Consider the following 42,005-nt stretch of genomic DNA (forward strand, 5'->3'; position numbering starts at 1 on the left):
ATGACCAAAATAAACTTTATTACACGCACACTAACAGGACTAATTGCTTTTGGTTTTTTAATGGCCGCTATTTTTGATGTGCTGGATTATTTTATAGTGAAAGTTTTGCTTTTTGGAATGTTCAGCTTTGTTGTAATTGCTATGTTTATCAGTTTATTACAAAACAAAAATCACCCAGAAGTTTAAAATTTCCAGGTGATTTTAATTTAAATGTCCTTGCAGCTCTTTGCTTATTTAAAAAACTCTGTAAATTGATTGAGCTGTGAATCGTCAATAGAGGCTTTGTCTAAGGCAGAAGCTAGGGTCATAATTTTATTAGGATCCATCTCATTCCCGAGCACTCTAACCACCGCAAATCCTTTACCATCAATATTTCCAAAAACAATAAATTCTTCTATGTCATCTTCTTCTCCTAAGAATTTAATGATAAACTTTCCATTTTCTGGATTGCCACCACGCATCAATTCTTCATATTTTGGATCTTCTAAAATGGAGGTTACTTTTGCTAATTCTGTTTCATAGTCAGCCCTATGATCTGGCTTCATTTTATAGGCTAACATATTCAGCTTTTTAATAGACTTATACGCTTCCTTCTGGTCTTGGGTCAGTTGCTCTTTATCAAGATTCAACATGCTCAAGGGCACGTCTATGGAAAGAAAGTTAGGCTGCTCCTGATTGTCTACATAATAAGTTTGTAATGATGGTCCTTGGTTGCAACTAAATAACGTTGCAACCAATAGTACCATTCCTGTCAGATTTTTGATTGATGCTTTCATGATTATTGTTTTTTACCTTTACTGGCTTTTTCAAGATGCTCGCCACCCGGAACATTCATTTTACTGGTAATTTTAGAAATCTCTCTCAAGTCTATATCGCCAATAATAGATACGACTATGGTTTCAATATCCCGTTTTTCGCCATTAATTTCAATGTTGGCATCTTTGGTCAATTCTTTTAAACCGTTAATGTACATTAACAATTCTCTTACATGGTTTTCATCACGTCCTTCTTTAACGTAAAACTTTACCGTCTGGTTACCATCTTTAAAGCGCATCAACTCATCCAGTTTAGAACTGCCAATATATTTTTCTGCATCAGCGGCTAAATTTGAAGATATCGTCTTGTCTCCTGTACTTAATACTTTTATACTCTCAACTTTTTTGACCATATCTAAAAACCCTTGCGCTTCCGGATCGTCAAGATCCACATCAATAGTGGCAATCATTTTAAACATTTTTTGGCTGATCACCCCTGAGGTGACCCCTTTCATGGACTCATATTTACTGAAAAAACTTTGTCCGAAGGATACCATTGGTACAATCATTATGGCTAATAATAGGATTGCTTTTTTACTCATGTCGCTCCTATTTTGCAGATATGCGTGAAGATTTTTTACATTTTTCATAATTTTTCTTTTTTAATATTGTTAGTCGTTTCTTATTATTCTTTTTGCTGTGTTTTGAAATTCTTTCAGGTAATTAAGGTTTTCAGCACCCTCGTTAAGCTTAGAGGACACCAATTTAAAAGCCCCCAAACTATTAGTTCCCTTATTAAGCTTTGAAGATACTAAACTAAAGACCTCCATAGTCTGGTTGTATGCTAGCAGTTCCTCATGGTTTAAATCTTCTAAGGTTGTTTTTTGATTCATTTGAAAATACGCACCCAACATCAGGATGGCTATTGCTGCAACCGAAATCCATTGATATAATTTTTTACGTTTAGGCTGCAATGGCAATGCTTTGGTAAACTGTTCTTGCCGTGTGTCTGATACATATTGAAACAACAGTTTATAAGATTCTAGATGCTGCGGAATATCTTCCTGAGCAAAATAAACTTTAAGCTGTGCTTCTTCAGCTAAGGTTGTTTCAGCATTATCGTATTTTTCTAAAAGCTGTTCTATATTATGTAATGCCATAGCGGTGTTTATTTGTTAATTTTTCTCTTATTGTTTTTCTTGCTCTTGAAAGTGCTACTCTCACTGCAGTTTCGTTCATTTCCAAAACCTTTGCAATTTCATCAAAATCATATTCTTCAATATCTCTCAATTGCACAATCATTTTTTGCTGATCTGGCAACTCATCCATTATCTTCGAAACCCAATGGACACTATCCTTATTTTCAATCTGTTTCTGTAAAGACACGTTATGATCCTGATAATTGCTGTGGACAATCTTCAAATTTTGTGCCTGTTTTGATTTTAATCGGTCCAAACACAAATTTTTGGTCATTGTCATTGAAAACGCTTCCACATTCTTATAGTTTTCAATCTTCTTATTATTATTCCATAATTTCAATAACACCTCCTGTGTGGCATCTTCCGCCTCCTCCTTCGACACTAAAAGTCGCTTTGAAAGCCTGAAGATCTTATCTTTAAAAGGCATTACCAATTTTAAAAAATTAGTTTGTGTCATTATGGTTAGTTTATAACAAGTGAGTCAGACTTGTTTCTATGTTTACGACGATAGAGTTTCAGTTTTGTTACAAATAATTTTGATTTAATAATAATGTCAGTAAATTTAGAGCAAAATAACGGTTCAAGTTATTTTAAAGAAAAAGAAAAGTTATGAGAATATTAAAAATTGCCCTATTGGCGCTAGTTGTATTCAGCGTAAACACAAGTTGTTACGACGATAAAGACGACAACATTATTGACACTTCCGTAATTGGGGGGGTTGAAGTGAATGAGATTAACGATTTTGTTTGGAAAGCTATGAATATATTTTATCTCTATAAGGATGAAATTCCTAATTTAGCAGACAACCGTTTTTCTACAGATGAAGCGTACGCCGCTTATATTAATGGTTTTAATGAGCCTGAAGACTTATTTGAAAGTTTAATCTATCAACGAGAAGTGGTGGATCGTTTTAGTTTCATTACCTCAGACTATGTGGCTTTAGAACAACAATTTGCTGGTGTTTTTAAAAGCAATGGTCTTGAATTTGATTTCTATAGACAACCTCAAGATCCAAACGCTGTTTTTGGCCTTGTGCGGATAGCTTTGAACGATAGTCCAGGAAGCATTGGAGGTGTAAAACGTGGAGATATTTTTAATGCCATAAATGATGTACCAATGACTGTAGAAAATTTTGCTTCATTGTTGAGACCAGACACTTATACGTTAAACTTCGCGAATTATAACACCAACGGCACTGCAACTGTTGATGATGATAAAATTGAATCCAACAATTCAGAAGCTACTTTAACTAAAATAGAGTATAACGAAAACCCCATTCATATTGCAAAAGTAATTGAAGTTAACGGTTCTAAAATTGGTTACTTAATGTACAATGGCTTTATCAGAAATTATGATGAACAATTAAATAATGCTTTTGGCGATTTTAAAACTGCCGGTGTACAACATTTAGTATTGGATTTAAGATATAATGGGGGTGGATCAGTAAATACAGCTGCTCTTTTAGCGAGTATGATTACAGGTCAGTTTAACGGCCAAGTTTTTTCTAAGCTTGTATATAATAAAAATTTACAGTCAGAAAACACATCGTTTAATTTTAGAAACACCGCTAATGAAGTTGGGGGTGCTATCAATTCTCTCAATTTAGATAAGATTTATGTGTTGACTACCAATAGAACTGCTTCAGCAAGTGAGTTGATTATTAATAGTCTTTCTCCTTATATCAATGTCGTTCAAATTGGGGGTAAAACAACTGGAAAATCGCAAGCGTCTATCACCTTATATGATTCTCCCAATTTTTCCCGTGAAAATGCCAACCCCAATCATACCTATGCTATTCAACCTTTAGTGGCAATGTCTATCAATAAAAACGACCAGCCTGTTGCTCCTACAGGCATTGAAAGTGCTTTAGAGCAGTTTAGAGTTAGGGAAATTGTCAATAACCTTGGGGTTTTAGGAGATGTCAATGAGCCATTTTTAGCGAGAGCCATTGCGGATATTACTGGAAGTAACCGCCCAGCTCCTTCATCTATGGAAAGACAATTGGTTCCTTTAAAAGATAACGTTGATGCCAACATTTTAGACAACGAAATGTACATTGATGCTGAACTGAAAGTTAAACTTCTTGAAAAATTTCAATGAGTAAAATAATTATAATGAGTAAAATTAATAAAGCCGCTAAAAATTTAGCGGCTTTATTATTTCTATACATCAGTGTCCGGTAAAACAGGTAAAAAGTTTGTAAACCCCCTTAAAGCATGATCTGGTTCGAGAACTTAAAAATGACACCTTGTTTTTGAAACCAATTTCTCTTAGAGTGATTGGGTAAATTTAATTTAGAATAACGACTGTTTATCAGTAAGTTATAATCAAGTCTTTGTTCTTTTCCCGATAGTTATCGGGACTANNGCGCAGCGATCTTAATTCTTTATCGGACAATAATGATTTCTATAGTTTATAAATTCAGACTAAATCCAATATTTATATTTCTACCGCGTGTACTGTACCCATACAGTTCTTCATAATCTGCATTGAAAATATTGGTCACGTTTGCAAATAATGTCATTTTATTCTTGACAATTTTATGGCTGATGTAAAAATCAAACAGACTGTAGGATTTTAATGTCATGTCATCATTCATAAAGGTATCACTGTTAAACACAGAGTCCCTTCTGTCATCATTATATTGGTAAGTAATACTCATAAAAGTTGCCTCACAAACTTGAAAGTTTAAGTTGGCATTGACCTTCAATTCCGGAATGCGCAGGTTAAGGTCTTCTTCAACTTTAGTATAAGTGGCATTTGTACCAATGCTTAAGCTTTTTGAAAACTGATATTTTGCAGTCATCTCAATACCACTTGCCGTAAATTCAGTAGGTTGATTTTGATACTGATATACAAAACCGCCCAAATCTACAAAATCAATAAAATTCTTTTCATCCCTTGTAAAGTATATCGCACTAAAGGTTGCTTTATCTTTAATGTGAAATTCTGCACCTATCTCTATAGTCGTGTTTTCTTCAGGATCCAACTCTGCGTTCCCGTAAAGCGGTTCAATCAATTGGTACAAGGATGGTGTGATGTAAGCCGTACTGTAACTGGTCATTCCCTTTATATATCCAAAACCGACATCTTTTTTAAACGATGGATTTATGCTATAGACCATATGTGAGCCATATTCTGAATGGTTATTTAAACGTGCTCCTATATTAACATTCAACCCAAAATCAGACAGATACACCATATTTACATAGGGATCAATAATTGTGAAAGATGCTTCTTTTGGATCAATGCTTTGTTCAAAATCTGTACTTCCAAACGGAATGGTAAAACTTTCCATTTGATTTTCCTGTGCATTCACACCCAGAACGGTATAAAATTGATCATTGAAATTGTAGCGGTTAAAAAGATCTCCTATAAAACTTTGGGCATTAAATTGGGCAGGGAAACTTGAAAAAATTTCGCGTTCAATGTTATTGTAGGCAGCATTTAAGGTGATACTTCCATTGTTATAACTAAACTCAGGCGACAATCCCAAACGGTATTGGTTTGTTTTAGACATATCATCCGTGTCTATGCCAGAAAAACCATCATCAAAATCTGCTTTAAACTTATCAAAACTGGCATAAGTATTTAATTTGAAACTTTCTGAAAATTCATAACCTAATTTCAAATTTCCGTTGATGGCATTATAGGGGTCAGATTCTGTGCCTGTTGAAATTGCAGAAAGACCATCTGTAAATTGATGTCCAAAGCTTCCCAAATAATTGAACTGGCCCAAAGTACCATTCACGGAGACACTATTCCTAAAATCTTCTATGCTATAATCATTTTCATTAGAAGATTGGTTGCTGCCTAAAACACTTCTAAAATTAGCAGAAGCTGCATTTTTTGAAGCTTTTTTTAACTCAATATTAATGACTGCCGTTGCGGCACCAGACCCATAAAGTGTACTTGAGGCGCCTTTTAGAATCTCAATACTTTCTACCTGATCAGCATTGAGCAATCTCAAATCGTAATCGTTAGCAATTTGCGACGCATCTGTTACGGCAATACCATCAATCAAGACCAGAACCTGCCTGTTTCTCCCGCCTCTGACGTAATACGAAAGATTTTGGCCTGCGCTACTTTTTGTGCCATTAATTTCAATTCCTGCGGTGGTATTGATGATTTCCGCAATGGATTTCCCTTGCAAATGTTGCAACTCCTTTTGTGTGATTTTGGTAATAACCTTCCCGGAATTTTCGCGTTTTAGATTGAATTTAGAATCAGAGATGACCACTTCATCCAGCTGTTCCACTTTAGTGGAATCTGTACCAATAGCAATCGGAAACTGTTGTGCAACGCTGCATATTGACATACCAAATGCCAATACACCAAAAACTTTTGTTTTGTTGTTCATTTAATTAATAATACTCGGAATCGTATGGTGATCATACGTAAACTTTTATCCCGAAAGTTTGACTTATGTGTTTGAATTTGGCAGGTCTCCTGACTTGTTTTATGTTACAATACCTTCCCAGTGTTAACCAGTGGCAATTGAAGTGTGTAACATCTCAATTTGAGTCGCCCAAAACTTGGACAAAAACTTACAGTTGCGGGAACAGTCCTGGATTTTAACCAGATTCCCTTTTAATCGACATAGATGATTATGTCAAACCAAAATTCTGTGCAAATTTAAACATTTTAAATGGAATCCGACTGATGAAATGAAAGGTTTTAAAAATGGTGCTGCACTTAAATCAATTAATTAATCTTAAATTTGACATTCAAAATCAAAACGCTTTGAAAAATATTCCATTAGTATTTCTTTTTCTACTTCTTGTAAACTGTAAAGACACAACACCCTCCAGCAAACTAAATGAAACTCCTGCAACCCAACAAGAGGCCTTGTTATATGCAGAAGGTTTTTCAATTGAAGACTATCAAGATTTTAAGGTCTTGACAATTAAAAATCCTTGGCCAACATCTGAACAAACCTTTCGCTACGCCTTGATCAGTAAAGAAATGGCACCTAAAATCACGTTGAACAGAGATGACTATGATGGCATTTTAATAACCCCTATTGAAAAAATTGTAGTGACCTCTACCACACATATTCCTGGGTTGGAATTATTAAATGTTGAAAACACATTGATTGGTTTCCCTGGCACTGACTATGTGTCTTCAGAAAAAACGCGAGCGCTGATTGATAAAGGATCAATTAGGGAATTGGGCAAAAACGAAAGCATCAATACAGAAGTGCTATTGGAGCTCCGGCCAGAATTGGTGATGGGTTTTGGTATTGATGGCAATAATAAAACCTTTGATAATATTCAAAAAGCAGGAATTCCTGTTATTTTTAATGGAGAGTGGGTAGAAGCTTCTCCTTTGGCAAAGGCGGAATGGATTAAGGTTTTTGGAGTGCTTTACAATAAAACTAGAGAGGCTGATTCTATTTTTAACGCTATTGAAACTGATTATTTGGAAGCAAAAGTTATCGCCAAACAAGCTACCAAACAACCTACCGTCTTAAGTGGCGCCATGCACAAAGACGTGTGGTATTTGCCAAGCGGGACCAGTTCTGAAGGGATTCTTTTAAAAGATGCCAATGCTAATTATTTATGGAGCGATACGACAGCAAAAGGGAGTCTGTCCCTGAGTTTCGAAAATGTTTTCAACGAGGCTAAAGATGCTGATATTTGGATCAGTCCGTCATATTACCCAAGTTTGGATGCCCTTGAAAAAGCCAACGCACATTATACCAAGTTCGAGGCCTTTCAAACTGGAGAAGTTTATTCTTTTGTGGGCACTACAGGAGCTACAGGTGGCGTCTCCTATTTTGAAATGGGTATGGCTCGGCCGGATTTGGTTTTAAAAGATTTGATAAAAGTCTGCCATCCTGAATTAATGGAAGATTACGAGTCTTACTTTTTCAAACAATTGAAATAAAGTTTTTTACAAGACTCATTCCTTCAACAATAAAAAAACTGATTGAACACGAAATACACATATCCGTTTCTAAGTTTGATAGCCCTGCTCATCATCTTTTTTTTCGTAAACATCAGTTTGGGTTCCGTATCCATCCCTACCCAAGAAATTTTTAAAAGTCTTATTGGAGATATTAACAATGCCTCTTGGCAATACATTATTCAAGATTACCGTTTGCCAAAAGCTTTTACGGCTATTTTAGTAGGATCAGGATTGGGAATCTCTGGACTTTTGATGCAAACCTTATTTAGAAATCCTTTAGCTGGACCTTTTGTATTAGGGATCAGTTCTGGTGCAAGCTTAGGCGTGGCGTTGGTTATTTTGGGATCTGGACTTTTTGGAGGCGTATTTGCAAGTTTATTAATCTCAAAATGGAGCATTGTTATTGCCGCCAGTTTGGGGAGTTTTCTGGTATTACTAGCGGTTATGATTGTATCCTCACGGGTAAGGGATACGATGGCCATTCTTATTATAGGCTTGATGTTTGGAAGCATCACTTCGGCTGTAGTAAGTGTGCTCTCCTATTTTAGTTCTGCGGAAGAATTGCAACAGTATATCTTTTGGGGATTTGGAAGTTTGGGCAACCTCTCTTGGAACGAATTGTTTATCTTTTTCTTAATCTATTTAGCTGGAATTTTGATCACAATCAGTTCTATAAAAGGTTTGAACACGCTGTTGTTAGGAGAAAACTATGCGAAAAGTCTAGGTCTTAAATTAAAACAAAGCCGATTGATCATCATTATTGCAACAAGTTTATTGGCAGGAACAATTACTGCCTTTGCAGGCCCAATAGCTTTTATTGGATTAGCCATTCCGCACATGACCCGTCAAGTTTTTCATACTTCAAATCACAAAATTTTATTACCAGCAGTGTTTTTATTTGGCGCCATTGTAATGCTCATTTGTGATAGTATTGCGCAATTGCCAACCAGCGATTATACGCTCCCAATTAATGCCATCACATCATTAGTTGGGGCGCCAGTAGTAATTTGGTTGTTAACCCGAAAACGCAAAATGTTTTTTTAAAGTGAAAAATGAACAGCAACATATCGTCCTTGAAACAAAAAACCTTTCCGTTGGTTACACCTCTAAAAAAAGAGCCAATGTCATTGCTGATTCTATAAATATAGCATTGCAAAAAGGACAACTCATCGGTTTGGTGGGTGCGAATGGGATAGGAAAGTCGACGCTGTTACGAACCTTGACCACCGTTCAAAAGCCGTTGCAAGGTGACATTTTTATCAACTCAAAATCTATTACCGACTATACCACTGTTGAATTGGCAAAACAGTTGAGTTTGGTACTCACGGAACAAATAGCCTCAAAAAACCTCTCTGTTTTTGAATTGGTGGCCTTAGGACGACAACCGTATACCAATTGGGTGGGCAATCTGTCCGACAACGATCTCAAGATTATTGAGCAAGCGCTCCTACACACAAACATTATTGCCCTTAGAGATAAAAAGTGTTTTGAATTAAGCGATGGCCAACTTCAAAAAGTAATGATTGCAAGAGCATTGGCACAAGACACAGATTTGATTATTTTAGATGAGCCTACCACACATTTAGACATGTACCACAAGGCCTATATTTTAAAACTGCTTCAAAAATTAGCCAAAGAAACGGGCAAAACCATCTTATTTTCTTCGCATGAAATAGATCTGGCCATTCAATTGTGCGATACGATAATTGTGATGAGCAGCACAGAAGTGATTTCGGGTTCGCCTTGCCAGTTGATTGCAAATGGTACATTTAACACCCTATTTCCAGAAGATTTAATTGCCTTCGATCAGAGTACCGGGAGTTTTAAAGTTAAAAAATAGTCAGGGTATACAGTCTTCTACGTGTGTTATACCTGTTTTCTAATTTAGAATATCCAGCTAAATCTTCTATTCTCAGAAATCGGTCGTCGCTCAAAAAAATCTATCTTTGGTAAAATTGAAATTTTAAATGAACGACCATATCATTCTCATAATTGCGATCCTTGTTGCTGGTGGCATTGGCGCCTATATTGGTATCACCATCTCCAGACTTAAAAGTAAGGGTGAACAAAGCGCACTCGAAGAACGAATTCTCAATGTTCAACAGCAACTCCAAGACATGAAGTTTCAGTACGCCTCAGAAGTTCAAAAAATCGAACAGAAAAATGAAGCGCAAATCGTTTCTATCAATGAAACTTTGAATAAACTTGAACACGAGCGCGAAAGCATCCGTAGGGAAAAAGAATTCCTCAATACGGAATTGACCCGTAGAAATTCAGATTTTGAAAACCTCGCTCTTAAAAATCAAGAACAAAAAGCTGAAGTAGAGAAATTACAGGAAAAATTCACCAAAGAATTTGAAAATTTGGCCAATAAAATTTTGGATGAGAAATCCAGCAAATTCACACTGCAGAACAAAGAAAATATTGATGCGATTTTAAAACCGTTACAAGAGAAAATTCAGCATTTTGAAAAACGTGTGGAAGAAACCAATAAAGAAGATATCACTAGAAGTGCTGATTTGCGCCGTCAAATTATAGGATTGACTGAACTGAATGAGCAAATGAGCAAAGAGACCACCAATTTGACCAAAGCTTTAAAAGGAGATACCAAAATGCAGGGGAATTGGGGGGAATTGGTTTTGGAGCGCGTTATGGAACGCAGCGGACTTCAAAAAGACAGCGAGTATTTTGTGCAACAAAGTTTTACGACGGAAGACGGTAAACGCGTGATGCCTGACGTGGTGATTTCGTTACCGGGAGATAAAAAAATGATTGTAGATTCTAAAGTTTCATTGGTAGCTTATGAACGCTACATTAATGAGGTAGACGAATCTGAACGCACTATCCACTTAAAAAACCATCTGCTATCAGTGAGAAAACGGGTGAGTGAATTGGGCGAAAAAAATTACCACCAACTCTACGAGATGGAAAGTCCTGATTTTGTGCTCTTGTTCATTCCTATCGAATCAGCTTTTGCCATCGCCTCTATGGAATACCCTGCACTGTATAGCGATGCCTTCGAAAAAAATATTATTATTGTTACACCTACCACCTTGCTTGCTGTTTTAAAAACGATTGATAGTATGTGGCAAAACGAGAAACAAAAAGCCAATGCTATAGAAATTGCCACACAAGCGGGCCGTTTGTATGATTCTTTTGTTAATTTAACTGACGAATTAATCAAGGTTGGCTCTCAATTGGGTACGGTTCAAAAATCGTACGATAGTGCCATGATAAAATTAACCGGAAAAGGTAATCTAATTAAGCGTGTAGAAACCTTGAAAACACTTGGCGCCAAAGCCAGTAAACAACAAAATGAAAAATTATTGAAACGTGCTATTGATGATGAATAACCAACAAGACGAAAAGAAATACAAAAAAGTAGACGCGTCCAGGATCTTAATTTCTGAATTGATGCAGCCATCCAATTCTAATTTTAACGGCAAAATCCACGGAGGATATATTCTCAATTTAATGGATCAAATTGCTTTTGCGTGTGCTTCAAAACATTCTAAAACCTATTGTGTTACAGCCTCTGTAGATACCGTAGATTTTTTAAATCCTATTGAAATTGGTGAGTTGTTAACCCTGAAAGCCTCTGTAAACTATGTAGGTAATACCTCCATGGTGGTTGGCATTCGCGTAGAGGCTGAAAACATTAGAACTGGTGCCATAAAACACTGCAACTCCTCATATTTTACAATGGTAGCTAAAGATGATGAAGGAAATTCAGTGGAAGTTCCGGGCTTGATTTTAAATGACAAACAAGAAATAAGACGTTTTTTAAAGAGTTTGAAACGCCTTGAAATGAAGAAATTGCGACGAAGGGAATTTGAAGAGAAAGATTTTTCACCCAATGACTATCTGCATCTTTTAGAAGATCATAAGGTGAAAGTGATGCTGCCATAAGTTGTTTATATCGTAAATATGTGATATATTTGAATATCAACCAATAAAGCGATATTTTAATATATCATTTAATTAGATGATAATTAATTTAATCATGGATTGTCGTGATATTGAAACATATCATTAAATTAGTTGTTATGACGAGTATATTAACGGGAGATATTATCAGATCCAGATCGATTAAAGATTCTGAAGTGTGGCTTTCTGTATTAAAAGACGCTTTAATAGCCTGTGCTCCAAAAACTACGGATTGGGATATTTACAGGGGTGACAGTTTTCAATTAGAGACCCCAAACATTGAAGAAAGTCTTAAAGCTGCTATTTACATTAAAGCCTGTGTTAAAACAATTAAGGGTTTAGACGTGCGCATTGCCATAGGTATTGGCAAAAAAACCTTTAAAGGCAAAACCGTTGTAGAATCTAATGGGGAAGCGTTTCAATTTTCTGGCGAAACTTTAGAACAACTCAAAAAAGAAAAAGTCAATCTTAAAATAAAGACCGCCAATTCGCAATTGGACCAAGAACTCAATTTATATTTTAAATTAGCCCTGACCATTATGGACCATTGGAGCTCCAATTCGGCCGAAATTGTCAAATTGCATATAGAGCAACCACACGCTCTCCAAGAAGAGCTGGGCAAACAGTTGGGCATTAACCAAAATGCAGTGAGCAGTAGACAGAAACGTGCGCATTTGGATGTTATCATGCAGCTAGAAGCACTTTACCGTAAAAAGATAACACACTTACAGATATGATCTTGATAAAACTCATACTCGCGCATCTCATTGGTGATTTTTTTCTGCAACCGACGTCTTGGGTGAAAGAAAAGGAGAAACGAAAGTTGAAGTCGCCTAAACTCTATCTACACGTCCTCATTCATATTGCCCTTTTGTTTCTGATTCTTTGGGATTTTTCAAAATGGCCCATCATCCTTATTATTGGTGTTTCGCATTTTCTCATCGACGCGTTGAAACTCATCTTCCAAAGTAAAAGAACGAAGCGACTACTATTTTTTATCGATCAATCACTGCATATTTTAGTGCTTATAGCCATCTATTGGGCAGGAATGTCTAAGGAAGGGTTTTTAAGCGAACTTTTTACCGACCATACGCTTATTCTTTTAACCTGTATCCTATTCTTGACCCTTCCCGTTTCCATCATCATGAAAACCATCTTTATGAAATGGGATATTTCCAAGTTCACGGAAGGCAATGAATCTCTTAAAGATGCGGGAATGTATATTGGAATTCTAGAACGAATTCTAGTATTTGTGTTTGTGATCTTAAATCATTGGGAAGCCGTTGGTTTTTTGATTACAGCAAAATCCGTCTTTAGGTTTGGCGATTTAAAGGAATCTAAAGAGCGTAAACTTACAGAATACATCTTAATTGGTACGTTGATCAGTTTCGGAATCGCTATTCTCATTGGGTTAATGTACAAAATGGTCATCTGATAATTCCATAAAAAAACCACCAAGATGGTGGTTTTAGATATATTCCAAAAAATAAATTAGATCTTATTTATTGCTTTATAAATCGTTTGATATGGGTACCACTGTCAGCAGTTATTTTTACCAAATACACCCCATCGTTCCATTTTGAAACATCCACAGTGCTTGAAAGTTTAGACAGTGCTTTTGTCAAGATCTTATTACCCAATACATCAAAAATTTCCAGTTTAACATTTTTAAGACCTTTAGGCACTATCAGCTGAAATTTGGAATTCGCTGGATTAGGGGTCATTTTAAAATCATTTACATCTCCCTCCTCTTGATCAAAAGAGATGGTTCGTAAAGACGTATCCCAAAAACCATTAGAAACCACAGCCGTATGGTTATAAAACCCCATAACATTATCAGCCTTGGTGTCTGCAAAGCTATAAGAGATAAATAAAAACCCCAAAAGGGATAAAGTGATTTTTTTCATAGATAATACATATTAAAATCGACGATACTACTGTTGTTTTTGTCCTCAACAAGAAGGTATTACGTCTGAAACACCACACAGTATCTTGTTAATAATCACTAAATTACAAATTATTAACAAGACTAACAGTGTACTTAATAAAATTTTATTATTTACTCAAATACATTTTACGCCTTGAGTACAAGTTATAGAACTCATCATCCTTCAGGTTATCAATAAATAAGATGCTTTCTCCTGTACTTTTCATTTCAGGACCTAATTGCTTATTCACATTAGGAAATTTATTAAAAGAAAACACAGGTTGCTTAATGGCAAAACCTTCCAATTGAGGATTGAAGTTAAAGTCCGTTACCTTTTTCTCTCCCAACATCACTTTTGTAGCATAATTAACATAAGGCTCCTTGTAAGCCTTCGCTATAAATGGTACGGTTCTAGACGCTCTCGGGTTGGCCTCAATGATGTACACCACATCATCTTTTATAGCAAATTGAACGTTGATCAAACCTACGGTATTTAATGCCAAGGCAATTTTTTTAGTATGATCTTTTATTTGTTGCAATACAAACTCACCCAAGTTAAACGGTGGCAAGGTGGCATTACTGTCGCCAGAATGGACGCCGCACGGTTCAATATGCTCCATGATCCCGATGATGTAAACGTTTTCTCCATCACAAATAGCATCAGCTTCTGCCTCTATAGCGCCATCTAAATAATGGTCTAGAAGCAATTTATTATTAGGCATGCTTCTAAGCAAATTCACCACATGTTCCTCCAATTCGTTTCTATTGATAACAATCTTCATGCCTTGACCTCCAAGAACATAAGAAGGTCTTACCAAAATAGGGAAACCGAGATCATCTGAAATTGCCAAAGCCTCATCTGCAGTAGTGGCAACGGCAAATTCTGGATAAGGAATGTTATTTTCTTGCAATAAAGTTGAGAAACTTCCTCTGTCTTCTGCTAAATCTAAAGATTCATAAGTAGTTCCTATAATTTTAATCCCGTAACGGTCTAACTTTTCGGCAAGCTTCAAGGCGGTTTGCCCACCTAATTGTACAATCACACCTTCTGGCTTTTCATGACGAATGATGTCATAAATATGTTCCCAAAATACGGGTTCAAAATACAATTTATCAGAGATGTCAAAATCTGTAGATACCGTTTCAGGGTTACAATTGATCATGATGGTCTCGTAACCACATTCTGAAGCCGCCATAACCCCATGCACACAACAATAATCGAACTCGATACCTTGTCCAATTCGGTTAGGACCAGATCCTAAGACGATGATTTTCTTTTTATCCGTCACCACGCTTTCATTGGCAGATACGCGGGTGCCGTCTGGTGATTCCATTTCGTTTTCAAAAGTGGAATAATAATAAGGGGTTTGTGCTTTAAACTCGGCAGCACACGTGTCTACCAATTTATACACACGTTTTATTTTAAGTTCCTCACGTTTGTTATACACTTGACTCTCCAAACAGTCTAACATATGCGCTATCTGTCTGTCGCCGTAACCTTTTTGCTTTGCTTCCAACAACAAATCACGGTCAATAGTATCAACAGTGAAGGTTGATATTTCCTTTTCAATATGGTATAATTCTTCATATTGCTTTAAGAACCACATGTCAATTTTTGTGATTTCATGAATACGACTCAACGGAATTCCCATTTGAATGGCATCATAAATCACAAAAACACGATCCCAACTGGCATGCGTTAATTTCTCGATAATTTGATCATAATTTTTATACCCTTTTCCGTCAGCACCAAGTCCGTTACGCTTAATTTCTAAAGATTGTGTTGCCTTATGAAGTGCTTCCTGGAATGAACGCCCAATAGCCATCACCTCGCCTACTGATTTCATTTGAAGTCCTAAGGTTCTATCAGAACCTTCAAATTTGTCAAAATTCCATCTTGGAATCTTCACAACTACATAATCTAAAGTAGGTTCAAATAAAGCAGACGTCGATTTGGTGATTTGGTTACTCAATTCATCCAAGTGATACCCAATAGCCAATTTTGCCGCAATTTTCGCAATAGGATATCCTGTTGCTTTACTTGCCAATGCAGAAGATCGGGATACACGCGGATTGATTTCAATGGCAATGATATCTTCATTTTCATCAGGACTCACTGCAAACTGAACGTTACAACCTCCAGCAAAATCACCAATACTTCGCATCATATGGATTGCCATATCACGCATACGTTGGTAGGTGGTGTCAGATAAGGTCATGGCAGGGGCTACCGTAATGGAGTCTCCTGTGTGGATCCCCATTGGGTCCATGTTTTCAATGGTACAAATAATAACAACGTTGTCATTTCTATCGCGCAATAACTCCAATTCGTATTCTTTCCACCCAATCAAAGCTTTATCAATCATTACCTCGTGAATTGGAGACACCTCTAACCCGCGTGTCAGTAATTCATCAAATTGATCTTCAGTATGTACAAATGAGGCTCCTTCTCCACCCAGTGTAAAAGAGGCTCTAATCACCAAAGGAAACCCAAACTCCTGCGCAATTTCTTTTCCTTCTAAATAAGAGGTTGCCGTAGCTTGAGGTGCCATCGGAACACCAATTTTGAGCATTAACTCCCTAAACTCTTCTCTATCTTCAGTAATGTTTATGGCGTTGATGTCTACACCAATAAGTTTTACGCCAAAATCATTCCAGATGCCTTTTTCATCGGCCTGAATACATAAATTTAACGCAGTTTGACCACCCATTGTTGGTAAAACAGCATCAATTTGGGGATGCTCTTTTAAGATTTGAATGAGTGATTTGGTAGTGAGTGGCAGTAAATAGACATGATCAGCCATAGTAGGATCTGTCATGATGGTTGCCGGATTTGAATTGATGAGGATGGTTTCTATACCATCTTCACGAAGTGAACGTAAGGCTTGAGTGCCAGCGTAATCGAATTCGCAAGCTTGTCCGATAACAATTGGTCCTGAGCCAATTATAAGTACAGATTTGATATTTTTGTTTCTAGGCATTATGATGGATTTTGTGTTGCAAAAATAAATAGGATTTGGGTACAAAAAAAGGCGTTACACCTAAGTAACACCTTAATATATTAACAATTGTTAATCATTATCTTTTATGTCTTGTCTCTGAAGATACAGATAATTTCTTTCTACCTTTTGCTCTTCTACGCGCAAGAACCTTTCTACCGTTAGCAGAAGCCATTCTTTCTCTAAAACCGTGCTTGTTTTTTCTCTTTCTTTTCGATGGTTGAAACGTTCTTTTGCTCATTGTCTTATATCTTTAAAATAATCTTGTATGGTCTAAAATAATGTCTGGATTCTTTCTCCAAAACTGCGGGCAAATATACAAAGACTTTTCACTTTGACAAATCTAATTTTAAAATATTTTTATGAAATTTTTATCGCGCCATTTTACACTCCGAATATGCGTAAATATTACGGACTTAAAGCGACTAATAACCTGAATTATGAATGACAACTTAAAAAAAATTAGTTTCTTTGTGTTTTAAAAAAAGATCCAATAATTACCATTTATGAAAGTATATGCTTTTTTGCTTGTTTTCCTTTCATCCTTAACCATCAGTGCGCAAAAAATGCTACAGTATGAGCTTAAGGTTGATCAGACGTTTAAGGTTGAGCAGCAGGCCAAACAGCATATTACGCAAGACATTAGAGGTGTAGATCAGATTATTGATAACAATTTAAAAAGTACGATGCAATTTAAAGTGGTTAATGTGGCGCAAGACCTCATCACTTTAGAAATGGTTTTTACTCATATGAAGATGACCATGAGTTCTCCATCGCTGGGCGAATTGCTGAGTGCTGACACGTCTATTGATGATGACACTGACATCACTTCGAAAATGTTTAGGGGTACTCTAAACATTCCCGTAACGATGGTTATGGAAAGAACGGGCAAAATCAGATCGATTTCAGGAGGCGAAAAATTAATTGCTTCTATGTTGAAAGTTGCTAACATTACAGATGCAGCCACCATTGAAGCCAATACCGCCCAATTTGAAAAACAATTTGGAGGTGAAGCGCTCTCTAACAGCTTTGAGCAGATGACCTATTTTTTACCCGCAAAACCTGTACAAGTCGACGACAGTTGGAAAAATACCTATAATGGCGATTTAGAATCAAAAAACGCTTGGACGCTTACATCCTATAACGAAGACACCTACAAGGTTTCTGGAGTTGCAGAGACCACCATGTCCAATATTGACGAAAACGTCATGATGGTGCTCACAGGTACTCAGGAAACAACTATCAACGCCCATTCAAAAACAGGTCTTTTTAAAGACATTACCGTTGAAGGGAGTTATACTGGAGACACGCAAGTGCTCGCAGCAAACATGACAATTCCTACTAAAATAACATCTACAATTACTTATAAATTATTAAATTAAATCATGTACAATAAAAATTTAAAACTTGTTATAACTGCTTTAATCTTAGCTTTTGCGGTCTATCAGTTTACTGAAGGCTATATTGGTAATGGCATCATGCTTATTTTATTTTCTTCAATTTTTGTTTTTCTATATTTCAAAAATGAATTTATCCTATTGGCATTTTTAAGATTGCGAAAGCAAGATTTTGTTGGAGCAAAACGTTGGCTAGACAAAATTAAAAATCCTTCCAGTGCTTTGGTTAAAAAACAAGAAGGCTATTACAATTACCTGCATGGTATTATGGTATCTCAAACCAATATGAACGACGCTGAAAAATACTTCAAAAAAGCGTTGACCTTCGGATTGGCAATGGATCATGATGTGGCTATGGCAAAATTAAACCTTGCCGGAATTGCATTTAGTAAGCGACGTCCACAAGAGGCAAAATTATTGTTGAACGAAGCTCAGAAATTGGATAAGCGCAATATGTTGACTGATCAAATTAAAATGATGAAGGACAATATGAAAAAAGCCCAGATGCCTAACCAACATTACGGAGGAAGCAGACAAGGCAGAAGACGCTAATATAGGATTCCTAAATAAACCAAACAGAGTAGTATCCATTTTAACCAGAATAACACCTCCGAAGCACTTCCTACAAGAAGTGCTTTTTTGTGAAGATTGACATTGTTTTTTAAGTCCTCATCGATAAGTTTTGCCACTCTCGTAAACAAGTGCTAACTTAACGTTCCTTAACAAAACTGAGCTTTAATGGTCATAAAAAAACTACTTACGCTTTTACTTCTCGTATATATCCCGCTAGTTTATGCTCAGGAGGAAAAAGTGTATTTTGACTATGCCCTATCAAAACATTTAAGAGATTTTAATAACCAAGCAGATTTGGCTATTAAAAATCAAAAACCGGAAACGATAGATACCCTGTTTGATACACTCGTAAAAAAGCATTTAAGGAATACCTATATTTCCAATTTGAAGTTCAGGAAAGTATCCGGAGGCAAATTCCATTCAGATCAATTAGACACTCCTTTTTTGTTGATTACCAAAAATTCAGCAATTATTCAAACCAGAGAAGAGATCAAAAACATCAACGCCTTGGCGGATGCGTATAAAGACCAGGTAAATATCATTGTTGTTTATTGGGATAAAAAACATATTGCCAAAAAGAAAGCGCGAAATTATAACAACAATGTTACCGTTGTTTATGCAGATGAGCGCCATAATAGATCAAATAACGCACTCTCCATATATAAACACTCGTTTGGTGTGCCCGCATGTTTTTATATCAATCAAGACAAACAAATTTTTGACATTGACAGGAAGTTCTTTTTAAGAAATTTGAAATTATCAACAAAAAAATTATTTGTTGAAAAAGCCCATAACAGCATTTCCGGATTATTGGAAACTTCAAATAAGGCCTATCAATATGGCGTTAATGATGGGGCATCCTTACAAAATCAGCCCTAGTATAATTATAATACTAGTATAATCATTATTGTCCGATAAAGAATAAAGAATAAAGATCGCTGCGCTTATAGAATAAACCTGCCCTTGCTGTCAGGCAGGGAACAGAGATTTGATTATAACTAACTGATGAACAATCGTTATTCTAAATTAAATTTGCCCAATCACTCTAAGTGAAATTGGTTTCAAAAAGCAAGGGACCATTTTTCATATCTCTTAACAGGTCTTACTTTAATGAGCTTTGTTGACTTTTTACTTGTTTTACCGGACACTCATGAATTATAATAATGGCGCCCAAAGTCGGCAATAGGATTCTTTAAGCTTTTCAATTTTAGGTCTGTTCAACCATCGTTCTCGATCTATGATCTCACTATCGTTTAAATCTTCAAAGAAGTGGGACTTTAATTCTAAACTTTTCTTTTTGTTATAAATGATCGCATTAATTTCAAAATTGATATTGAAACTCCTATAGTCCATATTGGTGGTGCCTACAGTAGAGAACACATCATCAATGACTATCGTTTTGGCATGAATAAAACCTTTGCAATATCTATAGATTTTAACGTTAGCCTCTAATAAACATTCTATATAAGAGTTGGTAGCGTGTTTTGCGGTCCATGAATCAGAGTCCTTGGGGATAAGGAGCCTAACGTCTACGCCACTTTTTGAAGCCACCTGTAGGGCAGTAATGATTTGATCATTAGGAATAAAATAGGGTGTTGTTAAATACACATATTTTTCTGAGGTTACAATAGCCGTAAAAATAACCTCCATTATATTCGCCCAATCTGTATCGGGGCCGCTAGCGGCAATTTGCATGGCAACAAATTCTTTGCATTCTTCCTGTGGAAAAAAACTCTCTTCCATTTCAATTTTACTGCTGGAGACAAACTCCCAGTTCATTAGGAAATGGATTTGTAAGGATTTTACAGATTCTCCAACTATTCGCAAATGCGTATCTCTCCAATAATTGGGAGAATCATCATAATTAACATAGGTATCTGAAACATTAATACCTCCAATATACCCTATCTGTCCATCAATAATAACAATCTTACGGTGGTTTCTATAGTTCATTTTACCAGTAAAGCTAGGAAATAACACAGGCATAAAAGAGTACCATTGCACTCCGCTTTCAACCATTCTTTTCTTATTCTTTCTAGAAACACTACTTCCTACATCATCAATACTGAGCCTCACTTTAACACCTTCTTTTGCTTTATTGCATAAAATATCAATGATTTGAAGTCCAATTTTATCATCACGGAGTATGTAATATTCCATGTGGATGTGCTTTTTGGCGTCCTTCAAATCCTTTAGAAGGAATTTAAACTTGTTTTCTCCATTTTTGATAATATCAACATTATTGAAGGTCGTTAAAGGAGCATTCTCACTGCTATGGAGCAACTTTACGAGTTTGATTTTTTCGTCGAGAAGATTGGTTTCTAAATCGGAAATTTCCTTTTTATCAGGCTTCAGGCGCTTACTGACTTCTGTAATTAATTTCTGATTTAGGATATGCTTCCTATTGAAGATTTTATTTTTCCGATATTCCTGACCGAAAAGGTAATACACTATAAGGCCGAAAAACGGAAAAAAAACCAAAACGATAATATAGGATATCGTTTTGGTAGGATTGATATTTTTGGTCAGCACGGTAAATGCGGCCAGAATAACTAGAAGATAATTAATACTTATAAGAATTACCCATGCGTTGTTTGAGATAAATGTCACCATTAAGATTTATTATAATAACCTTTTTCAGGAATCTCAAGAGTGTATTTTTTTCCAGATTTATTATTTAAATGTGCTTCTCTTAACCATGGATTATGGATTTTAAGAATCTTATAATTAATTCCATAGTCTTTAGAAAAGGCAGCAAAATCACTGACTTCTTTGTCAACCGTCACCGTAAAAGTTGGAATATTGGTATAAAGATCTGATTCTTCAAAATTGAACCCGTACGTTTTTGGATTCTTTAAAATTTCTTTCAAGGCTACAATTCTGAACATATAACGTCCTGTTTCTTCCCCCAACAACAAATCGTAATAGTCATTAACGTCTTGTTCTTTTAAACGTCTTGAAATGCCTGCATTACCAGCATTGTAGGCCGCCGCCGCCAAGGTCCAAGATCCTAAGCTGTTTTTCGACTTCAATAAATATTTACAGGCCACTTCAGTTGCTTTCTCTAAATGGTAACGCTCATCTACGTTATTATTGACTTCTAACCCATTTTCTTTTCCGGTTGCTGGCATAATTTGCCAAACGCCCCTCGCCCCAGCTGGAGACACAGCATTAGTCAATCCGCTTTCAATGACTGCCAAATACTTAAAGTCATCAGGAATACCATGCTTTTTCAGAATCGGTTCTATAATTGGGAAATATTTTTTGGCGCGCTTAAACATTAGCAGACCGTTAGATTGCCAATAGGTATTAACTAGGAGTTCCTTATCCATACGTTCATAAACATCAGGATCTGATATAGGCACTGTCTCTCCTGCAAAATTAAGATCATCAGGTAATTTAATAGCGTACACGTTATAATCATTGATTAATTTTTGCTCTGGCTCAAGATCCTTATCTGCAGGCTTTTGCACTGCAAATATGAATAATCCAGAAATACAGACTAGTCCTACGATGGCTAATAAATTCTTAATAATTTTCATTGCGTAAATTTTTTTATAAATGTATAAAATAAATCAATAGTATTTAATTGGAGTCGGTTATTAACGCCGGCAGATGTTTATTGAACCACTTGTATTTTGTAACGATCATGATGTGGGTACCTCCTTCTACCACAATACAGTTGCCCCCACAGGAATGTGTAAAAATAGCATCTTTATCACCGTGGATATAAATGGCATCAGGATGAGGAACCTCTTGGTCCCAAAGCAACATTTCTTTTAGGGCCCAATCTAAGTATCTTTTGTCATTTACTGCAAGATAGGTCTTGTACAAATCTATCCGTTTGGAAATAGTCTCATTGAAAGCATATTTTTTAAGAACGTCTAAATTAGAAAGCAATTGTGTGGGCGCAAATTTATACGCTTTCATAAACTTAGCAACTTTCATCCGTTTAGGAAGTTCATGTCGCGATTTTATACTGCTTATCACAATAAGTTTGCGCACTTTCATGTGCTTACTCATCTCCTGTATGAGTACTCCACCAAAGGATACTCCAAGAAGCACCGGGTTTTCATGGTCAATTTTTTGGATCATGCGCTTAGCATAATGTTCAAAACTTTCATCCTCTTCCGGAATTATCCACTCTAACCAATACACCTTAAAGCGATCTTCAGACAATTTAATGCGTTCGAAGATGGTTGGTTTTGCTGCCATTCCTGGCATAAAATATACGGGTATAAGGTCGTTCTCCATTTGCTTATTTCAAATTGTAACTCAAAACTATCAATGTCGGGGTCAAATTAAAAATGCCTTTTATTCAAAGCAATCATAAAGGTTTATTTCCTAAGTATTTAACAGTCGACACCTGCAATGTTATACTAATTTTTTGTAAATTTGTGGGACAAAGCTATATAAAAATGTAGTGAACATACCCTTCCAATAGTTGAAATAATTTAAATATATTATTATGATTGATGCTACAGAATTAGTTGACAATGACTTCTTACGTCAATTTGAGCTCAAAGTTGAAGACGACATAGCCAAAATTGAGTACTCCCTACAAGACCGTAAGATTTTTTTAACTAAATTGGTGATCCCGGAAGGCATCACCTCTGAAGAATTTGAGAATGATTTTTTAACCTTGGTTTTTGAAAATATTTCTGAACGCAACATTAGTGTTGTTCCTACCAGTCCTGAAATTGCAAAGTTTATTAGAAAAAACAGAAAGTATAAAAAGATGCTTCCTGTTGGGATCAGAATTTAATTTCAAACAGCAAAAAACAAACAAAAAAAATGAGGCCGTTTCAAAACTAATAAAACGGCTTTTTTTATATCTTCTCCAACTTCTGTGAGAGTATTCTTCAAACACTCAAATCTCAGAAGTGTTCTGGAAGTATTGAGACACTTTCATTTTTTTTCACCAACATAATGGCTGGTTATTCTTTTTCATAGACTAAGGTTAAGTCTTTTGTTTCTAGAACTTCAGTAAGCGCTTCATTATAAACTTTAATAGCATCTTTATATACCATAGTAAGCGTTGAAACAGTAACACTCCCTGCCGCTCCGTTAAAACTAACACTCTGGGCATTGATTTGGGTGTATTCTGTTGCAAATCCAATTGCACCTTCGGCACAGCTTTCTTTTATGATATACTTATCAGAAGTACCATCCTTTAAACTGACTGTCAACTCGGGATTAAAGGTGTTCTTTGAAGCCACTAGGCTGTGGGTATCAAAGCTTAAGACTTCATTCACTTCACAGTTAGTCTCGTCTAAAAGATTAGTGTTGAATTTGGCATCTGAATTTAAATCAAAGGGAATTGCAATAGACCATGACGTTAATTTCCAGCTCCCTAAAATAGGATTATTGATATCATCTGTAGAGCAGGCTGAGCAAACAAAAATACAGATAGAAAAGCAAAGTAGGCAAAGTGATTTTCTCATTGGTAATTTTAATTAGACATTGGGGGTCAGCACCAAAATTATGGATAAGCTGCCGTGTTCTAAAAAAAATAGGTCAAATAGCTAAAAAGACAGATCAACGTCCTATTGCCAATGTATGAGGTGTGGATTTAATGTACCAACAGTGTCTCAAATTCAAACCTTACCGTACCATCTTCATCTATCTTGGTAAGTTCTACGTCGTGTAATGTATTCACCAAATCAGGATTCCAAGGGGTTTTAACTTTCACGTAGTTCTCAGTAAATCCATGAATGTATCCTTCTTTATTTTCACTTTCGAACAAAACTGTTCTTGTACTTCCTAATTGACTTTCATAAAACGCACGGCGCTTTTTAGCAGATAGACCTCTTAACATCTTGCTGCGTTTTGCCCTCACCTTTTTAGCAACCACACCCTCCATAACTGCAGCATCCGTGTTATCGCGCTCAGAATAGGTAAACACGTGTAGATACGAAATATCAAGGGTATTTAAGAAGTTATAGGTTTCAAGAAAATGCTCATCTGATTCTCCTGGAAAACCTACAATAACATCTACACCAATACAGGCATGTGGCATCACCTCTTTAATTTTTGAAACCCGATCTACATACAGCTCTTTCATATAACGCCGTTTCATTTTCTTAAGAATCTCGTTATTACCACTTTGAAGAGGAATATGGAAATGAGGCACAAAAGCTCTCGATTTTGACACTAGGTCAATGGTTTCGTTTTTTAGAAGGTTTGGTTCTATAGAAGAAATACGCAAGCGTTCAATCCCTTCAACCCGATCCAATTCTTTAACTAAATCCAAAAAGGTGTGTTCATGCTTTTTATTACCAAATTCGCCTTTTCCATAATCGCCAATATTGACGCCGGTCAAAACAATTTCCTTAATATTCTGTGCTGCAATTTCTTTAGCGTTTTTAATCACACTTTCCATGGTGTCGCTACGGGAAATTCCACGTGCCAAAGGTATTGTACAATAGGTACACTTATAATCACAACCATCCTGGACTTTTAAAAATGCACGTGTTCTATCTCCAATGGAATAACTCCCCACATAAAAATCGGCGTTTTCAATTTCGCAAGAATGTACTACTCCCGCACCTTTATTCCGATCAGGATTATCAAGTAACTCATTGATATAGCTGGTCAAATTGAATTTCTCTGTAGCGCCTAACACCAAATCCACGCCATTGACATCTGCCAATTCTTGAGGTTTCAATTGCGCATAACATCCAACCGCTGCAACAAAAGCATCCGGATTGACTTTCTGAGCCTGCTTCACGATGGATTTAAAGCGTTTATCGGCATTTTCAGTAACAGAGCAAGTGTTAATCACATAAATGTCTGCAACCTCATTAAACTCTACACGATCAAACCCTTCATTAGTAAAACTTCTGGCAATGGTAGAGGTTTCTGAAAAGTTGAGCTTGCAACCTAAGGTATAAAATGCGACTTTCTTTTTCATAATATCGTCTTCAATTTATAGAATTCAGAAACTAATTTATAGATGATCAGTATCTGTTTTTGAAAGTAAAATAAGCTTTTACCTTTGTTTTTAGATTTAGAAATGCAAAGTTACGCAATTGTTTGAAAGTAATACCCATATCAAACACCGGTGAAGACAATTTATACCTAAAAATGAACAACCTCGACCAAAGGGTACGAGGTATCAAGTAGNNTTGCTTCGCAACTTTTAAAAATTGAGTTTCACTAATAAAATGTGACTTTCTTTTTCATAATATCGTCTTCAATTTATAGAATTCAGAAACTAATTTATAGAGGATCAGTATCTGTTTTTGAAAGTAAAATAAGCTTTTACCTTGTTTTTGGATTTAGAAATGCAAAGTTACGCAATTGTTTGAAAGTAATACCCATATCAAACACCGGTGAAGACAATTTATACCTAAAATTTAAAAAAATAATATACTATCAGAATTTAGGAGCAAACTTGACAGAACGTAAGACGCCACTCTTAATCGTAATGTTTGCATCTGGAAAAGCTTTTAAAGAAAATCTAATCTCTCCTAAACTTTTTGCTGAGTTCGAAAACGTGGTTCAGGATGGCTTTGTCTATATCTGTAAACTCCAATTGGCGTCTCGACATGACCACTTCAGTCACCTCAAAAGCTTTCTTGGTCAGATAGGTTGTAAAACCAGCAGCACCACCCCAACTAAAACTTGGAATAAAATTACGAGGATAACCGCTTCCAAAGATATTTGCGCTTACACCTATTACCGTTCCGGTGTTAAACATGGTATTGATACCGCATTTACTATGATCTCCCATCACGAGTCCGCAGAATTGCAACCCCGTACGTGTAAAGCTTTCGGTAGTATAATTCCAAAGTCTTACCTCAGCGTAATTATTTTTAAGATTGGAACTGTTGGTATCTGCACCTATATTACACCATTCACCAATAACCGAATTCCCAATGTAGCCATCGTGCCCTTTATTGCTGTAGGCAAAAAAGACTGAACTGGCAACCTCTCCCCCTATCTTGCAATAGGGGCCAACCGTGGTTGGGCCATAAACCCTGGTCCCCATCTTAACTGTAGAATGGTCGCAAAGCACAAAGGGACCTCTAATCAGGGCACCCTCCATTATTTCTGAATCTTTACCTATATAGATTGGTCCTTTGCTAGCGTTAAGTGTTGCAAATTCTAAAATGGCACCTTCTTCTAAAAATACATTCTCTGCTCCTAAAACATTGTTAGTGGACGATATAGGTTGGGAAGTCCTGCCTTCAGTAATCAAATTAAAATCCTGCTGAATAGCTTCGCCATTTTTACTGAAAATATCCCAAGTGTTTTCTACTTTGATAGCATCGCCTTCAAATTCAATAGCCTCATAAGCATCAAAATCAATATCATCTTGGGCGTCTTTGGTATAAAATGCAATAACATCTTCTTCTTTGAAAATAGCTTGATTTTCTTCTAATTTTGAAATTAATTCTACCAGATCATGAGTTGGCAGGTAAGACGCATTGATCAAAACATTAGTTTCCATTTCTACCATAGGAAACTTTTCAGAAAGATAGTCTTCCGTAATCGTTGTAGTTGCAGTGCCCAAATGCATTTCCCATTTTTCTCTAATGGTCAATATTCCAATTCTAATATCAGCAACTGGTCTGGTGTAGGTTAAAGGTAAAAGATTATCTCTAAAAGGACCGTCGAAAAGAATATAGTTCATGGAGTGTATTGGAAGTTAATTGAATGTTCAAAAATAATTGACCTGCTTAAATTAATTAGACTCAAAATAACTACATGACACCGCAATAAGACCGTATGCTGATCATCTGGTTGCTGTAATTATTTCCATTTAAGGGTTCAAAAGTAAGTTATTTATAGAAAACAAAAAAAGCCTTCAGAAGATATCTGAAGGCTTTTACTATTTTGGACACTAAATTACTTTTTAAATTTAGCGTATTTATTTTTAAATTTGTCAATACGACCAGCCGTATCTACCAACTTAGATTTACCAGTGTAGAACGGGTGAGATGATCTTGAAATCTCCATCTTTACAAGTGGATACTCAACACCGTCAACGTCTATCTTTTCATTTGTATCTGCTGTAGATTTTGTCAAAAACACGTCTTCATTGGACATATCTTTAAATGCTACTAGTCTATAATTTTCTGGATGTATACCTTTTTTCATCTCTAAATACTTTAATATCGTTCAATTTTTGGAAGTGCAAATTTAAGGATTTTTTCCGTCTGTGCAATACATTTGCTTTTATTTTTTGTCATTTTATTGTATGTCAAAAAGAATCTGCAGGATTCCAGGCTTAAAATTCAAGTTGAGTATACCTTAATTTTAGACTTTCTTAGCATGAGATTCACACTTTGGTGGGAATAAATTGTAACGTTTCCATATATTTGCTTACTAACTAACAAACGAACTAAATCCGCCAATTATTATGGAAACACAAAAACCATCCATTAAACCGATAGCATACAGTTATGGATTATACCTTGCCCTTGTAAGCATCATCATCTTAGTAATTATGTATGTTGCAAATTTAGAAAAAAGCTGGATGCTTTCAATCGCCAGTTCAGTGGCTTCAATTTTTATTTTTGTTTACGGAATTAAGACCTATAAACATCAAAATGCTGGCTTCTTATCCATTGGTGACGCTATGAAAGTCGGATTGGCCATTGCTGTGATCGGAGGAATTATTGCAGGAATTTATGCGTATTTACATTATGCATATATCTATCCAGAGTTTATTGATATGGCTAGAGAGCAAGCATATCTTGAAATATCAGGACAAAACCCTAACATGAGCGAAGAACAGATTTCGAAGACCATGGAAATTAGCAATATTTTTATGACCCCTATGTTTTTTAGTTTGACTACCGTCATCGGGTCACTGCTTTTCGGACTTGTAGTTTCTGTGATTGCCGGATTGGTCATGAAGAAAGAATAGGCAAAGGTTCGCTCTAATTTCGTTACTTTTGAAACATCACCTTTGAAACCACGTCAATGAACATATCAGTAGTTATACCACTACTCAACGAACAAGAATCGTTAACTGAATTACATGATTGGATTGCAAAAGTTATGCAGTCCAATCATTTTTCTTATGAAATCATCTTCATTGATGATGGAAGCACCGATGGTTCGTGGAAGATTATTCAGCAGTTATCACAAAAGGACCACAACGTCAAGGGCATTCGTTTTTTAAGAAATTTCGGAAAATCTCAAGCCCTGCACGCTGGTTTTGAAAAAGCACAGGGTGATGTGGTCATTACCATGGACGCTGATTTGCAGGACAATCCAGAAGAAATTCCAGAACTTTATAAAATGATCACCCAACAACACTTTGATTTGGTCTCTGGTTGGAAGAAAAAGCGTTATGATTCTGTAATTTCTAAAAATTTACCTTCCAAACTTTTTAATTGGGCGGCACGTCAAACGTCGGGCGTAAAATTGAATGATTTTAACTGCGGACTCAAGGCTTACAACCTTGATGTGGTAAAAAATATTGATGTGAATGGTGAAATGCACCGTTACATTCCTGTACTGGCCAAAAATGCAGGGTTCTCCAACATTGGCGAAAAAGTGGTACTACACCAAGCCCGTAAATATGGCACAACTAAATTCGGGATCAACCGTTTTATTCATGGGTTTTTAGACTTGCTCACCATTTGGTTTCTCTCCCGTTTTGCGAGAAGACCTATGCACCTTTTTGGAGCCCTAGGTGTTATTATGTTATTTATCGGACTGGGATTTACGCTGTATCTGGGTATTGATAAAGTGTTTCTCAATCCGGGCGGAAGGCTGATTACAGATCGTCCGCAATTTTATATCGCCCTATCCACAATGATTATTGGTACACAGTTTTTTATTGCAGGATTTTTAGGCGAAATTATTTTACGTACCAAAGAGGATAAGAAACGGTATCTTATTAATGACGAATTGAATTTCTAGTCCATAACAAGTTAACGGTTGTTGAAATCCTTATTTTTGCACTATAACTCATAATTATATCATCATGATCTACATTGAACCAAAAATATTAGAACGCATCAATACTTGGCTCACCCCAACTTTTGATCAAGAGACCCAAGACAAAATTAAAGATAGCATTGCATTTCAACCGGAAGAAATTCAAGATGCATTTTATAAAGATCTCGAGTTTGGTACTGGTGGTATGCGTGGTATTATGGGTGTAGGTACTAACCGTATCAACAAATATACTTTAGGAAGAAACACACAAGGCTTGAGCAACTATTTGCAAGAGCAGTTTCCCCATGAAAAACTTAAAGTGGTAATTGCTTATGATTGTAGACATAACAGTAAATCTTTGGCCAAAGTTGTAGCTGATGTATTTTCTGCAAATGATATTGAGGTCTTTTTGTTTGAAGATTTGCGTACCACACCAGAATTATCTTTTTCAGTCAGGCACTTAAACTGTCACTGTGGCATTGTCCTTACGGCCTCTCATAACCCTCCGGAATACAATGGCTATAAAGTGTATTGGCAGGACGGCGGACAGTTAGTACCGCCTCAAGATGCAGAAATTGTAAATGAAATCAATAGTCTAGAATATTCTGAAATCAAATTTGAAGCCAAAGAACATCTCATCCAAATGATTGGAAAAGAAGTGGACGATGCCTTTATCGATGCTTCTGTAAAGAATGGAAATTTCACCAATCAAGAAGCTAAAGATAATTTAACGGTTGTTTTTACCTCGCTTCACGGGACATCTATTACTACGGTTCCTGAGACACTGAAACGGGCAGGCTATAATAATGTACATCTTGTTAAAGAGCAGGAAGTTCCAAATGGCGATTTCCCAACCGTAAAATCTCCTAACCCTGAAGAACCAGAAGCTTTGAAAATGGCCATGGAACTTGCAGAAAAGGTGAATGCTGATATTGTAATTGGAACAGATCCTGATTGCGACAGACTAGGTGTAGCGGTACGAGATTTAGACCATAAGCTAGTACTCCTAAATGGCAATCAGGCCATGGTGGTGATGACCAATTTTCTATTACAGCAATGGAAAAAAGAGGGTAAACTTGATGGCAATGAATTTATTGGCTCAACCATTGTATCTACGCCTATGGTAGAAGTTTTAGCAACATCCTATGGTGTTGAATATAAAGAAGGCTTAACTGGATTTAAGTGGATTGCCAAGATGATCAAGGACTTTCCGGAACTCGACTTTATTGGGGGTGGAGAAGAAAGTTTTGGGTATATGGTAGGCGATTTTGTGCGCGATAAGGATGCGGTTACCTCTACCCTATTGGCCTGTGAAATTGCTGCCCAAGCTAAAGCGGACGGTGGTTCATTTTATGAAACTTTATTACAATTGTATGCGGCTCATGGGCTTTATAAAGAACATCTCGTATCTATTACCAAGAAAGGTATGGAAGGGGCTCAAGAAATCAAACAAATGATGATTGACGCCAGAGAAAATCCGCTGCAAGAGATTAACGGCTCCAAAGTGACACGTATTGAAGATTACCAACTTTCAAAAGCGAAAGACTTCACCACCAATACCGAAGAAGACCTTGACATCCCAAAATCAAATGTCATTATTTACTATACGGAAGATGGCAGTAAAATAGCACTGAGACCAAGTGGTACAGAGCCTAAAATAAAATTTTATATGAGTGTTAATGCACCATTGTCCTCTGTTGAAGAGTTTTCAAAAGTAGATGCTCAGTTGCAAGATAAGGTTGACGCCATTTTAAAAGACATGAATCTTAGTTAAATGGAATATTTAAAAAAGTTTTATCGGTTTATTATACCGTATAAAAAATATGCTTATCTCAACATTTTTTTCAACATCCTTTATGCGCTTTTTAGCACTTTATCATTTGTTGCACTAATTCCTGTATTTAAAGTTATTTTTAATGACCAACGCGAAGTTGCGGTACAACCAACTTTTGATGGTTTGGGCAGTATAAAAGGCTATATTGAAGATTATCTCAATTTTTTTATCAGTGATAAAATTGAGACTTATGGCGATTTCAAGGTGCTTATGATGATGGTTGGCGTTATTATTAGCATCTTTATGCTGAAAAACCTGTTCAACTACTTGGCCATGTTTTATATCACCTTTTTAAGAAACGGTGTATTAAAAGACATCAGAAATGTAATGTTTGACAAGATAGTCACGTTGCCCCTTGCCTTCTATTCAGAAAAATCCAAAGGAGATACCATTTCTCGGGTGAGTAGTGATGTGGATGAAGTAAAAAACTCGTTTCTCGCCGTTTTGGAAATGATTGTGAGAGAACCGCTTACTATCTTATTCTCCCTGATTGCGATGCTCGTGTTGAGCCCTAAATTGACCTTATTTGTCTTTATTTTTATACCTATTTCAGGTTTTATCATCTCCAAAGTTGGAAAATCGCTTAAAAAAGGATCCTTAAAAGTACAACAAGAACAAGGCATCTTTTTATCTATATTAGAAGAAACCATGTCAGGCCTACGGATTATCAAAGCTTTTGACGTAGAACATGTGTTCGCCAAAAAATTTGAAAATTCCAACCAACGGTATAACAACTATTCCAATACCCTGCTTAACCGCCAAAATTTGGCCTCACCCATCAGTGAGTTTTTAGGCATTATCGTTATTGGCATTTTATTGGTTTATGGTGGCTATTTGGTATTTGTGGACAATTCCATGGACGCGAGTTTCTTTATTGGCTATATCACTTTGGCCTATAATATATTGACGCCGGCCAAAGCTATTGCCAAAGCAAGTTATAGTGTCAAAAAAGGAAACGGTGCTGCCAATCGGATTCTAGAATTTTTAGAGTCTGATAATACCATCAAAGAAATTGAAAACCCAATAGTTAAAGATGCGTTTGAATCTAATATTACCGTCAGTAACATTTCCTTTAAATATGACGACGACCTAGTCCTTAAAAATTTCAATCTTAATGTGCCTAAAGGCAAAACGGTGGCGCTAGTTGGACAATCAGGAAGTGGCAAAAGCACCATTGCCAATCTTCTCACGAGATTTTATGATGTTAATGAAGGCGCCATTACCATAGACGGTGTCAATATTAAAGATCTATCACAAACCTCTCTAAGAGGTATGTTGGGTGTTGTTTCTCAGGATAGTATTTTATTTAATGACACGATTAATAACAACCTAAAAATTGGCAAACAGAACGCTACGGACGATGAAGTTATTGAGGCCTTAAAAATTGCAAATGCTTGGGAATTTGTAAAAGACCTTCCTAAAGGCATAGAATCTAATATTGGCGATTCTGGAAACAAATTATCTGGGGGTCAAAAGCAACGTTTGAGCATTGCCAGAGCTGTGCTTAAAAATCCGCCCATTATGATTCTTGACGAAGCCACTTCTGCTTTAGATACAGAAAGTGAACGCTTGGTGCAATCGGCATTGGAAAATATGATGCGAAACAGGACGTCCATTGTTATCGCCCATCGCCTCTCCACCATTCAAAATGCGGATGAGATTGTGGTAATGCAAAAAGGTGAAATTGTAGAACAAGGCAAACACAATGAACTTATTGAAAAAAATGGGGTTTACAAAATGCTCGTAGACATGCAAAGTTTCGATTAAACACCAACTTTCTTAAATTAGTGAAACTCAATTTTTAAAAGTTGCGAAGCAATGAATTNNTGATACCTCGTACCCTTGGGTCGGGATTGTTCAATAAAAATTTGATAAAACACTTTGTATTCATCGATTATTTTTCGTGGTTGCATTAAACTTTTTATACCTTCAACAGTCTTATAAAAAAACGCTTAAGTGCACAACGACGCCGCTCTCATTTTAAGATTGACTTCCGAAGATACCAAAGACTCAGCGTTTAAGGAATTGCTGACGCTTTATAAAGAACGTTTGTATTGGCATATCCGGAAGATTGTGGTGTCTCATGATGATGCTGATGATGTACTTCAAAACACCTTCATCAAAGTCTACAAAAATATCCATAATTTTAAAGGAGAAAGCAAATTGTTTTCGTGGATGTATCGCATTGCCACCAATGAAGCCATTACGCATTTAAAACACAATGTCAAACTAAAAAACACAAACAATCAAGAGCTACAAGAACAGACTATGGCAAATCTCCAAGCCGATGTGTATTTTGAAGGAAGCGAAATTCAGCTAAAATTACAACAGGCTATGGCAACTTTACCACAAAAACAGCAATTGGTTTTTAATATGCGGTATTTTGATGAGTTGAAGTATTCAGAAATGTCTGAAATTTTAGAGACCAGTGAGGGTGCCTTAAAGGCCTCATATCATATTGCAGTAAAGAAAATTCAAGCATATTTAACTGGCCATTAAACCTTTTGTTAAATAATCTGTCATACTAATAGCATGAAAAAAAGCAAGTTACATAATATTACGGAACCAGGGTTTAAAACACCTAACGCCTATTTTGACAACTTTGATGGCCGCCTTCTTAAAAAATTAGCGGTTCAACAGGAGATGTCTGAAATGGATGGGCCTGGATATAAAGTGCCAGAACATTACTTTGCTAATTTTGACGCTAAATTAGCACAGCGCCTTAAAGAAATAGAACAACCAAAAGTAAGATCCTTTGTCTCTTGGCGCAATGTAGCTTACATGTCTGGTGTAGCTGCGGTTCTTGTTTTAATGTTGACGGTGTTTATGAAATCTGAAGACACCCTATCCATCAACCAAGTTGAGACGGCTTCTATTGAAAACTATCTCAATAATGAAAACTTAAACATTTATGACATTGCCTCGTTTTTAACAGCCGAGGATATTACAGTAGATGATTTTGTAGCCAACACCTTTACAGATGAATCTTTGGAAACCTACCTACTTAACAATGCTTCTATTGAAGATTTAATCAACGAAAAATGAAAAAAATAATTATCATATTATGCGTAGTCCTTACCTCTTCCTGGACCACCTATGCTCAACATTCAGAAAAGAGAGAAAAAATAAAATCGCTTAAAGTAGCGTTTATCACGGAGCGTTTAGGCTTAACCGAAACGGAAGCCCAAAAATTCTGGCCCATTTATAATGCTTATGAAAGTAAAAAGGACGAGCAAAGACGAATGGGTTATGAAAAACGCAAACAAATTTCTGAGGATATGACGGAAGTGCAGGCCAAAGCCATGTTGAAAGATTTTGTTGCCTTTGAAAAAGAACGTGAAAACCTGCGCTCTGATTTTGTAGAGAGCCTTTTAAAGGTGATGCCGGCCAAAAAAATCATTCAATTAAAGCTTGCCGATGAAGAATTCAATCGGAAAATGCTTCACGAATACAAGAAGCGCCATAGCAAGGACATTAAAGATTAAGATCACAAACATCGGATCGCAACATAAATAAAATCCCAAATTCCTAATAAAGAAATTTGGGATTTTTTTATAAGTTTATGCAAAGTCTACTTAAAATTTAATCGCGAGATTCTGCCTTGGCCCGCGGCATAGGCCACACTATCATTTAAAAATCTGATAGTATAAAAACCTTCATCACTTAAATGTTTCCAACTGTTTCCTGAATCATTGGAATAATCAATGCCTTTAAACCCAACGGCTACCAATTCTTTCCCTCCCTTATTAGGAACATATTGCACACAACTTCTATAACCTGGTTCTGCACCATCGGCTACCAATTGCCAAGTTCTGCCACCATCTGAGGTTTTCATTTTAGTGGCTGAATTTAATTCAGGATTGGTATAATCGCCTCCAATAGCAAATCCGTTTTTGTCGTCATAAAAATCAATTGAATAAATGCCCGTAGTAGCTTCTCCATTAAGCATTGGAGTTTCAAAAACCTCCCAAGACTTCCCTTTATCTGAAGAGTATAATATACGGCTGGTCTTACCACCTGTGGCAATCCAAGTGTTATTCCCAACAATAGCAATATTACTGTTACTGGCGGCAAAGGCCGCTTCACCTTCTTTTACTTTTGGCAATTGACCGCAAGCAATTTTGTTCCAGGTTTCCCCACCATCACGCGTAACAATAATGCTCATGCAGTCTTCGGTTGGATCGCCAATGGCAATACCTTCTTCAGAGTTCCAAAATGCTAAGGCATCATAAAACACCTTTTCATGTGCTTCTTTATAAACCACTTCCATGGCTCCAGTTTCTCCTGTTTTAAATAAGAGCGCCGGATTTTCAACACTCAACATAAAAAAATCATTGACGGTTCTGGCCACAGCCCTAAACTGTAAATTTAATGTATCATAGCTCTGTTTTGCAGTCCCCCATTGATCCGTCAGCGGGTTGTACAACCCAAATACTCCATTATTGGCAGCAAATGCAATGCTTTTGTCTGACGCTACATCAATAGCTCTAATACTCAAAAGCGAATCGGTATAGATGGTTTCTATGTCAACGGCGTCAATGATATTAGCGACTTTAGGTTCGTCAGTTTTACAAGAAAAAATCGTTGTAATCAGCAAAAAGCACAGGCATATTCTCATCATTGTATTTTTTGCGGAAAGGTAATTGTTTTCGCATTAAAAATATTAAAATAAGGCTACAATCGCAGCATTTTAGCGTAACTTTGCAATCGCAATTTTTTATATTAAACTACAGTCGTTCAATTATACGACTCACAATAAACAACTTAACAAATGAGGTTACACAGAAATCTATGTTTTGCAGTTATTGATGGATTGATGCTCGTTTTTAATGAAGGTCAATACGCTGACAAAGTCATACAACAACTATTAAAACGCGACAAACGTTGGGGAGCCCGCGATCGCGCTTTTGTGGCAGAAACTACTTACGATATTGTAAGATGGAAACGCCTTTATGCAGAAATTGCCGAAGTAAAAGAACCTTTTGATAGAGATAATATTTGGAGAATGTTTGCAGTTTGGGCAACCTTAAAAGGTATTAAACTCCCGGATTGGTCTTATTTTGAAAATACACCTACCCGAAAAATCAAAGGCAAATTTGATGAACTTTCAAAAATCAGAAAATACAGAGAGTCTATCCCTGATTGGATGGATGAAATGGGTGAGAAAGAATTGGGCGCAGAACTATGGACGAAAGAAATCAGTGCTTTAAACCAACAAGCTGATGTCATATTAAGGGTCAACACCCTACAAACCACTAAGGAAAAGCTTCAAGCGGAATTGTTTGATTTGGATATTGAAACAGAATTCTTACCAAATTACCCCGACGCTCTAAAATTAAAAGAACGCGCTAATGTGTTTCAAACTGAAGCTTTTAAGAATGGCCATTTTGAAGTACAGGATGCCTCATCACAATTGGTAGCTGAATTTTTAAATGTTGAACCTGGGATGCGTGTGGTAGATACCTGTGCTGGTGCTGGTGGAAAAGCATTGCATATTGCCACATTAATGCAAAATAAAGGTCAGGTGATCGCACTTGATATTTATGGCAATAAACTTAACGAACTCAAACGAAGAGCCAAGCGTAACGGTGTTTTTAATGTAGAAACACGTGCTATTGAAAGCACAAAAGTCATCAAGAAACTGTATGATAAGGCAGACCGTGTATTGATTGATGCACCGTGTTCAGGCTTGGGCGTACTGAGGAGAAATCCGGATGCCAAATGGAAACTGCAACCAGAATTTATTGAAAACATCAAAAAAACCCAACAGGAAATTTTACAGCAGTACGCAAGAATCGTGAAATCTGGAGGTCAATTGGTGTACGCCACGTGTTCTATTTTACCCTCAGAAAATCAAGAGCAAGTAAAAGAATTTTTGAAATCAGAAATTGGTAAAGATTTCACGTTTGTGAAAGACTCCAAGGTATTGTCCCACACCTCAGGGTTTGACGGGTTTTATATGGCTCTTATCCAGAAAAACTAAACTTTAAAAGTTTTATTTGTCCACCGAAATAAGTGATAATGGAGGTGTCCAATAGTATATAAATTATCTCAAAAAGCGATCTCTTAAAGACCGCTTTTTTTTATGCTGTAATTTAAAATAATATGCTTAAAATAGATTAATTTTGCACTTTCAAAACACAATAGGCCTGCTTAAACCGCAGCCACAAACTAAGACATAATGATTCACTTCTTTGGAAACGCAAGCAGCAAGCTATTCGCTGTTCAAACAACAAAAGAATTAGACCCTGAGACCATCGCTAAATTGGTGTGGTTGTTTGGCAATCAACCTAAAATAGAACAAGCATCTCTCGATGCTTTTTTTGTTGGTCCTCGAGCTGCAATGATTACGCCATGGAGTACCAATGCTGTAGAAATTACCCAAAATATGGGGGTTTCTGACATTATCCGTATTGAGGAATTTCAATCAGTGACTGAAGATTTCAAAGATTATGATCCGATGATATCTGAAAAATATCAAGGACTCAATCAAGACTCCTTCACCATACACATCCAACCAGAAGCCATTTTAGAAATTGGCAATATCGCAGCCTATAATCAAAAGGAAGGTTTAGCCCTGAATGATGAAGAAATCGACTACTTAGAAGGCGTTTCCAAAAAAATAGGAAGAAAATTAACGGATTCTGAAGTATTTGGATTCTCGCAAGTGAATAGTGAACATTGTCGTCATAAAATATTCAATGGCACTTTTGTAATTGATGGAGAAGAGAAAGAAACATCATTGTTTAAGATGATAAGGGAAACTTCCAATAAGAACCCAAATACTATTGTCTCAGCATATAAAGATAACGTTGCCTTTATAAAAGGCCCAACTGTAGAGCAATTTGCACCCAAAACAGCGGACAAGCCAGACTTTTATCACACTAAAAATTACGAATCGGTAATATCATTAAAAGCCGAAACTCATAACTTTCCAACCACTGTAGAGCCATTTAATGGTGCTGCTACTGGTTCAGGCGGAGAAATAAGAGACCGATTGGCAGGCGGAAAAGGCTCGTTGCCTTTGGCTGGAACCGCGGTGTATATGACCTCGTATTCACGATTGGAAGAAGAACGACCGTGGGAACAAAAAATGGAAGCCCGTCCTTGGCTGTACCAAACCCCAATGGATATTCTAATTAAGGCAAGCAATGGTGCCTCTGATTTTGGCAACAAATTCGGACAACCCTTAATTTGTGGCTCTGTTTTAACGTTTGAACATAATGAGCAGCAGGATGCCACCCTGAGCGCAGTCGAAGGGTCTCCTCGAAAATTAGGCTATGACAAAGTGATCATGCAAGCGGGAGGTATTGGTTACGGAAAAGCAGATCAAGCCTTAAAAGACACGCCTAAAACAGGCGATAAAATAGTTGTCTTAGGCGGAGAAAACTACCGAATTGGTATGGGTGGTGCCGCAGTATCATCTGCAGATACCGGTGAGTTTTCTACAGGAATCACTCTAAATGCGGTACAACGTTCCAATCCGGAGATGCAAAAACGTGCCGCAAACGCTGTTCGTGGGATGGTTGAAAGTGAAGAGAATTTTATTGTTTCCATTCACGATCATGGTGCTGGCGGACATTTAAACTGTTTGAGCGAGTTGGTTGAAGACACTGGCGGACTTATCGATTTGGACAAATTACCAGTTGGAGATCCTACACTTTCTGCAAAAGAGATTATCGGTAATGAATCGCAAGAACGTATGGGCTTGGTGATTGCTGAAAAACATATTAATACGCTACAAAAAATAGCCGATCGTGAGCGTTCACCAATGTACACCGTGGGAGACGTTACCGGAAATCATCGATTTACTTTCGAATCCAAAACAACAGGAGAGAAACCGATGGATTTGGAAATGGTTGACATGTTTGGAAGTTCTCCTAAAACAATAATGACAGACTCTACTATCACTAGGAATTACGAAGCGGTTACCTATACTAAAGATAAATTTTCTGATTATTTAAACCAATTATTGCAGTTAGAAGCTGTAGCCTGTAAAGATTGGCTTACCAATAAAGTGGACCGCTGCGTGGGCGGTAAAGTGGCCAAACAACAATGTGCGGGCCCATTACAGTTACCACTCAACAACGTAGCGGTAATGGCATTGGATTATAAAGGCAAAGAAGGGGTTGCTACTTCTATCGGCCACTCGCCTATTGCAGGGTTGATTGATCCTGTAGCGGGAAGTAGAAATGGTATTACTGAAGCACTAACCAACATTATTTGGGCACCTTTAAAGGACGGCTTGCAAAGTGTGTCACTTTCCGCCAATTGGATGTGGCCTTGTAAAAATGAAGGAGAGGATGCGCGTCTTTATGAAGCAGTAAAGGCAGTTTCTGAATTTTCGATCGATTTAGGAATCAATGTACCTACAGGAAAAGATTCGCTTTCCATGAAGCAGAAATACCCAAACGAAGAGGTCATTTCTCCAGGAACGGTGATTATTTCTGCAGCAGCCAATTGTAACGATATTACTAAAGTTGTAGAACCTGTATTTAAAAGGGACGCGGGACCGGTCTATTATATTAATCTTTCACAAGATGATTTTAAATTAGGCGGGAGTTCTTTTGCTCAAATCTTAAATAAAATCGGAGACGAGGCGCCAAAGGTTCAGAATGCATCCTATGTAAAAACGGTATTCAATACCATTCAAGATTTAATAAAGAACAATCAAATTGTTGCTGGTCATGATGTGGCTTCAGGCGGATTGATTACAACGTTGTTGGAACTGTGTTTTGCAGACAAAAACTTAGGTGCCAAGTTGGATTTAACCGCTTTAGATGAGGACGATTCTTTCAAACTGTTATTTGCTGAAAATTCCGGGATTGTTTTTCAAACCATTGACGCTTCCCCAGAAGATATTCTTAAGACTGCAGATATTGAATTTTTCAAAATAGGAGCTGTTGCGGAAGGCGATAACTTGAACATCATCAATGGCACAGATGTTTATAATCTGACCGTTTCAAAACTGAGAGATACCTGGTTCAAAACCTCCTTCTTACTTGATCAAAAGCAAACCGCACAAGGATTGGCGCAAGATCGTTTTGATAATTATAAAAATCAACCCTTACACTTTAAATTCCCTGCACATTTCACTGGGCTTTTAGAGCCTACCGAAGGCGTAAACCAACGTCCAAAAGCTGCCATTTTACGTGAGAAAGGTTCAAACTCTGAAAGAGAAATGGCGAACGCCATGTACCTGGCAGGATTTGACGTTAAAGATGTACACATGACTGATTTGATTTCAGGTCGTGAAACCTTAGAGGACATTCAATTCTTAGGTGCCGTCGGAGGTTTCTCAAACTCTGATGTGCTAGGTTCTGCAAAAGGATGGGCTGGTGCTATCAAATATAATGAAAAAGCCAATAAAGTGATTAAGGACTTCTTTAAAAGGGAAGACACCCTAACTGTCGGTATTTGTAATGGCGCACAACTTTGGATGGAATTGGAGTTGGTAAATCCGGAACATGCCAGTCACGGCAAATTGACCTACAACGAGTCAAACAAACACGAAAGTGGCTTTACATCTGTTGAAATCCAAAACAACAACTCTGTGATGCTATCAACCTTAGAAGGTAGTACATTAGGCGTGTGGATTTCTCATGGTGAGGGCAAATTCAAATTGCCCCTTTCAGAAGATGAGTACCAAATTGTTGCAAAATATGGTTACGAAGGCTATCCTGCAAATCCAAATGGTTCTGACTTTAATACCGCCATGATGTGTGACAGCACAGGAAGACACTTGGTCACCATGCCACATATTGAGCGCTCTATATTTCAATGGAATTGGGCACACTATCCAGAAGACAGAAAAGATGAAGTATCGCCGTGGTTAGAGGCTTTTGTAAATGCGAGGTTATGGATTGAGAAACATTCATAACAAAACCATACCCAATTAACTACTGACCAATGAGCAGTTATTTATTTTTATTTTTTATTCTCGTTTCAACAGCGCTTCAGGCTCAAAATAGTGGCGAATTTAAAACTGATGCAAATAACTAAGGATTCGGCTCGCCGATAGGCCAGAGCTGAATACTGTGTTGACGAATCCGGTTGATTTGCCGTCTTATGGGTAAAACGCTAAGTTGAGTGAAGGATACTAGGAGTTTGCGCTAGTATTTGTGTGGTCAAAATGTATAGATCTAAATTATTGTCTACATTCTTTGCAGTTTTCTATTTGTTTTGGTTGACAATCTCTGGTTTTTATCCTTTAATTTTATAGTCAAGGCATAGCAGAGCCAGTCCGCCTTTGCAGAATAATTTTTAGCTGCTCATATTCAATTTTCTATCTTTTAGTAAAACGCGCCAATTAACGGGAGGACCACGGTCATTGAACAAGAGTATCGTATGCAATCTCCCTTTTTTACAGACAGGACATCGGCGGTGCAAAAGTGGCTCTTTTGTTCTGACAGGTTCCACCTTTACCGTAGCCAGTTCTACCTGTAGTTTTGGCAACTTCTCCTTTTTCCAGCTGCTGCTCAAAATACCATAATGCCGTATCCTGGTAAATCCCTTGGGTAAAACATGCAGGGCAAAGCGTCTGATAAACTCCTGGCTCGATACAGTTAAATTGACTTTCTTACCT

39 protein-coding genes and 1 riboswitch are annotated in these 42,005 nt (G+C 36.8%); of the genes, 22 read left to right on the plus strand and 17 right to left on the minus strand.

The annotated features are described in order from the left end of the window. Positions 1 to 186, plus strand: a complete 186-nt coding sequence (locus tag JEM65_RS14195; protein ID WP_199600770.1) for a hypothetical protein — start codon at positions 1 to 3, stop codon at positions 184 to 186. Between the two features lie 44 nt (positions 187 to 230). On the opposite strand, the gene JEM65_RS14200 is transcribed toward JEM65_RS14195, so the two are convergent. The 4 genes from JEM65_RS14200 to JEM65_RS14215 are packed head-to-tail and all read right to left on the minus strand — an operon-like array spanning position 231 to position 2,411. Next, positions 231 to 776, minus strand: a complete 546-nt coding sequence (locus JEM65_RS14200) for a DUF4252 domain-containing protein (RefSeq protein ID WP_199600772.1) — start codon at positions 774 to 776, stop codon at positions 231 to 233. A gap of 2 nt (positions 777 to 778) precedes the next feature. Beyond that, complete coding sequence (locus JEM65_RS14205) at positions 779 to 1,405, minus strand: DUF4252 domain-containing protein (protein WP_233530667.1); 627 nt, start codon at positions 1,403 to 1,405, stop codon at positions 779 to 781. 21 nt (positions 1,406 to 1,426) lie between these two features. Then, positions 1,427 to 1,915, minus strand: coding sequence for a hypothetical protein (locus tag JEM65_RS14210; protein ID WP_199600774.1), 489 nt, complete (start codon positions 1,913 to 1,915; stop codon positions 1,427 to 1,429). After that, positions 1,902 to 2,411 carry an RNA polymerase sigma factor gene (locus tag JEM65_RS14215; RefSeq protein WP_199600776.1) on the minus strand — a complete coding sequence of 170 codons (510 nt, stop codon included), beginning with the start codon at positions 2,409 to 2,411 and terminating at the stop codon, positions 1,902 to 1,904. Before JEM65_RS14215 ends, JEM65_RS14210 begins: the two co-directional genes overlap by 14 nt. 152 nt (positions 2,412 to 2,563) lie before the next feature. On the opposite strand from JEM65_RS14215, the gene JEM65_RS14220 reads away from it, so the two are divergent. Continuing rightward, the gene (locus JEM65_RS14220) at positions 2,564 to 4,054 is read left to right on the plus strand and encodes a S41 family peptidase (RefSeq protein WP_199600778.1); all 1,491 of its coding nucleotides are present in this window, start codon (positions 2,564 to 2,566) and stop codon (positions 4,052 to 4,054) included. A gap of 313 nt (positions 4,055 to 4,367) precedes the next feature. Here JEM65_RS14220 and JEM65_RS14225 read toward each other — a convergent pair whose 3' ends face one another. Further along, a complete protein-coding gene (locus JEM65_RS14225) occupies positions 4,368 to 6,314 on the minus strand; it encodes a TonB-dependent receptor plug domain-containing protein (protein WP_199600780.1) in 1,947 nt (648 codons plus the stop codon). 62 nt (positions 6,315 to 6,376) lie between these two features. Beyond that, a riboswitch (cobalamin riboswitch) is annotated at positions 6,377 to 6,591 on the minus strand. Positions 6,592 to 6,697: 106 nt separating this feature from the next. On the opposite strand from JEM65_RS14225, the gene JEM65_RS14230 reads away from it, so the two are divergent. From JEM65_RS14230 to JEM65_RS14260, 7 genes are all read left to right on the plus strand, one after another. Beyond that, complete coding sequence (locus tag JEM65_RS14230) at positions 6,698 to 7,843, plus strand: ABC transporter substrate-binding protein (protein ID WP_233530668.1); 1,146 nt, start codon at positions 6,698 to 6,700, stop codon at positions 7,841 to 7,843. Positions 7,844 to 7,885: 42 nt separating this feature from the next. Continuing rightward, positions 7,886 to 8,908 carry a FecCD family ABC transporter permease gene (locus tag JEM65_RS14235; protein ID WP_199600784.1) on the plus strand — a complete coding sequence of 341 codons (1,023 nt, stop codon included), beginning with the start codon at positions 7,886 to 7,888 and terminating at the stop codon, positions 8,906 to 8,908. Between the two features lies 1 nt (position 8,909). Further along, a complete protein-coding gene (locus JEM65_RS14240) occupies positions 8,910 to 9,704 on the plus strand; it encodes an ABC transporter ATP-binding protein (protein ID WP_199600786.1) in 795 nt (264 codons plus the stop codon). Positions 9,705 to 9,831: 127 nt separating this feature from the next. After that, positions 9,832 to 11,217 carry a DNA recombination protein RmuC gene (rmuC, locus tag JEM65_RS14245; protein WP_199600788.1) on the plus strand — a complete coding sequence of 462 codons (1,386 nt, stop codon included), beginning with the start codon at positions 9,832 to 9,834 and terminating at the stop codon, positions 11,215 to 11,217. Next, positions 11,207 to 11,773 (plus strand): acyl-CoA thioesterase, encoded by a 567-nt coding sequence (locus JEM65_RS14250; protein WP_233530669.1) that lies wholly within the window; start codon positions 11,207 to 11,209, stop codon positions 11,771 to 11,773. The genes rmuC and JEM65_RS14250 overlap by 11 nt, the downstream gene beginning before the upstream one ends. Before the next feature lie 137 nt (positions 11,774 to 11,910). Further along, a complete protein-coding gene (locus JEM65_RS14255; RefSeq protein WP_199600790.1) occupies positions 11,911 to 12,528 on the plus strand; it encodes a transcriptional regulator in 618 nt (205 codons plus the stop codon). Continuing rightward, a complete protein-coding gene (locus JEM65_RS14260; protein WP_199600792.1) occupies positions 12,525 to 13,226 on the plus strand; it encodes a DUF3307 domain-containing protein in 702 nt (233 codons plus the stop codon). Before JEM65_RS14255 ends, JEM65_RS14260 begins: the two co-directional genes overlap by 4 nt. A 67-nt stretch (positions 13,227 to 13,293) precedes the next feature. On the opposite strand, the gene JEM65_RS14265 is transcribed toward JEM65_RS14260, so the two are convergent. The 3 genes from JEM65_RS14265 to rpmH form a co-directional block, all read right to left on the minus strand. Further along, positions 13,294 to 13,698 carry a T9SS type A sorting domain-containing protein gene (locus tag JEM65_RS14265; RefSeq protein WP_199600794.1) on the minus strand — a complete coding sequence of 135 codons (405 nt, stop codon included), beginning with the start codon at positions 13,696 to 13,698 and terminating at the stop codon, positions 13,294 to 13,296. 148 nt (positions 13,699 to 13,846) lie between these two features. Continuing rightward, the gene (gene carB, locus JEM65_RS14270) at positions 13,847 to 16,699 is read right to left on the minus strand and encodes a carbamoyl-phosphate synthase large subunit (protein ID WP_199600798.1); all 2,853 of its coding nucleotides are present in this window, start codon (positions 16,697 to 16,699) and stop codon (positions 13,847 to 13,849) included. Between the two features lie 97 nt (positions 16,700 to 16,796). Beyond that, positions 16,797 to 16,958: a 50S ribosomal protein L34 gene (rpmH, locus tag JEM65_RS14275; RefSeq protein WP_146889155.1), complete on the minus strand. Its 162-nt coding sequence runs from the start codon at positions 16,956 to 16,958 to the stop codon at positions 16,797 to 16,799. A gap of 265 nt (positions 16,959 to 17,223) precedes the next feature. On the opposite strand from rpmH, the gene JEM65_RS14280 reads away from it, so the two are divergent. From JEM65_RS14280 to JEM65_RS14290, 3 genes are all read left to right on the plus strand, one after another. Then, complete coding sequence (locus JEM65_RS14280; RefSeq protein ID WP_199600800.1) at positions 17,224 to 18,099, plus strand: DUF6263 family protein; 876 nt, start codon at positions 17,224 to 17,226, stop codon at positions 18,097 to 18,099. A 3-nt stretch (positions 18,100 to 18,102) separates the two neighbouring features. Continuing rightward, positions 18,103 to 18,666, plus strand: a complete 564-nt coding sequence (locus JEM65_RS14285; RefSeq protein WP_199600802.1) for a DUF2892 domain-containing protein — start codon at positions 18,103 to 18,105, stop codon at positions 18,664 to 18,666. Positions 18,667 to 18,852: 186 nt separating this feature from the next. Further along, positions 18,853 to 19,566: a hypothetical protein gene (locus tag JEM65_RS14290; RefSeq protein ID WP_199600804.1), complete on the plus strand. Its 714-nt coding sequence runs from the start codon at positions 18,853 to 18,855 to the stop codon at positions 19,564 to 19,566. A gap of 276 nt (positions 19,567 to 19,842) precedes the next feature. Here the strand turns inward: JEM65_RS14290 and cls are convergent, their stop codons facing one another. Genes cls through JEM65_RS14305 form a run of 3 tightly spaced genes read right to left on the minus strand, consistent with a single transcriptional unit; the run spans position 19,843 to position 22,941 of the window. Continuing rightward, positions 19,843 to 21,300, minus strand: a complete 1,458-nt coding sequence (cls, locus tag JEM65_RS14295) for a cardiolipin synthase (RefSeq protein ID WP_199600810.1) — start codon at positions 21,298 to 21,300, stop codon at positions 19,843 to 19,845. After that, positions 21,300 to 22,229 (minus strand): lytic transglycosylase domain-containing protein, encoded by a 930-nt coding sequence (locus JEM65_RS14300; RefSeq protein WP_199600812.1) that lies wholly within the window; start codon positions 22,227 to 22,229, stop codon positions 21,300 to 21,302. The genes cls and JEM65_RS14300 overlap by 1 nt, the downstream gene beginning before the upstream one ends. A gap of 43 nt (positions 22,230 to 22,272) precedes the next feature. Beyond that, positions 22,273 to 22,941: an alpha/beta fold hydrolase gene (locus JEM65_RS14305; RefSeq protein WP_199600814.1), complete on the minus strand. Its 669-nt coding sequence runs from the start codon at positions 22,939 to 22,941 to the stop codon at positions 22,273 to 22,275. Positions 22,942 to 23,155: 214 nt separating this feature from the next. Between JEM65_RS14305 and JEM65_RS14310 the strand changes: the two genes are divergently transcribed. After that, on the plus strand, positions 23,156 to 23,452 hold the full coding sequence (locus tag JEM65_RS14310) for an N-acetyltransferase (protein ID WP_199600821.1): 297 nt from the start codon (positions 23,156 to 23,158) through the stop codon (positions 23,450 to 23,452). Positions 23,453 to 23,624: 172 nt separating this feature from the next. Here the strand turns inward: JEM65_RS14310 and JEM65_RS14315 are convergent, their stop codons facing one another. The 4 genes from JEM65_RS14315 to JEM65_RS14330 all read right to left on the minus strand — a co-directional run bounded on the left by JEM65_RS14315 (position 23,625) and on the right by JEM65_RS14330 (position 27,792). Beyond that, on the minus strand, positions 23,625 to 24,131 hold the full coding sequence (locus tag JEM65_RS14315; protein ID WP_199600823.1) for a hypothetical protein: 507 nt from the start codon (positions 24,129 to 24,131) through the stop codon (positions 23,625 to 23,627). A gap of 128 nt (positions 24,132 to 24,259) precedes the next feature. Beyond that, positions 24,260 to 25,600, minus strand: a complete 1,341-nt coding sequence (gene mtaB, locus JEM65_RS14320) for a tRNA (N(6)-L-threonylcarbamoyladenosine(37)-C(2))-methylthiotransferase MtaB (protein ID WP_199600830.1) — start codon at positions 25,598 to 25,600, stop codon at positions 24,260 to 24,262. 549 nt (positions 25,601 to 26,149) lie between these two features. After that, on the minus strand, positions 26,150 to 27,325 hold the full coding sequence (locus JEM65_RS14325) for a GlmU family protein (RefSeq protein WP_199600838.1): 1,176 nt from the start codon (positions 27,323 to 27,325) through the stop codon (positions 26,150 to 26,152). 215 nt (positions 27,326 to 27,540) lie between these two features. Next, on the minus strand, positions 27,541 to 27,792 hold the full coding sequence (locus JEM65_RS14330) for a type B 50S ribosomal protein L31 (RefSeq protein ID WP_199600846.1): 252 nt from the start codon (positions 27,790 to 27,792) through the stop codon (positions 27,541 to 27,543). A 262-nt stretch (positions 27,793 to 28,054) separates the two neighbouring features. On the opposite strand from JEM65_RS14330, the gene JEM65_RS14335 reads away from it, so the two are divergent. The 7 genes from JEM65_RS14335 to JEM65_RS14365 all read left to right on the plus strand — a co-directional run bounded on the left by JEM65_RS14335 (position 28,055) and on the right by JEM65_RS14365 (position 34,905). Further along, positions 28,055 to 28,564, plus strand: coding sequence for a DUF4199 domain-containing protein (locus tag JEM65_RS14335; RefSeq protein WP_199600848.1), 510 nt, complete (start codon positions 28,055 to 28,057; stop codon positions 28,562 to 28,564). Between the two features lie 56 nt (positions 28,565 to 28,620). After that, positions 28,621 to 29,568, plus strand: a complete 948-nt coding sequence (locus JEM65_RS14340) for a glycosyltransferase family 2 protein (protein ID WP_199600850.1) — start codon at positions 28,621 to 28,623, stop codon at positions 29,566 to 29,568. Between the two features lie 64 nt (positions 29,569 to 29,632). Beyond that, positions 29,633 to 31,360 (plus strand): phospho-sugar mutase, encoded by a 1,728-nt coding sequence (locus tag JEM65_RS14345; protein WP_199600852.1) that lies wholly within the window; start codon positions 29,633 to 29,635, stop codon positions 31,358 to 31,360. After that, positions 31,361 to 33,187, plus strand: a complete 1,827-nt coding sequence (locus JEM65_RS14350; RefSeq protein ID WP_199600854.1) for an ABC transporter ATP-binding protein — start codon at positions 31,361 to 31,363, stop codon at positions 33,185 to 33,187. It begins immediately after the preceding gene. A gap of 189 nt (positions 33,188 to 33,376) precedes the next feature. Beyond that, a complete protein-coding gene (locus JEM65_RS14355; protein ID WP_199600856.1) occupies positions 33,377 to 33,919 on the plus strand; it encodes an RNA polymerase sigma factor in 543 nt (180 codons plus the stop codon). 33 nt (positions 33,920 to 33,952) lie between these two features. Next, positions 33,953 to 34,465 (plus strand): hypothetical protein, encoded by a 513-nt coding sequence (locus JEM65_RS14360; RefSeq protein WP_199600858.1) that lies wholly within the window; start codon positions 33,953 to 33,955, stop codon positions 34,463 to 34,465. After that, positions 34,462 to 34,905: a hypothetical protein gene (locus JEM65_RS14365; RefSeq protein ID WP_199600860.1), complete on the plus strand. Its 444-nt coding sequence runs from the start codon at positions 34,462 to 34,464 to the stop codon at positions 34,903 to 34,905. Before JEM65_RS14360 ends, JEM65_RS14365 begins: the two co-directional genes overlap by 4 nt. Before the next feature lie 86 nt (positions 34,906 to 34,991). Here JEM65_RS14365 and JEM65_RS14370 read toward each other — a convergent pair whose 3' ends face one another. Continuing rightward, positions 34,992 to 36,038: an oxidoreductase gene (locus JEM65_RS14370; RefSeq protein ID WP_199600894.1), complete on the minus strand. Its 1,047-nt coding sequence runs from the start codon at positions 36,036 to 36,038 to the stop codon at positions 34,992 to 34,994. 153 nt (positions 36,039 to 36,191) lie between these two features. Between JEM65_RS14370 and JEM65_RS14375 the strand changes: the two genes are divergently transcribed. Both JEM65_RS14375 and purL read left to right on the plus strand, forming a co-directional pair. Beyond that, positions 36,192 to 37,403, plus strand: coding sequence for an RsmB/NOP family class I SAM-dependent RNA methyltransferase (locus tag JEM65_RS14375; protein ID WP_199600862.1), 1,212 nt, complete (start codon positions 36,192 to 36,194; stop codon positions 37,401 to 37,403). Between the two features lie 198 nt (positions 37,404 to 37,601). Continuing rightward, positions 37,602 to 41,300 (plus strand): phosphoribosylformylglycinamidine synthase, encoded by a 3,699-nt coding sequence (gene purL, locus JEM65_RS14380; protein ID WP_199600864.1) that lies wholly within the window; start codon positions 37,602 to 37,604, stop codon positions 41,298 to 41,300. Between the two features lie 383 nt (positions 41,301 to 41,683). Here the strand turns inward: purL and JEM65_RS22960 are convergent. Then, on the minus strand, positions 41,684 to 42,005 hold a 322-nt coding region (locus JEM65_RS22960), incomplete at its 5' end, for a transposase (protein WP_199600873.1).

This window comes from Gelidibacter salicanalis (assembly GCF_016469035.1).
GTDB classification, from domain to species: Bacteria; Bacteroidota; Bacteroidia; order Flavobacteriales; family Flavobacteriaceae; genus Gelidibacter; species Gelidibacter salicanalis_A.

Bases quoted from the DNA above. Each gene is read 5' to 3' on its own strand.
- JEM65_RS14210 (WP_199600774.1), bottom strand. From the start codon at position 1,915: ATGGCATTACATAATATAGAACAGCTTTTAGAAAAATACGATAATGCT.
- JEM65_RS14220 (WP_199600778.1), top strand. From the start codon at position 2,564: ATGAGAATATTAAAAATTGCCCTATTGGCGCTAGTTGTATTCAGCGTA.
- JEM65_RS14315 (WP_199600823.1), bottom strand. From the start codon at position 24,131: ATGAGAAAATCACTTTGCCTACTTTGCTTTTCTATCTGTATTTTTGTT.
- cls (WP_199600810.1), bottom strand. From the start codon at position 21,300: ATGGTGACATTTATCTCAAACAACGCATGGGTAATTCTTATAAGTATT.
- JEM65_RS14265 (WP_199600794.1), bottom strand. From the start codon at position 13,698: ATGAAAAAAATCACTTTATCCCTTTTGGGGTTTTTATTTATCTCTTAT.
- JEM65_RS14195 (WP_199600770.1), top strand. From the start codon at position 1: ATGACCAAAATAAACTTTATTACACGCACACTAACAGGACTAATTGCT.
- JEM65_RS14255 (WP_199600790.1), top strand. From the start codon at position 11,911: ATGACGAGTATATTAACGGGAGATATTATCAGATCCAGATCGATTAAA.
- JEM65_RS14325 (WP_199600838.1), bottom strand. From the start codon at position 27,325: ATGAACTATATTCTTTTCGACGGTCCTTTTAGAGATAATCTTTTACCT.
- JEM65_RS14365 (WP_199600860.1), top strand. From the start codon at position 34,462: ATGAAAAAAATAATTATCATATTATGCGTAGTCCTTACCTCTTCCTGG.
- JEM65_RS14360 (WP_199600858.1), top strand. From the start codon at position 33,953: ATGAAAAAAAGCAAGTTACATAATATTACGGAACCAGGGTTTAAAACA.
- JEM65_RS14310 (WP_199600821.1), top strand. From the start codon at position 23,156: ATGATTGATGCTACAGAATTAGTTGACAATGACTTCTTACGTCAATTT.
- rmuC (WP_199600788.1), top strand. From the start codon at position 9,832: ATGAACGACCATATCATTCTCATAATTGCGATCCTTGTTGCTGGTGGC.
- JEM65_RS14290 (WP_199600804.1), top strand. From the start codon at position 18,853: ATGGTCATAAAAAAACTACTTACGCTTTTACTTCTCGTATATATCCCG.
- JEM65_RS14205 (WP_233530667.1), bottom strand. From the start codon at position 1,405: ATGAAAAATGTAAAAAATCTTCACGCATATCTGCAAAATAGGAGCGAC.
- JEM65_RS14370 (WP_199600894.1), bottom strand. From the start codon at position 36,038: ATGAGAATATGCCTGTGCTTTTTGCTGATTACAACGATTTTTTCTTGT.
- JEM65_RS14300 (WP_199600812.1), bottom strand. From the start codon at position 22,229: ATGAAAATTATTAAGAATTTATTAGCCATCGTAGGACTAGTCTGTATT.
- JEM65_RS14285 (WP_199600802.1), top strand. From the start codon at position 18,103: ATGTACAATAAAAATTTAAAACTTGTTATAACTGCTTTAATCTTAGCT.
- JEM65_RS14215 (WP_199600776.1), bottom strand. From the start codon at position 2,411: ATGACACAAACTAATTTTTTAAAATTGGTAATGCCTTTTAAAGATAAG.
- JEM65_RS14335 (WP_199600848.1), top strand. From the start codon at position 28,055: ATGGAAACACAAAAACCATCCATTAAACCGATAGCATACAGTTATGGA.
- JEM65_RS14250 (WP_233530669.1), top strand. From the start codon at position 11,207: ATGATGAATAACCAACAAGACGAAAAGAAATACAAAAAAGTAGACGCG.
- JEM65_RS14375 (WP_199600862.1), top strand. From the start codon at position 36,192: ATGAGGTTACACAGAAATCTATGTTTTGCAGTTATTGATGGATTGATG.
- JEM65_RS14340 (WP_199600850.1), top strand. From the start codon at position 28,621: ATGAACATATCAGTAGTTATACCACTACTCAACGAACAAGAATCGTTA.
- JEM65_RS14330 (WP_199600846.1), bottom strand. From the start codon at position 27,792: ATGAAAAAAGGTATACATCCAGAAAATTATAGACTAGTAGCATTTAAA.
- JEM65_RS14260 (WP_199600792.1), top strand. From the start codon at position 12,525: ATGATCTTGATAAAACTCATACTCGCGCATCTCATTGGTGATTTTTTT.
- JEM65_RS14305 (WP_199600814.1), bottom strand. From the start codon at position 22,941: ATGGAGAACGACCTTATACCCGTATATTTTATGCCAGGAATGGCAGCA.
- JEM65_RS14280 (WP_199600800.1), top strand. From the start codon at position 17,224: ATGAAAGTATATGCTTTTTTGCTTGTTTTCCTTTCATCCTTAACCATC.
- JEM65_RS14225 (WP_199600780.1), bottom strand. From the start codon at position 6,314: ATGAACAACAAAACAAAAGTTTTTGGTGTATTGGCATTTGGTATGTCA.
- carB (WP_199600798.1), bottom strand. From the start codon at position 16,699: ATGCCTAGAAACAAAAATATCAAATCTGTACTTATAATTGGCTCAGGA.
- JEM65_RS14350 (WP_199600854.1), top strand. From the start codon at position 31,361: ATGGAATATTTAAAAAAGTTTTATCGGTTTATTATACCGTATAAAAAA.
- JEM65_RS14200 (WP_199600772.1), bottom strand. From the start codon at position 776: ATGAAAGCATCAATCAAAAATCTGACAGGAATGGTACTATTGGTTGCA.
- purL (WP_199600864.1), top strand. From the start codon at position 37,602: ATGATTCACTTCTTTGGAAACGCAAGCAGCAAGCTATTCGCTGTTCAA.
- mtaB (WP_199600830.1), bottom strand. From the start codon at position 25,600: ATGAAAAAGAAAGTCGCATTTTATACCTTAGGTTGCAAGCTCAACTTT.
- rpmH (WP_146889155.1), bottom strand. From the start codon at position 16,958: ATGAGCAAAAGAACGTTTCAACCATCGAAAAGAAAGAGAAAAAACAAG.
- JEM65_RS14345 (WP_199600852.1), top strand. From the start codon at position 29,633: ATGATCTACATTGAACCAAAAATATTAGAACGCATCAATACTTGGCTC.